Below are 57,671 nucleotides of genomic sequence, written 5' to 3'. Positions count from 1 at the left end.
GACTGGAACAGATCCGGCAGACCCGGATGATCCGCTGGGCTTCCCCGATCGACGCCGCCGGGCGGCCGACGGCCGAACTCACCGACGCCGCCGGGTTCAGCGCCGTCGCGTGGACCGCCCTGGTGAAGAGCCTGCGAGACCGGGCCGCCGACATCCGGACGCCGGCCGCCGTCGCGGAGCTGGTCCGCGCCGAACACGGCCGGGAGCTGACCGACGTGGAGCTCCGGGCAGTCGTCGCCCGGTACGTCTTCGAACAGCTCCCCACCCGGACCGACCCGGCCATCACCTCCCACGCGCGCGCCCGGGCCGAGCAGATCCGGGGTGCGACCCGCCACTACCTGAGCCACGGGACCGGCTTCCCCAGCCGGGCCACGCTGCACCTGTCCTCGGTCGAGGAGCGGCCGGACTTCCAACGCGCCTTCGACTACTTCAAATCCCGCAAGCCCACGCGGTCCCGGAAGGCGAAGTTCGAGTTCGAGGATCAAGCCCTGAACCTGATCGGGACGAACTGGACCGACCAGCCGGCCTACGCCGGGCGGCACGTGCTGACACAGACGCTGACCCGGGCCTGGGGCGACCCCCCGTCCGGATCGGCGACCGCGCCGGTGCGCCGGCAGGAGAACCGCCGGTCTCGGGCGTCCGAGGAGGCGGACGCCCCGGCCGTGTGGTCGTGGCGGCTGGCCCTCCCCGGTCCGGAGTTCGTCGAGGGCAGCTCGACCGGGGCCACCGCCGCACCGCGGCCGGACCGGGCCCCCGCGGTTCCCCAGCCCACGCGCGAACTGCTGACCGCCGTCGATCTGGTCCGCCTGTGGAACCACTACTCCCCGGGAGAGTCGGCGCAGGAACACCAGGCGGCGATCGACGCCGTCCACGACCGCCTCCTGTCCGACGGCGAGGCCGCCGCTACCGACCTGGCCAAGAGTCAGGGCCGAGACCGTGGAGTCCGGCAGCCCTGGGGCGGTACGCCCGGGGCGGGGCGGGACGACACCGGAGACACCGTTGCCACGGACCTCACGAACTTCACCGGCACGACCGCTGCCACGACCACCGTCACAGCCCGGACCCAGAACTCCAGTCCGGTCCCGTTCACCGTCGCCGAACTCCTGCGCGACACCATGGCCGACCGGCACGACGCCGACCGCGTCCAGACCGCGCTAAGCATCGACCTCAGTTCGCCGACAGCGGTCGCGGACCTCGCCGACTGGCTGGCGGCGCACGCCGAGCGCGTTCCGGACCGGCTTCCGGGACTCGGCGAACCACTGCTGGCCCTGAGCGATCTACCCTCTCCCACACCCCGCCAGCAGACGATCGCGGCCATGGCCCCGGGCGCCCGGATCCCCGCCGGCGACTGGCAGCTGACACCCGGCCAGCACCTGCGGATCCTGCTCGACCGGGCCGCCGACGAGCGGGCAGTCCAGGAGCTGGCCTCGATCGTCGAGGACCGTCTCGGGTACTCCGACCCGGCCGGCAAGGGGAAGCAGCGCGCCGACCGCGTGCACATCGCACCGGAACAGGCCCGGGGCCAGACCCCAGCACCGGCACCGGCACCGGCACCGGCACCCGAGCTCGGACCCGCCGCAGTGCGGGCCGCCGGCCGGCACACACCGATCCCCGCCCCGGCTCCGGCCCATGTCAGGGCCCTCAGAAGCGTCCGGGACGGGCTGAAGCGGCACCTGCCCAGGGCCCAGGCCGACGCGGCCATGGCGGCTCACGTCCACGACGCCTGGACCGTGTTCCGGGCCTTCCACGGTGCGGCGCACTCGGCGAGCAGGCAGCAGCTGCGCGAAGCGCACGAGATCGCCGAGCTGGCGCACCGGCTCCGGTCGCCGCGCTCGCCTTGGGGGGCGCTCACCGCCGGGCAGCTCAGAGAACTGCTCCGGGCCGTCGACGACCCGGAGGTGCTGGTCCTCACCAGCGACCATCTCAACCGGCTGCTGGCCGCCGTGACCCGGCTCCAGGCCGCCGGCCGGCCGGTGTCGCTGCCGACCCTGGCCGGCGAGTCCGCCTTCGCCGAGCTGCCCGCGCTACTGGAACTGATCGGCAGGTCGGAAGACGTCGCCACGCTGCTGGGGCACCCGCCGGTGCCCGGCACCGCCGAGACCAGGCGCGCCCAGGACACCGTGTTCCTGGCGTTCACGGCCGACCTGCCGGCCGCCGCTCATGAGGACCTGCGCACGGTCCTGGCCATCGCGCGCAGCGGCCGACCCGGCGCGGCCGAGGTGCGGCCGACCGCCCTGAACGACCTGTTGCCCCTGGTCCGAAGCACCCTGAACCGGGGCGCGGCCAGCGTCCGGGAGGCTCACCTGCACCGGCTGGTGGAGGCCGCGGCCCGGCTGCGGCAGCGGGGGATGACGCAGGACACCCGGCACCTGACCCCGGGCATCCTGGCCCGCGAGATCGCAGTGTACTTCCACCCCGCGACCAGCGACCTGGCGGTCCGGCCCGGCGAACTGCGCGAGCGGGTCCGGTCCGACCTCGGTCCCCGCGCGACCGAGCACGATCTGCTCCAGGCGGTCGCCCTCGCCCACGACGCCGGCTGGTGGCACGACCGGGGTACCTTCGACGCCCTGCCCGCGGCCGACATCAGGAAGCTGCGAGCCCTCGACGCGTGGGCCCGCCTGGACGCCGTCGGCGGCGTGGACCCCGGCCTCTTGCGCCTCTCGGGCGCCGAGATGCTGGCGCTGGCCCAGGCCGCGGTCGACCCGGGGATCAGCGCGGTGACTCCGGAGCACATACGGCTCCTGGCCGACGCCCTGGACGCGACCCGCGCGCGCATCCCCGTGCCCACCCGCGGCGACGTGCGAGAGCACATCGAGGCCGATCGGTGGCTGCGCGGGCTCGACGCCGGTCCGGCCCAGCGGGCCGGCCTGCGGACCCTCACCGCGGCCATGCAGGCCGAGCGGGACCCGCGCCGGGTTCGGCGGGCGGTGATCCTGTACAACGAGCTCCGCGGCGGGGCGGCGGACTCGATGCCGGACCTCGGGAGCCGGACTGTCCGGCTGCGCGTGTCCCACCTCGACCAGGTGCTCGAACACGTTTCCCGCACCCACCGGGAGCTGCGGAACGGCCCGGTGACCATGCAGGACCTCCGGGGGCACTTGAGCCACGTCCTCGGGGAGAGCTGGCCCGACGACGTCACCGCCGACCACCTCAGCCATCTCCTGCAGGCGCTGGCGGCCTACAACGGACCCGTCGACGCCGAGACCGTCTACCGCACCGCCGTACTCAGCCTCAACGGATCCCGGCTGGAGGTGCCCCCTTCCGCACCGGCGCGCGCCGCCGTGGCGTCGGCCGTCGGGCTGCCGGAACACAGCGGGACGGAATCCGCGTTCTGGCTCATCGACATCGCGCGGGTCCACGCCGCGATCCACGGGACGCCGGGTCTGGCCCGGTATGCCGCCGATCCGGCCGTCCTGGCCTCGCTGCGGGACGTCGCGACAGTTCTGGAACACCATCAGCGGACCGGCGCGGGCGCGCCGCGCCGGCTGGGGATGGTCACCCCGGCCGACCTGTGGCCGCTGGCCGACCGGCTGACCGGCCGGCCGGGCACCGGGATCGACGCGGTCACGGTCCGGCCTCTGGCCGCGGCGATCCGGTCCGGCGGCGACGTCGCCGCCGTCCGGAACCACTATGCCGACGCCGTCCTCGCCGCCGCCGTCGTCGAGCACTACGACCCCTACCACGTCGAGGAGTTCCCGCCCGGTGTCCTGCCGTGGCCGGACCTCAGAGACCGGATATCGGCCGACGCCGGCCGCGAGCCGGCCGGCGACCACGCGGCCGCCGTCGAGCTGGGGGTCCTGGCCCACGAGATGGACCGGCTGGTCGGGCCGGACGCGTTCGCCGGGACGCAGTGGCGGTCGCTCCGTTCGCTGGTCGCGCTGTTCGACCAGACCTTCCCCGGCGGCCGGCCGCGGGACGGCGGACCGCTGCACGCCGAGGATCTGCGGCCCCTGATCCGCCGGGTATTCGGCCCGGGGGCGGGTGCCGGCCGGCTCGGCGAGCTGGTCGACCGGGTCCACGGGCTCGGCGACCGGCCGCTCACCCTGCGCACGCTCACCGATCGCAGCGTTGTGACCCCGTTCGTGCAGACCGCCCCGAACGAGCGTCTTGCGCAGCTGGACCAGACGAACGCGCTGGGGCTGGTCGCGGAGTCCCTGCCCGCCCTGGAGGGGATCGGGATCTTCTCGCTGCCCGAAACGCAGTGGGTCACGGCGGCGGACAAGGGCAAATCCCCCGCGAGGCGGGATGAGGCTCCCGGGTTCGTCTCCTCCGACGTCCGCCGGCTCGACGCGCAGGCGCAGTTCCTCCTCGACCGGGTCGACCACGCCCGGGAAGAACTCATCCAGGCCAACGCGGCCGTGCATGCCGGAGACGAGCGCGAGCGCCGCGACGCGGGGCAGAGTTCGTCGGCTCCCCGCCTCGTCTCGCTGGCCGAGGAGCGACTGGCCCGCGCGATGAACCGTTTCGACCACGCGCAGCGGGAACTCCAGCGAGTCCGGAACCATGCGGAGCCGGAGATGCGGGTCAGACCCCGGTCGGCTGGGTTCCGCCTCCCAGGGGGAGCTCAACCACTGCCCGCAGCGGGATCCTCGCGCCTCGCCGACGCACCGGCGACGCGGGATGTCGCCGACCGGGATGTCACCAACGCCGAAGCCCTCCTGCACGACGTGCTCAGCCGGCCCGACGTCCGCCTGGTCCAAGCCGCGACGGGCCTGGACCTCGGCTCGCGCGGGGCGGTCGGCGACCTCAGCCGCTGGCTCGCGGACCGCCACCGGCTCGCCCCGGTCCGGCTGCCCGCGCTCGACGACTCCCGGCGGTCCGCGTTCGACCTGCCCCAGCCGCTGGAAGCGCATCAGAGACAGGTCGTGGACGAGCGGCCGAACGCCGCCCTGAGCGCGACCGAGTGGGGACTGTCCCCCGGACAGCATTTGCGGCTGCTGCTCGACCAGCCCGTCGAGACAGAAGTCTTCGACGCTCTGCGAGCGGTCCTGGACACCGTCATCGAAGACCTCATCGATGTCCCGGAAGCCGGCGACCGGGGGAAGGCCAGGGCAACCGGTCCCCGTTCCGCCGGCGAGCCCTCGATGCCACGCCGGGTCCTCGCCCCGGCCGAGCGCGGAGGCGACGACCGGTCCGCGCAATCCCCGGAACCCGGGCCGGGGCAGACCGGATCGGCCCTGCCGACGCACCCGCGCCGCTACCTGCCGCCCGGCTTCGGCGAGCGCGACGCCCGGGGTGTGCCGCAGTTCCCGATGGGCAACCGGGGCCTGTTCGTCAGCATCGACGGGATCGGCCTGTCCGACCACGGCGCGATCGCCGCTCTGCTGGCCGACACGGCCCACACGGCCGTGGACGGGCTGCCGCCGGCGTTCCGGGCCGGCCTGCGGGCGGCCGTGGCCGACCACCTCGACCGGCACGGCAGCCACGACTTCATGCAGCGCATGTTCGAAGAGGGCTTCGACATCGGGGTCGACACCGGGACCGGCCGGCGCACCGTCTACCTCAGGCTCGACCCCGGGAGCCTGGACCTGGTCCGCCAGGCGGGCGCGGACGCGGCCCGGGACGAACCGGTCGGCCGGAAGATGCACCACATGGTCGAGTCCCAGCACGAGTCGACCTCGGGGGGCAGCCGCTTCGTCTCCTCCAACCGCTCGCTGGGCCTGTCCGGCAACGCCACAACCGCCTTCGGCGCGCTGCCACCCGGTGCGAACCTGGTCTTCACGGCCCAGGCCGGCCTTTCGATCAGCGGCGGGAGCGCGCGGACGGACAGCTTCGGCGAGGCCGCGGTCTCGGCCACCAAGCGGCTGTTCGAGATCAGCGGGCACCTGGCCTATTTCGACCTGCGGGGTGCGGTGCTCACCGCGTCGGTCCGCGGCCGCGACGGCGGGACGACGCGGGCTTCGGTGAACGTGCGCGTCTCGTTCCCCCTGGAGATGTCGCCGTCGGTGCCGGCCGGGTCGCCGGACGGCGGCGCGATCCCGCCCACCCCGCTGCGTCTGGGCCGGCCGCGCGTCGGCGTCGACCCGGCCGCGCTGGCCGCCGAGCGGGGCGGACCGGGCCCGGTACACGCCGCGGCCGACCGGGTGGCGGACTCCCTGCATCATTTCTTCCACCAGGCCGAGTCCGTCTCCGGGCTGCGGACTGTGCGCGATCGGCTGCTGCACGCCGTGCTGGGCCGCGATCCCGACCCCGCACTGGCCGACGGCGTCGGCTTCTACCTCAGTGAGGCCTCCGTCCTGCGGATGTTCAGCGACATCACCGGATCCGGATCGACGTCGCCGAGGTTCCACAGCTCCGACGGCAGCCAGGCGATGCACCTGACGGTGTACGCCCGGCTGCGCGACGCGCTGCCGGTCACCGAGGGCGATGTCGGGGTGAAGGAGGAGAGCCAGCGCTTCGTCAACGTCTCGCAGGGGTCCTCCGAGGGCGGCTCGCTGTCGCTGACCCTGCCGTCGGTGTCGATCGGCCACACCTTCGACCCGCTGTCGGCGGCGATGGGCGGCAACAGCGGTCTGTCGCTGTCCCTCAGCGCCACCGGCACGGTCTCCACTTCCCGGGGCACCAACGCCAACGCCGGTTCCGGGCACATCAGCGGCCTGGTCTACAACGGCACGAGCGTGCTGTACCGGACCACTTTCGGCATGGAAGTGCAGGTGGACACCAGCGACAGCCACTCCACCGCGCGGCTGCCCGCCCAGCGCACCGTCGGCTCCGACATCACCGTCTTCCTGCGCGTGCCGTACCACCAGCACGAGCGATTCGAGGCGATGCTCGCCGACCAGGCGCTGGCCACCCCGACGCTCGTCATCGACGAGGAGGACGCCGACCGGCGGCCGGTCGACCCGGGCCTGGCCGGCGACGCCCTCGCCGAGGAACTCACCGAGCGCGCCGTGCCGCGCCACCCGCCGCTGTCCATGGCCGCCGGCCGCGGCACCGGCTTCAGCGCGATCAGCCATCTGGCCGGCGCCCAGCACGTGCTGCCGGCGATCCTGCGCCTGGTCCAGCAGGCCGACGCGCCGAAGGCCTGGGCGCTGCCGTGGACCCCGATGGACATCGCCCACCTGCGCACCGTGCTGGCCTCGCGCTACACCAAGGAAGGCCTGATCAACTGGGGCAGCGCGCTGTTCCAGGAGGGCGGCGTCCGGCTGGAGACCGTCCGCCCGGCCCGCGAGGGGTACGAGGTCATCACCGTCCGGGTCGTCGCCCGCTACCACCGTGTCCTGCCCGGGGTCCCGCCGGTCCCGCTGCGCCAGGGCCGCAACAGCTCCGCCAAGCTGGAGATCATGCCGTCGGCCTTCGCCGGCAACGGCGGATCCGACACCATCGGAAGCGGCGTTTCCTTGTCCGGGCAGCTCTCGGCCGGCGGCGGCATCTCCACCGCGGACCCCACCCGCACGGTCGGCGGCGCCCTGGGCTACGGCTACAACCGGAACGCCTCGGACACGCTCAACGTCGGCGCGTCCGGCTTCATGCTGGAGGCGATCCTGTACAACGGCCCGGTCCGCAGCTTCGACTACGGAGTCGCCTTCGACGTCGAGGTCACCACCGGCCACCAGGGGGGTCTGAACGTCCCGGACCGGCTCTCCCTGATCTCGCCGGTGGTCCGGAACCTGGTCGGCCGGCCGGCGCCGCCGGCCCGGGATCCGGCGCCGGATCCGGCCGACGCGACGCTGCGGCACACCATCGAGTTCGGCCAGGTCCGGTTTGTCATCGCCGAGCGGCTGGCGCCGGCGGAGGCGATCGAGTACGAGCGGCTCCAAGAGGCGGGCGTCCCACGGCGCGTCGACACCCAGCCGGCCGCGCCGATGGTCACGACGCGCTCCTCGCGCGGGCGCAATCGGCTGTCGGGGCCGCTCCGTTTCCTGTCATCGCCGACCCTGTCGCCCCCTTCGACCCCGTCGGCCTCGCGGCCCTCCTCGCCCGTGCCGGGGACGAGGCCGGCGGTGTCCTCGCCGCTGTCCCGGCCCGAGTCACCGGCCGGGGACCCCTCGCCGTCGCAGTCCGCCGTGACGTCGCGGTCCCACTCCCCGGTCCAACGGACGACGGGTACGGGCCGGCGCGGTTCGCTGCCCCCGGCATCCAGGACGGTGGCCCCGCCCCGGGTCCAGGACCACCTCGTCGGCGGGCACGCCGCGCTCACCGTGGACGACCAGGTCACCGACGTGCTCGGCGGCGAGGGACTGGCCGCGCAGATCAGGGACCTGCTCGAAGAGCTCAACGTCCCGGCGGCGACCTACCGCGACACGATCTCGATGCTCACCAGCGGCGAGACGCTGGGCTCCTCGCAGGTGCGCGGACCGTCGCAGATCCAGCAGACCCTGGTCGTCGCCGGATCGCTCTACAACCGCCGCGTCGACATCACGCTCACCGGCTTCCCGCACAACGTCCGCGTCGGCGCCGATCCCGTCCCGATGTTCCAGATGCACGTGGCCGAGGGCAACGGCTCGGTCAGCGCCACGGCCAGCCGGTCCAGGTCGCACTCGCTCCGGGCCTCGCTCAGCCTCGGCGTCCTGGACGCCGTGCGCCCGTCGGGGACCCAGACCTCCGGACCCTCCTGGTCCTACGCCCGGAACTTCGGCGAGCGGTCGTCCAGCCGGGGCCGGAGCCTGACCCCGACCGCCGGGCGGCTGACCCAGGGCAGCCGGGTGTACCACGAGCACACCGCCGACATGCTCTGGCGGATCTCGGTCGTGACCTCGCGGACGAACATGCTCGGCATCAGCGCCCCGCACCAGGCGCACGCTCTGGTCGACATCCCCGGCGGCATCAGCTTCCTGCGACTGGCCATCCCGGTCACCGACCCGCGGCGCGACGGCGGACTGCTGTACTTCGCTCCGGCGCCGCCCGGCGTCGTACCGGCCCTGCGCACCGCCGCCCCGCACGACGGCGACGGGATGCCGGCCGGCCGTGCCGGGGGCGGCGTCCGGCCGCACGAGGTCCCCACGGTGCCCGCCACGCCCGGCAGCGACGCCCACGTGCCGTGGGTCCCGCTGCTCCTCGGGCCCGGCGTGTCCGAGCGGGTGATGCCGGCCCCGCAGTCCGCCGACGCCGCCGGGGGCCTGCCGGCCCTGGACGTCACCGGCGAGGGCAATCCGCTGCTGGACGCGGTGCGCCATCTGGTGGAACAGCACGCCCCGGCGATGCTCGACAGCTACTGGACCGTGCAGGAAGGGCGCACCGACCCGGCGGACCCCACCGCAGCCGCGCCCGCGCCGGATCCGGTACGCCGCCTCGACGCCAAACTCAGCAACCTGCTCAACCCCGGCTCGCTGGAAGCCCTGGTCGACCTGATGCTGGGCCCCGGCCTGATCCTGTCGTCCACCCGGTCCGTCGCCTTCGGGAACGAACGGCTGGAGATCCTGCTGCGGGCCACCCGCGACCCGGACAACCGCGGCTACCTCTTCCTCGAACACGTCCCCAGCGCGAACGTCTCCCGGTACCTGTTCCGGCTCAACGCCTCGACCGAGGCGTCCTCGCGCGGGAAGTCGCACTCGTCCGGGACCGCCGCCGGCCCGCTGGTGCGGGACGGCGTGGCCGACCAGGGCCGGCTGACCGGCGGATCGGTCGGCATCGGGATCACGGGGTCGTCCGCCACCGGGCAGGGGTACTCGGTCATGACGACCGACGCGAGCCGCGACACCTACTTCACCGCCGGCGAGGCCGACCGGTACGCCGGCGAGCTCCGGATCAACGTGTCCGTGACCACGACCATCCTGCCCTCCAGGACCGTCGACACCGTCGGTCTGGGCGCGCCGCGCCTGATCGCCGGACTGGTGCAGGGCGTCGGGAACGCCGGCCGCGCGCGGCCCAACATCGACGTGTCGATGCTGGAGCGGGTGCTGGTCCCCAGCGACCTGCTTCGGGACGACGCGATCCCGCCGGTGCCGCCGGCACCCGGTCCGGAATGGGCGGCCGTCCGGGAGGTCCGGGCCGGCGCGTCCGCCGCCGCGCTCGGCGAGCGGCCGTTCGGCGTGACCGGTGCCGACCTGCTGCGGCACGACGTGTTCGCCTTCGGATTCGACCACGCCAAGACCCGGGTCCTGGCCGACGAGGTGATCTCGCGCTTCGCCGGGACCGTCCAGCCGCTGGACCACGTGCACATGTTCTCCGTGGCCGGGCTGGTCGAGGCCGGGACCCGCAGCCGCAGCGCGATGTACTACCTGCTCTCACAGCCGATGCTCACCCGGCAGCTGGAATTCATGCTGGACGGGTCCGGCCTGGAACTTCCGGAGCTGGTGCGCGAGAGCGGCCCGTTCACCGACACCTACGGCACCATGAGGATCCGGATCGAGCTGGCGAACCCGCGGGTCCGCGGCTTCAGCCACGGCTGGCTGGAGTCGGTGGACTACGGCTTCCGCGAGTTCAACCGCGGCGAGTCGACCTCCTCGGGCCTGTCGTTCAACGTCAACGGCGGCACCTCGCAGACCGCGGGGAGCCCGGCCGCGAACCAGCCCGCGAACTCACACCGGCACGTCGGCGTGAGCGACTCGCTCAGCGCCTCGTTCGGCCGGTCCCAGGGCGTCAGCGACTTCGGGGTGCTCAAGACGATGCCCCGGTCGGTCGCCCACAACCGGAACGTGCCCTGGCTGCGGGTGGGCGCCGACGCGATCGTGCACATCACCGTCGAGGCGCGCAACCGGCGGGACCTGCTCAGACTGCCCGGCAGCAGCCAGTTCGCCGTGTCCTACCACATGCGGAACGCGGTGGAGCTGGGGATGGCGCCCGAGGCGGCCCTCAGCAACGGCCTGATCCACCCGCGCGGGCTGACCACCGCCTCCGGGGTCTTCGCCTCCACGCTCGGCACCCACATCCCCGGCGTCCGCGACCACACCGTGGCGGATCTGCGCGAGGCCTACAACCGTCCCGAGTCCGCCGGGGTCTTCGTGGTGGACACGCGGGTCACGGACGACGGGCGGTTCCTCATCGGCGACCGGGTCCTGTCGCCCGCCGAGTTCGTGGAGCAGGTGCTGGGCAGCCGCGACCTGCGGGGCCGGACCCTGGTCCTGGCCGCGGACCGCGGGGACGCGGCGCGCGCCGGCGGCCCGACGGCGGCGGAGGCGCTGGCCATGCTCACCCAGCACCAGGTGCTGGCGACCAGCGGCCTGCTGCACCCCGCGCCCGGCAGCGCCCCCGCGCCCTGGAGTCTGCTGGTCCCGGACTCCGACGGCCTGCGGGTCTTCCGGACCGAGCACGAGAACCTACTCGAGGATCCGCTCACCCGGCTCAGCCGGCCCTCGTACGCGGCCGACGCCGCGTCCCTGTTCGAGCCGGGATCCTCCCTCGGGGACGCCGCCGAGGGGTCCGAGGCGCCCCGGCCGGCCGACGACATGCAGATCGCCATGGACCTCGTGGACGAATGGAACCACTACGGCCCCGGCACTGCGTCGGAGGTGTACAACGCGGCGGTCGACCGGGTCCTGTACGAGCTCGAAGACAACGGCCTGCAAGCGGCGACGCTGCTGGCTCAGCAGATGGGAACCGAACGCGGCGTCGGGCGGTACACCGGCTCGCTGGGCGGAACCGACCGAAGCACACCGGCGCGGCCGGGGCCCACCACCGCCGACCGCCTCGCGGCCGTGCTGGCCGGCCGGCACGACGCGGACGCCATCCAGGCCGCGACGCGGATCGACCTCACCTCGCCCACCGCGGCCGCGCAGCTCGGCGATTGGCTGGAGAACCACGTCTCCTGGGACGGCCGTGAACTCCCGGCGGTCCAGAACCTCCTGACCGGCCGGGACGACCTGCCCCGCCTGACGCACGAGCAGGAGATCACCGCGCGCCGGGCGCCGGGGGCCCGGCTGCCGCTGATCGAGTGGCAGCCCTCCCCCGACCAGCACCTGCCGCTGCTCCTCGGGCAGCCCGCCGACGACGGGAACGTCGACTACCTGGTGACAGTCGTCGAGGAGGTGCTCGGCCTCGACGATCCGGACGCCAAGGGGAAGCAGCCCGCCGGCTCGGCACCGCCGCGCCGCCGGATCCCCGATCCGGTGATCGTGCGCGAACAGCGGCCGGACCCCGCGCAGGAGAGCGAGCATCCGCCCGCAGACGCACTCGATGAGGAGCCGCCGCCGTACCCGTCGAAGGTGCCTTGGTACGCGCGCGCCACCGACGGCGTCCACGCGCTCGGCGACCTGGACGTGGTGGCGGCCACCCGGCCGGCGGACCCGGCGGCGATAGCGGCGGCGGCGCTCCGGGCCTTCGATCGCGGCCGTGTGACCCTCGCCGACGGTCACACGACGCTGCCCACCCACAGCGCCGGGAACCTGCTCTCGCCCGGGCTTCGCACGTCCCTGACCCGCGAGATCCGGACCGCGCTGGAGTCGGTCGAGGCAGACCGGTGGGGTGCCCTGCTGCGCTCCGGCCTGTCCGTCGCGGACCGGGAGGCGGTCGCGCGGATCCGGTTCCGGCTGTCCGGCGAGGCCGAAGCCCCGGTCAGCGCGCCTGCCGACCCGGTGCTGTCCACCTACCGCTCGAAGTACGGCGACACCTCCTTCCAAGAGGGCAGCGGCATCACCGTCGCCGGCGGCCGGAGTCTGGCCGCGGACATATTCCACAGCCTGACCGGCGCGGTCTCGGTGATCATCCCCTCGGTCCGGATCGCCGCCGGTACCTCCTACGACGACAGCCACGGGCTGGCCGACGAACTCCAGTCGGGCAACCGGGCCACGAACTCCTCCCGCGCCGACGTCCTGCACACGGTGCGGATCGAAATCAGCGTGCGGACTTCCGACGGCCGCACGAGCTCGGCTTCCCACATCGCCGCCGGCAAGGTCCTCACGGTCAGCCACCCGCAGGCCTACGCCCCCGACCCGGTACACGATCTCGTGCCCGACCCGCTGCACGATCCGCTGCCCGATCCGATACCCGACCCGGCCGCGCCCGGGCGGCTGCCGGTCACGAACCCGGCGGCGGTCGAAGGCTTCGACTACGCCCTCGGGGCCGTGGACACGACGCCGCTGGAGGAGGCCTTCCTGGAAGCCCTCTTGGCGTCCAAGGCGGTCTCCGCCCAGAACGCGCCCGGCGTGCTGCGCGCGGCCACCACCGAAGTGCTGGACGAGAAGTCGCTGCGCGACCGCAGCCAATACCTGTTCACGCGGGCGCTGCCGTCGAACTTCCTCAAGACCCGCGGCTTCGCCGGATTCGTCCGGCTCGGCGCGGTGCTGGTGGCGATCCAGGACCACGGCACGTCGACCGAGGGCGGCATCCGCAACGACATCGCCGAGACGGTGACCGTGAGGAACTCCACCGGCCACGGCCAGAGCACCCGGTTCAAGGCCGGGGTCGAGGTGGTCACGGCCGGCGGGGTCGCGATCGGCGCGAACCCGGCCGCCGTGGGGTTCTGGTCCTCGCACAGCACCGGCTCCCGGATCCAGGGCCAGGCCAAGACCGCCGTCATCCACAACGGCCCGCAGCGGCGGTTCAAGGTGGTCCTGCGGGTCGGGGGCGACATCCAGGCCGCCCGCCGGCTCGCTCCCGACCTGGGCCGGCGGGCTCTGGTCAGCGATCCGGCACCGGCCTTCTCCGCCGACCTGCACGCCGAGCTCCAGGTTCCCGAGCACCAGGCGGCCGATTTCGTACGGGCGCTCACCGCGCTGCCCGCGGGCAGCGGTACCGGAATCGGCCTGGATCTGGAGCGCGAGCCCGCACCGGCGCCGGGACGGCTCGGGACGGCGACCGCCGATCCGTTCGGTGTCAGGTCCCTGCTCCCCCGGCGGCGCCCGGCCGCCCGGCCAGGGTTCGGCCCGCGACGGGCCTTCCCGCCGGGCGGGTTCGCCGACGGTCTGGACGCCTTCCTCCGCTGGCTCGCCGACCGGCCCGGTCCACTCGCCCTCCACGTCGGCCACGACCACAGGTTCAGTGTCCCGGACCAAGTCGCCCTGGCCGCCCTCCAGGCCCGCCGGGACGTCCGGGTCTTCCAGGCCGCGGACCCGGGGCGGGGCGGCGGACCGAGCCGGCTGTTCTTCGAGGCCGCCGACCCGGGCGTCACCGGGCCGCCCGCGCGGCAGGAGTCCATCGAACTCCGGGGCGCCCCGGTGACGGTCCGGACCGAACCCGCGCAGCCCGGCGACCCGCACGCCGCGGACCTGACCGCCGGCTACCACCTCGACCGCGACGGCGTCGGTTCCGGCTGGAGCGGTCAGGGCGGCAGCGTGTCGGCCAACCCCGCACGCGCCGGACGCCGCGCGGTCCGCGAGCCCGTGCGGCCGGTGCTGCGCACCGTGGCCGACCTCGACCGGCTCGCCGCCGACGACGGGGCCGCCCCCCGGCCGATCGCGGTCGTCGCCGACAACGCGGCGGCCACGCCCACCAGGGCCACCGTGCAGGCGCTCGACGCCCTCAGCCGGCACGACGGGCTCCGCGTCACCGCGACGGGCACCGGCCCGGCCCGGCTTCTGGGCCGGACCGACCTGCCCGCGGAGGGCTTCGTCATCAACCCGGCGGGTCTGATCGTGCACGGGTGGCAGCCCGGCGCGGTCCGGCCCTGGGGAACGGACGCGCTCCCGTCCCGGGAAGCCGCGGCCGACCTGCTGCGCGTCGCGGCCCGCGGCGGCCTGCAACTCGTGGTCGATCCGGACTCGCCGACCGCGGCACAGCTGCGGGCGGCGGTCGACCGAATCAGCGTCCTGACGGCGGGACAGCGGCTGGCCGCCCAGGACGGCCTGGCCCGCGCGATGGAGCAGGACGGCGCGGGCCTGGAAGCGCTGCCGGTCAGCGATCTCCTCGCGGCGCTGGTCACCGACCGGGACATCCGGATCGTCGCCGAGAACGGCGTCATCCAGCGCGATCTCAACGCCCGCGCGGTGTTCGCCCTGCGCGGTCCGGCCGGGGCCCGGACCGCGACCATGGTGCGGCCCGAGAGCGTCGACGCCTCGGCCCCGGTGCGTGAGGAGTACGCGCTGTGGCGGGACCTGAGCCTGACCAGATCAGTGGGCTGGCTCTCGACCGGCGCGGTGGTCGGCCGCCCGCGCCGCGCGCTGCGGCCGGGCGATCCGCTGACCGAGACCCCGGAACTGATCGCCGGGATCGGACTGGGCAGCGCCGCCACCAAGGAACTGCCCGGCGCCGAGCGCGTCCACGACACGATCGTGAACCTGGTCCACGATCTCGTCGACGCGAGCAGCCCGGTGTTCCGGCCGGGCCGCGGCGCCGACCCGGCGGCCGGTGCCGCAGGTGCCGCGCGTCCCCTGCCGCAGCCCACGCGGGCCACGACGGACACCCGGGTGGCGCGGGAGGCAGCGCGACGGGAACTGCTCCCGGCCTACGAGCGGTTCAAGCTCCTCAAGCGCCTCCAAGTGCAGTTCAGCGTGCCGAAGCTCCGGGGCGCGCGGGACCGCGGCTTCGACGCCGGCCTGCACGAGTCGTTCCGGCACGGCGGCCGCCGGTACGACGTCTCGGTCACGCAGGTCCTGCTCGATCGGGACGACGTCGTCCGGACCGAGCCCGACGTCGCCATCGACCACCAGGTGAAGGGGACCCGGTCGGGCACGCAGGACGTGATCCGCGGCTGGTCGCTCGGCGGCGAGGCCGGCGCGGCGGTGCGCGTCGAGCCCGCCCACACGAACCTCGCGATCGAGATCGGCGACCTCGGAGCCGGCTTCGGCCGGAGCCGGACCGACCATCTGTCCGTCTCCGACGCCGTGAAGGGCTATGCCCGGATGCGCGGGGGGAACGCCGAGGCGGCCCGGCCCGAATACCGCGTCCGCTACGAGATCCGGGTGACCGAGACCCGCAGGACCCTGACCGGGCCCGTCTCCCGCTCGGTCGGCCGGATCATCAGCGGCGACGGCGTCCGGCTGCCGGCGATCGTCCATCCCGCGTTCCGCCCCGCCGCGGCCGACGCGGCGAGCGCCGACTACCGCCAGGCGTTCTGGGATGTGGCAGCCACCGCCGGCCGGACGACGCTGCTCACCGAGGCCGAGTTCGAAGACCTGGCCGCGCATCCGGGGCGCCTGACGTTCGCGGTCAGCGGCGCGGACGGCCTGCACGCCACCTTCACCGGGCTGGCCGACACCGTCCGCATCGCGTCGAACCTGGTGACCACGCACGCCGCCGAGGAGTTCCCGGACGACGCGCACCTGTTCCAGGACCCGGAGTACGTCGCCGAGGTTCAAAAGATCATCACCGAGGGCGTGCTGCGCTCCGGTCTGGAGCGGCTGCTCAGCGAACGCGGCATCCCGATCCCGCTGCCCAAGCAGCACCGGCTGAACCCGCTGCGCGCGAACGTCGCCGCCGGCCTGACGATCCGCGGTTTCTTCCTGCCCGGCGACGCCAAGGCCGGGTACGACGCGCCGAAGGCGACCATCGAGAGCTACAGCGAGTCGGACGTGAAGATCACCGACGAGGGGTCCACGACCTGGACCGGCGGCCTGCACGCGGCGATCGGCCCGACGGTGCGGTTCCAGTCGGCCGCGCATCACGGTGAACCCGGCCACAGCGATGACGGCTCCGCCGGGGTGCCGGCCGACTCCCCCCGGTCCCGCACCCCGCGGGTCGGGATCGCGCTGGAGGCCGGCGTCAGCGCGAACCTGTGGAACCGCACCGAGGCACACACCGACGGCAGCATCGACGTGTCGCTGATGACCGAGACCGCGGGCCAGACCATGAGCCGCGCACACCTGGTCCTGGAGCTGGTGAGCACCCGGCAGCCGGTGGACACCGGCCTGATCACCTGGGCGGCCCGGGAGCTGACCGGTTCTGCCACCGAGTACACGCCGACCACGCAGAGCGCCCGGCTCCTGGTGGAGAACGCCGCGGAACTGTCGATGTCGCACACACTGCGCGACGACCTGGCGCGCGCCGGCACCCCGGGCCATCTGGAGCCCGGCCCGCCGGCGCTGCGGAGGTTCCATGTCGCTCGCCAGGACGCGGCGTTCGGCGCCGGCTACGTGACACAGTTCGACGACACCGCGGTGACGTTCCGGATCGACGCCGGCGGCACCCGGTCCATCCTGGCCAAGGGGCCGGGCATCGTCGGAGCGATCCGCGCCGGACTGCTCGCGGCGGATCTGATCGACGAGCGGTTCCTCAACGACGCGACCGACACCTGGCGCGCGCTGGCCGGCAAGTTCGAGGCCGCGGAGCTCAAGGCCCACCCGCACGACCTGTTGGACGTCGGCATCATCCACCGGGCCGAGCTGCCGAAGTGGGGCGGGCGCACGCGCCGGGTCGCCATCGTGGTGACGGCGGTGCCGGAGGGGTTCCAGCACCTGCGGACCCGGGACCGCGCGACCGTCACGCTCGGCGGGCAGTCGCTGCTCCAGAGCGCGGAGAGCACGACGCACTCGCTCAGCGCCGAGACCGCGCTGAAGGCGGCCGGGCTGTACGGCAGGGACGGCCGGACCTACAACGCCGGCGGCCTGCACATCGCCCGCGAGTACGAAGTCTCCGAAACGGTCGGCGAGGGCGCCGTCATCCGCGACATCCGCAGGGTGGCCGCGGCGGTCGGGACGCCCGCGGCCGGGGCCGATCCGGCCGACACCGCCCACCACACCGACGGCGAGGGCGAGGAGTTCGCCAACCGGTTGAGCGTCAGGATCGAGATCTTCGCCGACCAGGAGCTGCCGGAGCCGCTCCGGCGGTTCCCGGACATCGGCGTCTCCCCGGAGCCGAAGAAGCCGGTGGTGACCATCGACTCGACGGACGACCCGGCCACCGGGCAGCCGAGCAAGGTGGCGATGCGGACGGTCATTCCCCGGAACTTCACCGAGGCCGGGCCGCCGACGGTGCAGACAACGGTCGCGGTCACGACCGCGGCCGCAGCCGCCCGGCCCACACCGGGGATCGAACTCATCGGCCCGGACGCGGCCCGGCCCGGTGTCGTCGAGGACTACCTCGCCGAACGGCTCCAGCCGGTGGCCTTCCCCGGCCTGGCCCGGGTCGCCGACTGGGCGCCGGCGGCGACCCTGGCCCGGGACAGGGCCGCCGAGTACGTCCAGCACCTCAACGGGCCGCTGGCACCGCACCTCGCCGCCTACACCCCGACCACCGACCGCGGTCTGCTGCTGGCCACCTCGCTGACGAACCGGAACGTGCGCAACAACGTCCGGCTGCTCTTCCAGGCCCGGTTCCCGCTACCGTCCACCGGCCGCGAGCCGCTGCGCCTGGGCGTCCAGGTCTCGGTACTCCGGCCGAAGGGCACAGCCGCCAAGTACAGCGGACTGACGTTCACCGAGCGCGCCGACGAACCCTTCTACTCCTACGACAGCGCCAAGGCGTGGTCCTTCGGCGCGGGCCCCGGCGGCGGCACGACCAGCGGCTCGGGGATCCCCGAGGTGGCCGAGTCCTCGGTGCGGCGCTCGCAGTCCGCCGAGGGGTCCAGCGGCGACTACGTGGAGTACAACCGACAGTTCACCGCGCAGACCTACGCCTATGGCGGCGACTTCAACTATGTCGTCACCGGCCCCCGCGACTTCGCGGTGCGCATCGAAGCCGGCGAGCACTTCGAGGGCCTGCTCCCCGAAGGCTGGGCGGTCCAGGCCGCACAGGACTTCCCCACCCAGGTCGTCCACCCGCACGCGATCCCGCTCCCGGCGGATACGGCGGCGTGGAACCAGACTGCCGACCAGATCGCCGCCGCCCGGTCGACTCAGCCCCCGACCACGGCCGACCCGCTGCGGCTGGTCGCCGATGTCGCCGACCCCGGCGCCGCCGGACAGGCTCTCGCCGACTCCGCGCTGCGCACGGCGCGGGACCTCGCCCTGCGCCTTCAAGGACCGGTAGATATCGCCCTGGTGCGGTACCAGAACGAGCGGGCGGTGGCCCTGGAGCACTACCTGTTCGACCCGGCGAACCCGGTACACACGACGTCCGATGCGGCTTCGTTCGACGCGGCGCGGGCGGCGGCGGTGGCGCCGGTGGTAACAGATCAGGTCCAGGAACCGGCGCCCGAACCCGAGCCGACGCCCAAGACCGAGCCGGCGCCCGAGACCGTCACCGATCTGCTCGAACCGGCCGACCCGCAGGCACCGGACTTCCACGACCGGCAGGCAGCCGCCCTCGACGTGTGGTCCGACGCCTTCGCCCGCATCGAGCACGCCAGGGCGGCCGGGGACGGCAGCATGCTCGCCGAGGCCGAGACCGAGGTGCAGGCCGCGAGGCGACAGCTCGTCAGATTCGGCCTGCCCGACCCCCTGGAAGGTACCCCGGCGCGCGAACCCGACGAGCCGCAGCCGAGCAGGACCCCGACCCTGACCCCGATGCCGATACCGATGCCGGAGGCTGACACACCGCAGGACGAACTCCCCGCCGTACCGTGGCGTGCCGCGGCCGCCACGGACGCCCGGCAGGCACAGGCCGTTCGCCGGCAGTGGCTGGCCGACTCGACGTTCCCGCTCCGGCGCCGTTCCGACGCCGTCAAGGCGATCGACACGGCACTGGCCCGCTGGGCCGGCGCGCTGGAGCGTGATCCGGGCAATCTGGCTCAGGACGTGCAGGGCCGCCGGGCGGTGGAACAGGCGCTACATGCTTGGACATCCGGGAAGAGAACCGGCGACCGGCTGCCGCTGCGCGGACCGGCGGCGGCCCGGCTGCGCCAGGTCCTGGCCGGCCTGGCCGCGCGCGTCGAGAACGGACTCGGCTACACCGGGTCCGAAGCGCTTCTGGCCGACCTGCACCGCTCAGCGCGTCCGGTCGACCCGGGCTTCGAGCATCCGCTCGGGCCGGACCTGTTCGGCCTGCTCGATCCGGCCCCGGTCCCGGCATTCCTGCGCCGCCGCGGACAGGCCGACGGGCCGGTGTACGACTACTCCGGCATCAGCGTGGACGAGTCCGTCCACCTGCTCCGGCTGCTGGACATGGCCCGCGACGTCAGCGCCGCGCAGCTGGATCCGCGCGGCTGGCGAGTGGCCGAGGGCACGTACAGCCGTGGTACCGGGACGAACCAGGTGCCGATGCTGGTGCAGTCCAGCTGGTTCGGCGGGACCTTCCGGCCGACCGGGGCGTCGGCGGGCGCGTGGAACAACTTCCGCACGGCGGCGCGGGAATTCGGCGATCAGGCGACCTTCGTGATGGTCCTGGACCGCCCCCGCGAGGCCTTGCGCGCGGTACGCGGCCTGGACCAGGCGCCGGTCCACGAACCCGCCCGGTCGGACTGGTACCTCCTGCAGTGGGCCGCGGACAGCGGCGTACACCTCGTCGACTTCTTCGAGTTGTCGGCCACCCGGCCCGACTCGCCGCTGCGCCGGTTCGTCCAGACCGAGCTGGCCAAGCAGACCGGCGCCGGCTACGCCGCCGCGTCGGACAACGCCCGGGTATGGCTGGAACAGGCGGGCGGGCTGTACACCGACGGCGACAACCAGATCGACTCGCTCGACAGTCTGGTCGACATCGCGGCCGGCGGCACCGCGGCCACGTTCGCCATAGGCGCCTCCAGGACCGGGGAGATCACCAACGACATCTTCGCGGGTGTCCCCGACCATCACCTGGTCGATCTGTACGCAGACAGACTGCGGACGAACTACGACCTGAACCAGGCGGAGCTGTTCGCCCGCAACGCGCAGCGCACCGCCCACGACGCGAGCCTGCAACGCCGCTCCGTGATGTTCCGCAGCGGACCCGGCGTCACCTACGACTCCATCGAGGCCGCCGGGTTCACCCGCGAGAGCGCACCCCGCGTGCGCGGGATCCGCAGCGGCTCGGATCGCAGTTGGCAGGCGCCGCAAGAACGGCTGGCCCGCTCCTGGTCGAAGGCTGACACCCTGCTGTTCACCCAGCGAGTGGTGCACTCGATGGCCCGCAGCCTGTACAACCGCAACGGCGATCTGCACCTGACCGAGATCGCGAGGGCCGTGGCCATCCACCACGACCCGGAATCGGTCTGGCGGGCCGCCTTCGGGTTCCTGGCCGCCCACCCCGTGCTGCGCGCCCGCCTTCGGGCCGTGACCTACTCCGCGTCGGACGACGCGGCGCGCGGAACCGGCCTGCCCGGACTCGACCGGATCCTGCCTTCGGACGTCGCCGAGCTGCTGCACCCGGCCGCCGGGAACCCGGTGATCGGCGACGCCGACGGGGACTGGCTCGGGGAGCGTTCTCGGCGCGCTCGGTTGCAGGCGCCCGACAACGCCGCGCAACACAGGGATCTGACGACGCCCCGTTCCGACCGGGTCCTCACGCCGGCGGACCTGGAGCAGGCGAAGGCGGACGCGGCCGCCGCCGTGGCCCGCACGGAGATCGCGCAGGACGACGTTCCGGGTGCGTGCGTACTGTTCGTCAGGGAACTGCGACGGCAGGTGTTCGGCGGCCTCGGGCCCGAGGCCGCGGGCCAGGAGAGCAGCGCGCTCAGCACCCGACCGCTGGACCACGCGGCGCTCGGACTCAGGACCGTCGGGAACGAGCGGGTCACAGCAGCGGATTGGACGCCGGTCACCGCGTGGGAGGACGTGACAACGGCGGTCGGGAAGGTCCGGGGCCGGCTGGCCCTGGTCGTGACCCGAGGAGTCACCCGCGCCGGCACCGGCCACGCCACCGCGGTCTACAACCCCACCGATGGCCGTCCCCGCCTGCTCGACCTGACCGCCGGGTCCGACGCGCGGCTCCTGGACCACACCCGGTCCGCCGCACCGCTGGTCGAAGCCCGGGCCCTGGTCATCGAACCGACCGGAAAGGCCGACCCGGGGGCGCTCACGCGGGCCGTGGAGTCCTCATCGGTGGCGCTCGCAATGCTCGACCGGCACACCCACCCGCAGGTCTCGGCGATGGGCGGGGAGGCGGAGATGCGCGACTTCGAGGTGATCATCCCGGAGAGCACGACGTCGTTCGAGTACGACGTCACCCTTCTGGAGACGCCCGCCATCAAGGTCATGACGGATCACGCACACTTCGACGGCCGGCGCGCCCGGATCCTGGAGTTGATCACCAAGCCCAGCGTGGTCGTCCGCGGTGACGTGGGAAGACTCACCGAGGACCAGGTCCTGGCCGCCATCGAGGCCGTGGTGGCCAGACTTCACGAGGCGACCGCGGGCCACGGACCGGACTCCGCCGGCCAACCCATCGAGAGGATCTTCACGCCTGAGTGGCTCGCGGCAGCCGGCGGGAGGCCGACCAACGCCTTCGCGGGTGCGACCGTCAAATCGCACGTGGGTCCGGCCGGCGGCGCGGGCACTCGCATCTACACGCACTACACCGTCGGCGTTCCCTTGTCCGGCCTGTATCGGCTCATCCAGTTCGCGGAGACCAAGACAGACCCCAGACGCCCGATCACCGTGCAGGCCGGGCGGTATGCGCTGGCCGGCCGCGAGATCGGCACCGAGTTCGCGGCGATGTTCGCCAAGCAGCACCGCCCTGAGTTCAGCGGAGTCGACGTCCCCGGTTTCGCCTTGGACCTGTTCGGCTCGGACAAGACCGTCAACGAGGTACGCGGCTTCCTGGCCTTGGCATACACCCAGGCCGCCGCGATCGCCGCACCCATCGACAACACCGGCGTGCACACCAAGAACTACTCGCTGACCGCGTCCCGGACCTCGCTCAGCGGCCTGCGGGAAGGGCTCTCGAAGTCGGCCAAGAAGTTCCTCGCGGACAACGCGGAGCAGATCAAGCGACGCTTCGACGACCACCTCAGGGCCGCACAAGTCGACGACCGCGAGCGGCCCCTGCGCTTCCGGGTCGGCACGAACGACCGCGCGAGCCTCGCGGACTACATCGACAACGCCCTGAAACCCGTCGCGGAGATCCTGAGCCAGTCAGAAGTGCTCAACGTCCGCACAGACTTCGCCCAGATGGACACCAACCCGGGGCCGAAGAGCGGCATCATGCGCAAGGCCAAGGCGCGCCTGGATCCGGCCGCCGCGGTCGTGGAGATGCGCGCCGTGCGCCCGCTGATGCGGACCCCGGCGGACTTCCGGGCCGGCTACCGCGAACTGGGAGACCTGGCGCGAGCCGTCTACGCGGAGGCCGAAGCCCAAGCAGCCGCCAAGGACTCCGGCGCCGCCGCGAGAGAGCGGCGGCTGGCCGCCCGACTGCTCGCCGCCGCGGAATCGCAGGACCCGATAGGCCTGTTCACCGCCATCGCCCAGCTGGACGGCATCAGCAAGGCGGAGCCCGGGACCATCGCGACGCTCGGCGTCGCCGCGCCGATCCTGCGCGGGCTCCAGGCCGTCAGCGGCGGCGGCGGGCAGACGGCGCCCGCGCGGGTGCGAGAGCTGCGCGACCAGGCGATCGCCGCCCTTCGCCGGCTGCGGCAGCACCTCGCCGAGCTCGGGACCCGGCTGCCCGGCCAGTCCGCATTCCAGGTGCCGAGGCTGTCGGCCGAAGTGGACAAGCTCATCCACCGTCTTGAGGGCGCGGCGCCGTGATTATCAGTCCCCTGATCCGCACCGACGCCGCGGGCACTGGCCGCGGCCGGGACACCGGACCGGCACGCCGTCCGGCGTCCGGCCCCGGCCGTCCGATCGGGTATCCGGTGATGTTCACCCGGGCACAGGCCTGTGTTCAGCCTGAACACTCCTGCGTCAGGGCTCGTAGATTCGAAGAGCAGATGTCCCCCACCGAAAGGGCTCAGCGGGCCATGTCCAATCTCAACGCCTTCCCCGAGGACGTCGACCAGCTCCTCGAGCAGTACCGGCAGCGGCGGGCCGAGGCCGGCCAGATCCAGCGCAAGATGCGCGAGGTCGCCTCCTCGGCGACCGCGCCGCGGCAGGTGGTCAAGGTGACCGTCGGGGCGCAGGGCGAGCTGAAGGCCCTGGAGTTCCCGACCGGCGCCTACAAGCGGCTGCCGCCCGCCGAACTGGCCGAGCTCATCTTGACCACCGCGCAGGAGGCCCAGACCAAGGCGATGGCCGCGATCCAGGAACTGGTCCTGCCCAAGCTGCCCGGCGGCCTGAACTTCGCCGACCTGATCAAGGGCACCACAGACCTGGCCCAGGCGATGCCGGAAGAGCCGCCGATGCCGGAAGTGGTCCGCGACTACATCGACGGCGGCCGGTCCGCCTCGCACATGCTCGGAGGAAACCATGGCTGACGAACTGTCCGTCGACACCGACATGATCAACCAGGCCATGCCGCCGATCCAGTACGTCATGGACCAGATGCGGAGCCTGGCCAGCGGGCTGGTCGACCAGCTCAAGGAGTACAACGGCTGCTGGGGCGATGACAAGACCGGCAACACCTTCGCGACGAAGTACCTGCCGCTGACCCAGCAGATGGAAGACGGGATCACCAGCACCGGCGACGCGATCAAGAGCATGCACGACGGCGTCCGGACCACGGTGCTGGGCTTCACCCAGACCGAGGACGCCACCGGCGACATCGCCAGGAACCTGCGGCAGCCGCAGGACCCTGCGACCCCGGCGAAGTAGCGGATCAGGACTCGCCGCGTCCCGGTGATCGGCCCAGGCCCGAACCCGCTTGGCCGTGGCCCTGCGGCACCTGGAAGGTCTCGCCATCGTTGTCCGGACCGCGCTCCCGGCCGCTACGCGCTCGATCAAGGAATCGTTCACCCGGAACCGGAACCGCTCGCAGAACCCTCACACCGCACAGCGGAACTGGCTAATGTGGGGCCATGTTCGATCCCGCCCCCGCCCCGGACGACCGACGCGATCTCCCCCCGCGGCGTCCAGGAGGCGGGGAGTGACGCCGACCTCGCTGGACGGTCTGGTCGCAAGGGATGCCGAACTCGCTGTGTTCCAGGATTTCCTGGACCGGCTGGCCCACGGCCGCGGCGGCTGCGCACTGCTCGAGGGCGAGGCCGGGATCGGGAAGTCCACGCTGGTCGCGGTGCTTCGGGACCAGGCGCGGCGGGCCGGCTTCGAGGTGTCCCACAGCACCTGCGACGAACTTCGACAGCGATTCCCGCTCGCTGTGTTGCTCGACGCCCTCGGCGTGGACCCCCGTTCCCCGGACCCGCTGCGGGTGTGGGCGGCGACCGGCGAGTACGGCGGCAGTCCGTCCCCGCCGCGCGCCGACGACGACGCCGAGGCCACCGCGCGCGGGTGGAGCGTCTCGCTGGTCGGCGGCGATCCGGTGATGGCCGGCGTGGAGCGGCTGCTGGAGCTGGTGGACCGGCTCTGCGCGAACGGCCCCCTGGTGATGGCGGTCGACGACCTGCAGTGCGCCGACGAGGCCAGCCTGCTGGTGTGGCACCACCTGTGCCGGGCGACACTACAGCTGCCCCTGCTCCTGGTGGGGGCCTGCCGCCCGGTACCGCGACGGACCGATCTGGTCCGGCTCCGGCGGGAGATCAAGGCCCGATACGGATCGGTCCTGTCCCTGGACCGGCTGCCGCGCGAGGCGGTCGCCGAACTCACCCGCCGGGTGACCGGCGCGCCGCCGGGACCGGCCCTGGCCGAGCGGCTGGAGCTGGGCGCCGGCAACCCGTTCTACGTGCGCGAGCTCCTGGACGCCTTGGCCCGGGTCCGGATCGCGACGCCGTCGGGCCCGGTCACAGAGCTCGCCGACGTGGCCGGACCGGACGCCGAACAGGCGGCGGACAGCCGGGGGCTGCACGCCCGCCAGAGCTGGCGGACGCTCGCGTCCGCGATCGCCGACCGCATCGACTTCGTGTCCGCCGACACGCGCGAAGTGCTGCGGACCGCCGCCCTGCTCGGCGCTGACTTCTCCGTCGCGGAGCTGACCCAAGTGCTGGGCCGCTCGGCCCTGGACCTGGCCCCGACGATGGAGGAGGCCATCGCCGCCGGGGTGCTGGAATCGGAGGGGATCCGGCTCCGGTTCCGGCATGAGCTGCTGCGAGAGGCCCTGCAGGAGTCCATACCCGGCCCGCTGCGGGTCACCCTGCGCCGGGACGCCGCCAAAGCCCTGACGGCCGGCGGCGCGCCGGTCGAGAAGGTGGCCGAGTTGCTGCTCGCCGCGACGGACGCCGCCGACGGCTGGGAGCTGGACTGGCTGGCCGAGAACGCCGCCGGCCTGTCCCGCCGCGCCCCCGACGTCGCGGCCGAGCTCATCGGGCACGCGCTCGGCAACGCGGCGCACGACGACCCGCGGCGCGACGTCCTGGAGGACCACCTGGCCGCGCTGTCGTTCCTGATGGCCCGCTACGAGCAGGCCGAACAGTCCACCCGGCGGATCCTGGCGGCTCCGGCATCGCGCGAGCGCCACGGTCAGGCCGTGTGGTTCCTGGGCTACACGCTGATGCGCACCAACCGGCTCGGGGAAGCCCACGACCTCATCGCCCGGGCCGTGGCCGACCCGCGGGCCTCGCCGGTCTGGCAGCCCAGGCTCGGCGTCCTGGCGGCGATGGCCGGTCTGAGTGCGGACCACTATGACGAGGCAGCCGAGGCGGCGAAACGGATCCTGGCCGCCGGCGGCCCCGACCCCGATCCGATGACCGCGGGATACGCCCTGCACACGATGGCGATGTCCCGGTTCGCCCGCGGTGACATGACCGGCACCGTCGAGGCCATCGATCAGGCCCTGGCCGTGATCCACGCCGAGCCGGAGCTGACGGATCTGCGGCTGCTGCTGTCCGCGAACCAGGCCGCGGCGCTGATCAACCTCGACCGGTTCGCCGAGGCGGCCGAACGGATGCGGACCGCGCGGGCGCTCGCCGAACGGACCGGGACCCCGCGGATCAACTCCCTGATCGTCCTGGCCGGGGAGCTGGCATACCAGCAGGGCCGGTGGGACGACGCGCGCGCGGAACTGGCCACGTTCGCAGACCCCACCCGCAACGCGTTCGTGCAGTACCTGCCCACGGTGGTACACGGCGTCGAAGCGCTCATCGCCGGGCATCGCGACGACCGGCGCACCGCCAACCGGCACCTGCACGCCCTGCCCGACGCCACCGGCACCGTGGCGTACCAGACCAACAACGGCGGGTACCTGCTGATGGCCCGCGCGCTCGCCGCCGAGAGCGCCGGCCGCGCCGACGCCGCCGCCGCCGAACTCAGGGTTCTGCTCGACCCCGAGTACGCCGTCATGGACGACCGCGCTTCCATGTTCCCGCACCTGGTCCGGCTGGCCCTGGACACCGCCGACCTCCCGACCGCGCGCCAGGCCGCCGAGGCCGCCCGCATCGACGCCCGCGCCAACCCGCTGCCCCGCGCCGTCGCCGCCGGCGACTGGTGCCACGGTCTGATCGGCTCCGACCCCGACCTGGTCTTGGCCGCCGCCGACGCCTACCGCACGGCCGGGCGCCGGCTGGAGCACGGCAACGCGATGGAGGACGCCGCGGTGCTGCTGGCCGCCGCCGAGCGCGTCGACCACGCGCGGTCGGCCGCCGCGGAGGCACTGGCCGTCTACGAGGGGCTGGGGGCGGTCTGGGACGCCCGGCGCGCGTCGGCCCGCCTGCGCCCGCACGGCGTCCGTCCCGGCGTCCGCAAGACCCGGCGCCGCCCCCAGAACGGCTGGGCCGCGCTGACCGAGACCGAGACCCGGGTCGCCGACCTGGTCCGGTCCGGCTGGTCCAATCCCGAGATCGCCAAACGCCTGCTGCTCTCGCGGCGCACGGTCGAGACCCACGTGTCCCACATCCTGGCCAAGCTGCAGGCCGGTTCCCGTCGCGAGATCGCGGAGATCGCGGAGAGCGCCGAGAGCGCAGGAGTGACCGACGGAACCGGCCAACGGGTCGCGCAGCACTGAGGCGCCGGAACCACCTCACGTAGGCCGTGGCCAGGGCTTCTGGCGGTTCCCTAAGTAAGACTCACGGATGTCTGCGGCCCACGGCCAGTCATTCTGCCGGATGTCTCCGGCCTCCCGTCCGCCCGAGACTCAAGGTGACGAAACGGACGAGGCCAGGCGGGAGATTCGCCATGACGACCATGACGACTACGACGACCACGACAGCTACGACGACCACGACGGCGCGGGCCCATGGGACTGCCGAACACAGCGGCGCCCGGCAACCGCGCCCGCGGATACCCCGTCAGCGGGCGACGGCGCCCGACAGCCCCGTCGCACCGCCGACCGGTGCCCCGCACTCGGCAAGCCCGGCGTCGAACCGGATCCCGATCCCGTCCCAGCCCCCCGCCCCTTCCGAGGAATGGATGCGCAGGCTGCACCGTGCCCATTCGGGCCCGCTGTTCCGGCTGCTGTCGCGCTGGACGGGCGGGGACCGGCAACTGGCGGAGGACCTGGTCCAGGAGACGATGATGCGGGCCTGGCGGCACGCCGCGTCGCTGCGCGGCGAGCCGGAATCCCTGGGTCCGTGGCTGCAAACGGTGGCGCGCAGGATCGCGATGGACTCACTGCGCGCCCGCGCGGCGCGCCCCCCGGAATGCGACGACCAGCCCCTGGAACGGATGTCGGGGCCCGGCGGCGACGCTCTCGCATTGGTCCTGGACCGGCAAGTGGTGTTCCAAGGACTGGCCCGGCTGTCCCCGGAACACCGCACGGCCCTGATGTACGTCTACATCCTCGACCGGACCATCCCGCAGGCCGCCCGCGACCTGCGCGTACCCGAGGGCACGGTGAAGTCCCGCGTCCACCACGCGCTACGGGCGTTGCGGCTGGCGCTCGACGAAGCCGCGGCCGGCAGCTGAGCGCGGACCGCACTTCTCGCTGGCCGGCGCCGACCGTGACCGGCTTCATCTGCCGCGATGACGCCGCGCGGTACTAACGCCAGCCGCGCTCCCGCCCCCGCGCCAGCAACCGCGAGCAAGTCAGGACCAGGACCACCAGCGCCCCGGCCGCGCCGGCGAATCCCAGGGACAGGTGGCGGGCACTGGCCGGGGAATGCACGTTCAGCTGGGGCAGGGGGATCGCGCCCGGCACGGGTGCCGCCGCCGGGGTGAGGATCGCGGTGACCGCGCGGTAGGGGTCGATGACGCCCCAGCCGTACTGGGGGTCCGGCAGGGTTTTCGCCGGGTGGTCCGCGGTGGTCTCCAGGCGGGCTTTCACTTGCGGTGCGGTGAGGGTCGGGTAGTAGGAGCGGACGAGGGCGGCGGTGGCGGCGACGAAGGGGGCTGCGAAGCTCGTCCCGGAGTCGTAGACGTGGCCGGGGCCGCCGATGCCGAGGCTGAGGATCGTATCGCCCGGCGCCACCAGGTCGATGAAGCCGCCGGTCTCCGAGGTCTGGGCGACGGTGCCGGCGGCGGTGATCGAGCCGACGGCGATGACGCCGGGGTAGGCCGCCGGGTAGGTGACCTCGTCGGCCTGCTGGTTGTCGTTGCCGGCGGAGGCGACGATCAGGACGTCGTGGGCCTGGGCGTACTGGACCGCCGTGGCCAGGTCGGGGCTGGAGGCCTGGGCGACGGCCGAGATGTTGATGACCTTCGCTCCGGCTCCGGTGGCGGCGACGATCGCCTTGGCCATGTCCTCGGAGCTGGTCGTGCCGGTGTCGCTGTAGACCCGGATCGGGAGGATGACCGCGCCGGGGGCGACGCCGGCGAAACCGATGCCGGAGACCGGCTGGGCGGCGATGATGCCCGCGACCATCGTGCCGTGGCCGAGGCAGTCGGCGGTCGCCGGGCCGTCGGCGGTGTCCAGGGACAGGCCGGGCAGGACGTGGCCCTTCAGTTGCGGGACGCCGGCGTCGACACCGGAGTCGATGACGGCGACCGTGACGTTCGCCCCGGTCGTGAACTGCCAGGCGCGTTGCGGTGCGAGCAGGGTCTGGGCCCAGGGCAGGGTCGCGATGACGGTCTTCGCCGGGGATTGGCAGTTCTGTGCCGTGGCCGCGGCGGCTCCGGGCGCGCCGGGGCCGATCAGGGTGGCGGTCAGGGCGGTCAGGACTGTTCCGCCGGCCAGCAGGCCGGCGCCGGCCCGCCCACCTCGGCCACCCCTCACTCCCCTCACCTGAGCTCCCGCTCAGGCTCGGCGCAGAATCCGGTCTGCACCAGGATCGGCTTGTGCCTGCGTCCGACGATCTGGGCCCGCCCCGGCGGCAGCCGCCGCGGCACGGCCTCGCCCAGGAACGTCCCCTCGTCCCGCGAGGTGGACAACAGCACGCCGCTGGCGCCGAGGTCCCAGATCCGCCGGAGCACCGGGTCCGTCATCCCCCGCGCCCCGCCCGCGCTGGAGCGCGCGATGACCAGGTGCAGCCCGATCTCAACACCCTGCGGCAGCAGCTCCAGCAGCCCCGCCAGCGGGCTGCCCGTCGGCCCGACCATCAGCTCGTAGTCGTCCACGACCACGAACAGCCGCGGGCCGGTCCACCAGTCGCGCTGCCGCAGCCGTACCGGGTCGATGTCCGCGTCCGGCACCCGGCGCTCCAGCGACGGCTTGATCTCGGCGACGAGTTCGGCGAGCTTCGCGCCGGTGACCGCGTAGCTGAGCTGTTGCGCCGTCGGGATCGCGTCGAACAGGTCGCGGCGGCTGTCGGCCAGCAGGACGCGGGCTTCCTTGGGCCGGTAGCGGGCGGCGATGGCCTGGATCACCAGGCGCAGGGTGTTGGTCTTCCCGGTCTCGGTGTCGCCGAACACGAGCAGGTGCGGGTTCTGCTCGAAGTCGTGGTAGACCGGTTCGAGCAGGGCCTCGTCAAGACCGAGGGCGAAGCGCAGATCGCCGTCCGGGGCCGGAAGCGCCGCGGCCGGCAGCATCTCCGGGAGCATCCGGACCCGCGGCGCCGCCGGGCCGCTCCAGCCCGCCGCGATGCCCTCGACGAACGCCCGGGTTCCCTCGCCGACGTCCTCGGCGCTCGGGCGGCCGTCGGCCCGGGGCAGCGCTGTCAGGAAGTGCATGCGGTCCTCGGTCAGGCCCCGCCCGGCGACGGTGGGGACGTCGGCGGCGGCGCGGCCGTTGATCTCGGACTCCTGCGGGTCGCCGAGACGGAGTTCGAAGCGGGTGCCCAGCAGGTCGCGCAGCCAGGGCCGGACCTCGGTCCAGCGGGCCGCCCCCACGACCAGGTGGATGCCGAAGGACAGGCCGCGCGCGGCGATCTCCTGGACCGTCGGCTCCAGATGCTCGAAGTCCTGGTGCAGCGTGAACCAGCCGTCGATGACGAGGAACACGTCGCCGAACGGGTCCTGGGGGAAGTCGCCGTTCGCACGGCGCTTGCGGTAGGTCGCCATCGAGTCGATGCCCGCCTCGGCGAACACCCGCTCCCGGGCGGCGATCAGACCGGACATCTCCGCGAGGGTGCGGGCCACCCGGTCGGCGTCCAGACGGCCGCTGACACTGCCCATGTGCGGCAGGCCGGCCAAGGACGCCAGAGTGCCGCCGCCGAAGTCCAGGCAGTAGAACTGGACGTTCGCCGGGGACGAGCAGGCGGCCAGCGCGCAGATCAGGGTCCGGATAAGGGCCGACTTGCCGCTGCGCGGTCCGCCGACGACCGCGACGTGGCCCTTGGCCTCCGACAGGTCCGCCGTCAGCGGGTCGTGGCGCTGCTCGAACGGCCGGTCCACGATGCCCACCGGCACGGTCAGCTCGGCCACCGCGGTCGGGTCGTAATGCCCGAGGGCACCGGCGGCACAGCGTTCGGGCAACAGGCCGTCCAGGGTCGGCGCGACGCCCAGCGGCGGCAGCCAGATCCGGTGCGCCTCCGGTCCCGCGCCGGACATCCGGTGGGCCAGGACCGTCAGCAGCGTTTCCTGGTTCGGCTGCGCGGAGGGCGCTGGTTCCTCGCCTTGGCCGTCCTGCGGCTCCGGCGCCGCCGCCGGGCCGCGCGGCGCGACATAGACCGTGTCGTAGGGCACGATGTAGTGCTCGGTGATCTCCTGCGCCAGCTCCAACTCAGCCGGGACGTAGGGTGCGGAGACATAGGCCCCGCGGAACCGGGTCAGCGGGTCGGTGGCGAAGCGCAGGAATCCGTGCCCCGGACTGGCCGGAAGCTCATAGGCGTCGCCGACGCCCAGCACGCCCCGGGATTCGGCGACCGAGAACGTCCGCAACCCGATGCGGTAGGACAGGTGCCCCTCGACCTGGTGGATCCGGCCCTCGTCAAGACGTTGCGCGGCCAGCAGCAGGTGCACGCCCAGGCTGCGCCCGAGGCGGCCGATCACCACGAACAGCTCCAGGAACTCCCGGTTGGCCGCCAGCAGCTCGCTGAACTCGTCGACGATCAGGAACAGCGACGGCAGCGGTGCCAGGTCCGCCCCGGCGGCGCGGGCCCGCTCGTAGTCCAGGACCGAGCTGTAGTTGCCGGCCGAGCGCAGCAGTTCCTGACGCCGCACCAGTTCGCCGTGCAGCGCGTCGCGCATGCGGTTCACCAGGGGCAGCTCATCGGCCAGGTTGGTGATGACCGCCGAGACGTGCGGCAGCTCGTCCAGGCCCAGGAAGGTCGCGCCGCCCTTGAAGTCGACCAGCACGAAGTTCAACGTCTCCGAAGAGTGCGCCAGCGCCATCGACAGCACGATGGTCCGCAGCAGCTCGCTCTTGCCCGAACCGGTCGCGCCGATCAGCATGCCGTGCGGGCCCATGCCGCCTTGCGCCGACTCCTTGATGTCCAGCTCGACCGGGACCCCGGCCTCGGTCACGCCGATCGGCACCCGCAGCCGGGCACGCGGCGATCTGCGCTGCCAGTAGGCCAGGGGATCGTGGGCCGCCGCGTCCGGGATGCCCAGCAGGCCGGTGAGTTCGATGTCGACCTCGGCCGGGCCGCCGGAGACCGAGGCGGCCGAGGTCCGGTACGGGGCCAGCACCTTGGCGGTGGCCTCGGCCCGCGCCGGGCTGACCGTGTCCGGACGCCCGATGGCGGTCTGGACGTCGTGACCGGTCCGGTCGGCCACGACGGTGAACAGGACCGGAGCACCGACGTCAGTGGCCTGATACCCGTTCCCGGCCGCGGACTCGGCGGCCTGCTTCTGGCCGCTGTCCCGGACGGGCTTGGCCCCCGCGCCGTCGGCGGTACCGGCCGCGGTACCGGCCCGCAGCCGCAGCGTCGCCGGATCGGTCACCCGGCCCAGCGCTCCGCTGACGTCGATCAGCACGGTGTTGCGGTACCCGTACTGGATCGCCCGGTGATCGGCGGGCACGGTCACGTCGTCCAGGACGATCACGGTGAACGGCTCGCGCGCCGAGGGCTGCGCACCCGGTTCGAATCCGGGCCGGTCCCGGAAGTCCTCACCGCCGAGCAGCCGCTCCACCTCGGTCAGCGAATCGCTCATCATCCGCACCTGGCCGGCCGCGTCGCGTTCCTGCGGGTGCAGCGCGTGCGGCAGCCACCGCGTCCAGCGCCAGCGCTCGCGGGCCGGGCCGCCGGCGCACACCGCGATGCGGACGTCGTCCGGGCTGTGGAACACGGCGAGCTGGAGCAGCATGGAGCGGACCAGCCCGTCCACGTCGGCCGGCGACCCCGACAGGCTGACCCGCGCGAATCCGCGCAGGTGCAAGGCCATGGGCACGTCCGCGACCGTGTTGTAGGCCCGGACGAAGCGGCGCAGGGCTCCGACGCACAACGGCTCCAGGTCCTCCACCACCCGGGACTGCGGCGGCACGACCCGCGCCGACAGCGCCTGCAGACCGGTGGCGATCCGGATCTCGGCGAAGTCGTCGTCGCCGGTGGTCCGCTCCCAGCGCCGCGAACTCATCGCCACCGACCACAGGCCCTCGGGGTCCGGATGCCGCCAGATCAGGGCACTGCGCTGGGCCCCGATCTTCTTGCGCACCTGCCGCCGCATCTGCCCGAGGTGGCGCAGATAGTCGCGCCGCTCGGCCTTCAGCTTCTTCTTGCTCGCCCCGCCGCCGCGCCCGAGCTGCGCGACCACCATGCCGAGCGAGGACACCCCCATGAGGCCGCCGCTGAGGTAGTTGACCGGTTTGGCCCCCGGCTGCAGGAACATCATCGCCATCGCACCGGACCCGGCGGCCATCGGCAGCATCGTCAGCGCCGAGCCCATGCTCATCCCGGCCGGATCCGGAACCGTCGGCGGCTCCTGCAAGCTCATCTCGCCTTGAGGTATCGGGGGCGCTGCCCGTCTCGGAACACGGCGGTGGATGATCGTGCTCACCGCTTCTCCCCTTCCAACTGCAGTGATCGGCGGTGGCGCGCGCCATCTGGTCCAGACATACTCGCCGATGCTGCTGGCGCGCCGTGCCAGGTGTCAACTACAGGGAGAAACGACCGGATGAGCGAGACGATAGCCGACATGTGCCGGTTGACAATCGTCGCCGACAAGCGGCGCGCCGCTTTGGCGCTGCCCTCCGACGTCCGGCTGGTCGCCCTGCTTCCGACGGTGCTCAGCCTGCTGGGATCAGAACTCGCCGACGCCGGGCTCGGCCACGACGGCTGGATTCTGCAGCGGGCCGGCGGCGGGCCGCTGGACGACGAGCGGACCCTGACCGAGCTGGGGCTGCTCGACGGCGAGACGCTGTATCTGCGGCCGCGCCTGGACGCCCTGCCCGAGATCGACTTCGACGACCTGATCGACGGCATCGCCACCGGGATCCGCGCGCGTTCGGACCCGTGGCGCCCGGCGATCACCGGCCGGGTGCTCATCGGTTTCGCAGCCGGGGCGCTCGCCCTGGCCGTCCTGCCCCTGCTGCTGTCCGGCCCGGTCACCGACCGCCTGGCCAGCTCGGCCGCGCTGGCCGGGCTCCTGCTGATCGCGGCGATCGCCTCCTCGCGGGCACTGGGCGAGAGCACGCTGAGCGCGCTGTTCAGCGGCACCTCGGTGCTCTACGCGACGGTCGCCGGCGCCCTGGTGCCCAGCCAGCAGCACTACGCCGCGGACCTGGGCGGAAGCCGGTTGCTGTGCGCGGCGGCGGGCGGGACGGCGGTGGCGTTCGTGGCGCTGATCGCGGCCCGCGCGGCGGTTCCGGCGCTCGTCGCGCTCTCGGTACTGGGCACCGCCGCGACGATCGCCGGCCTGCTCGCGGTCGCCTGGACGATGCCGATCGCCCACGCCTGCGCGCTCGTCGTGCTGCTCGCCGTCGTCTTCGCGCTGTCCATCCCGCTGGCGGCCTTCCGGCTGGCCGGACTCCACCTGCCGATGATCCCGGTCGACCGCGAGGATCTGGACCGCGACGTCGAGCCGGTGCCCAGCCGCAGCGCGCTGGACTCGGCGGCGCTCGTGGACCTGTATCAGAGCACGCTGTTGGCCGCGGCGGGAGTGATCTGCGCCGCCGGCCTGACGCCGGTGGTGCTCGCCGGCGGCTGGGCTCCGGCAACCTTCGCCCTGACGATCGCGGCGCTGCTCCTGCTGCGGGCCCGCGTGTTCACCGGGATCCGCCAGCGGCTGACGATGCTGGCTTCCGGCGCTTACGTGATCGCGCTGTTCGGCGCCGTGCGGATGGCCGCGATCGCGCCGGCACACCGGGCGGTCCTCGGCTGCGCGCTCGCCTTCGGCGCCGCGTTCGTGTTCGCCGTCCTGGCCCGCGCGGTACCGGGTCGCAGAATGCTGCCGCACTGGGGCCGGGCCGCGGACCTCGGCGAGTACCTGGCGGCGATCGGCGCGCTCCCGCTCCTGCTCACCTTCATCGGCGTGCTGCACTGGGCCCGCTCGATCGCCGGCTGACCGCCGCGAAACGCCGAAGGAGACGCCAGCGATGCAGTCGCGCCGAGAACAATTGCAGGCCCACAGCTTCATCGTCGGACGCTTGATGTCCGGCGTCGCGACCGGCGACATCGAGGCCCCGCGCGGGCCCCTGCGCCGCCAGTCCGTCGGGCTGTCCGCCGGGGTCATGGTCGCCGTGCTGCTGATCGCCGGCACCGTCGTCATGGGCTTCCTGTCGCCCGGCGGGAGCACCGCGTGGCAGAAGGCGAACACCCTGGTCCAGGAGAAGGAGACCGCCACCCGCTACGTCTACGTCGGCGGCGTCCTGCACCCGGTACTCAACTACGCCTCGGCCAAGCTCCTGCTCGGCTCCTCGATGACGATCACCTCGGCGTCGACCTCGGAGCTCAAGGGCACGCCGCACGGCACGGCAGTCGGCATCCCCGACGCCCCGGACGCACTTCCCGCCGCGTCCGGCCTGACGTCAGTACCCTGGCTCGTCTGCGCCACCTCCGCGCCCGACGTCTCCGGAACCCCGCGGCCCAACGTCACCGTCGCAGTCGGCGGGGCCACCGGAGCGAGCACGCTGGACGCCACGAAGGGCGTCCTGGTCCAGACCCCCGACGGCGCCCAGTACCTCCTGTGGCAGCAATGGCGGCTCCGGATCGGATCAGCCGCCGTGGCGGTGGGACTGAACCTCACGAGCGTGGCGGCCGTCCCGGTCAGCGCCGCCTGGGTGGACACGATCCCGGCCGGACCGGACCTGGTGTCCCCACCGGTTCCCGGCCGGGGCGCCGCCGGACCCCGGATCGCCGGGCAGGCCTCGACGATCGGCCGGCTCTACACCGTCCACAACGTCAGCGGCCCGGACAGCACCTACCTCGCCCTGGCCGACGGCCTGGAGCCGATCACCGCCACCCAGGCCGCACTGATCCTCGCCGATCCGGCGGAGAAGGCCGCCTACCAGGGCCAGTCCCCGATGGAGATCCCACTGGGCATCAGCGACCTGGCGGCGGCCCCGCGACTGGCCGCAGCGGCCCCGGTGGCCGGGTCCCCGGAGACCCCGCCGACCATGACAGCCGCCGGACCGGGCAGCACCCCCTGTATGTCAGTGGCCTTCACCGGCACGACAGAGCCCAAGTACACACTGGCCCTGACCCAACAGAGCACCCTGGACCGCCTGCTCGGCGGGCCCCAGCCACCCTCAGCGACCGCGACGGTGGCCAACCGGGTCGTGGTCGCGCCGGACACCGGCATGCTCGTCCGCTCCCTGCCCGCGCCGCCATCAGCGAGCGTCGTCTCAGGCACCGACTACCTCATCACCGACACCGGGGCGAAATACCCGCTGGACGGCACCGACGTGCCGGGACTGCTGGGATATCAGAGCGCTGGCTTCGAGCTCGTCCCGCCGGAACTGCTGGACTTGTTCGCGACCGGCCCTGCCTTGTCCCGCGCCGCAGCGACGCAGACGGCCCCGGCTGGCGCCGGCGCGCCGCCTTCGGCGATCTCGACTGGGAGCTGAGCGCGCTGGCGCTGGCACTGGCACTGGCGCTGGCACTGGCGCTGGCACTGGCACTGGCACTGGCACTGGCGCTGGCGCTGGCGCGGCTCGGCGCGCCAACGGTTTGCTGACTGTCGCGCTAGCGGGGTTCGCGCAAGCAGGGTAGGCGCACTCCAGAGCGCTAGTGGCACATAAGGCAACCTTTGCTCGGTGGTTCGCGATGTGGTTCGCGATGTGGTTCGCGATGTGGTTCGTGACGTGGTTCGCGATGTGGTTCGTGACGTGGTTCGCGATGTGCCGGTCGCCGGGCGGGATCTGTTGGTGGCTGGTGCTGCGGGCCGAGTTGCGGTTGGGTTGTGGTTGTAAAGCTTTTTACGGCCTTCGGTCATAGTTGTGCCGGTTCGGGGTTCGGGGTGGTGGGTGTGTCTGTCGGCTGCCGGTTCGCGCATTCACAACCCCGCCCCACCTCAGGCCTCTTCAACTCCAGCAAGGCAGAGCAAGGGCAAGATCAACAGCAAAGTCAAGATCAAGAGCTGTGGTGAAGGGCCGGGCCTCCGGCGGGCCTCGGCAACCTCAGGGAAACTAGCGCGGTTCCCTCGGGTGGCCGATCTAGTCTCAGCGGCTGCGGTCTGTGAGGTGGTGCGGTCCGTTCCCCTCGGTCGCGTCGTCAGCCCGGGGGGTACAGCACCGGTGTCCGGGGGTAAAGTCCGCGCGCTGCGGTTTGCCGTGTGAGCTGCGGTTTTGGTAGCGCGAACTTGACCCCCGGCCACCGGCACTGTAGGCGAAGCCCTGCCGACGCGACCGAGGGGAACGAACCGAAAACCAGCCGGAAGAATAGCAATCACAGGGAACGTGGACACCGGTTGGTTGATGCCGCTGCCGGTGAGGGCGTGGCGGCGGGCCGGTAATCAGTCGGTCGAGAACATGCCCGAGTGCGGTGCATCTGTGCCACGACAACCAAGCGCCAGTTGCTCATATCCCGGCAGGCCCTGCTATCCGCAGCATAGGCGTTGGCGGCCAGGTCAATCCGCTGTCGGCCGGTGTCCATCTCGGCAGTCGGGCCGGTCCGCACCCGCCAGCCCAGAATACGCACCCGAGCGACTGCCGCGCCGCCAGCCCCCAGACCGGCAGCCGAACTCGCCGAGCCGCCGGTACCCGCCCCCCTGTTTTGTATTTCTCCGGCTGGTTTTCGGTTCGTTCCCCTCGGTCGCGTCGGCAGGGCTTCGCCTACAGTGCCGGTGGCCGGGGGTCAAGTTCGCGCTGTGCGAAACCGCAGCTCACACGTCCAACCGCCGCGCGCGGACTTGACCCCCGGACACCGGTGCTGTACCCCCCGGGCTGACGACGCGACCGTGGGGAACGGACCGCACCACCCCACAAACCGCAGCCGCTGAGCCCTGGCCCAGCCACCCTAGGGAACCGCGCTAGTTTCCCTGAGGTTGCCGAGGCCCGCCGGAGGCCCGGCTCTTCACCATGGCTCTTGACCTTGACCTTGCTTGTGGCTCTTGCTGTTGACCTTGATCTTGCCCTTGCTCTGACTTGCTGGAGTTGAAGAGGCCTGAGGTGGGGCGGGGTTGTGAACGCGGGAACCGGCAGCCGACAAACACAACTCGCCGCCCCGAACCCCGAACCGGCACAACTATGACCGAAGGCCGTAAAAAGCATTTAAAGCCAGCAAACTAACCATAACCCGGCCCGCAAACTCCAGCCGCGCCAAAAGATCCGAACCCCGTAGCGGCCGCCATTCAGGAGGCGCTCGGCGTCCTGGATGCGTTGTTCGGCCAGGGCTGCGGGGTCGGGGGCTGGGGCCACTGCCACTCCCCCGATGCCGACTCCGGGCCCGGCTCCGGCTCCGGCTCCGAACCCGGCTCCGGCTCCGGCTCCGAGCAGCGACAGGCTTTCGCCGTAGGCGCGGAACACCTCGCCGAAGCCGCCCCGGCCGATGCGTTCCACGAGGCGGTAGCGGTCGGCGAGGGCCATGCCGGGGGCCAGTTCCTTGGGGAATGGTACTGAGTGGGTCGTCGTGGGCCCGTGGTCGTGGGCCAACCGGTTCAGGCGGCGCGGGTCCGTTGCGTGACGACGATGCAAGCGAGCACGATGACCGCGGTCGCCGGGACCGCGGGCGTGAGGTGCTCGCCGAGGAGCAAGACGGCCCACACCAGCGTCACCAAGGGCTGGGCCAGCTGGAGCTGGCTGGCGCGCGCCACGCCGATCAGGCCCATTCCCCGATACCAGGCCACGAATCCGGCGAACTGGGAGACCAGCGCGATGTAGGCCAGGCCGGTGAGGGCCTTGGCCCAGAGGTGGATCGGCTCGTTCGGCATCGCGATGGTGCACACGGCCACGTTCACCGGCGCGGCGAGTACCACTCCCCAGGCGATGACCTGCCAGCCGGGCACCCGTGCGGACAGTCGGCCGCCTTCGGCATAGCCCGCGGCGCACAGCACCAGGCCGCCGAAGAGGTAGAGGTCTGCGATGGTCGGGCGGCCACGGTTCTGGCTGAGTGTGAAAGCGATGACGGTGACCGCCCCGGTGCCCGCCGCCGCCCAGAACGCTCTCGACGGATGCCGTTTGGTGCGCAGTGCGGCGAGCGTTGCCGTGGCCATTGGGAGCAGGCCGATGACGACCGCCGAGTGGGCTGTCGTCGAGGTCTGTAAGGCGAACGTGGTGAGTAGCGGGAAGCCGATGGCGCAGCCGACCGCCACTGTCGCGAGTGCGGGCCAGTCGCAGCGCGCCGGACGAGGAGCCCGGGTGAGTGCCAAGGCGACTACGGCGATCAGGGCGGCCACCGAACCCCGAATTCCGGTGGCGCTCCAAGGCCCGAAGCCCTTCAGAGCCCATTCGGTGGCCGGGAAGGTGAACGAGAAGCTGAGGACTCCGAGCGCGGCGAACAGCGTGCCGTCGGTGTTCGGGCGGGTTCTCGACAGTGGCGATATCCGGGCGGTGGCGATAGCGCTACTCTCATTATTCATGAACGAGGATAGCAACTGGCGCGAGGTCGCGGAGGTCCTGTCCCGAGAGATAGCGCCACTGCCCGTCGGCACACGGATCGCGACCCACCGGGAGCTCGTGAAGCGGTTCTCAGCCAGCGGAACCACGGTCTCCCAAGCCTTGGCCCTGCTCACTCAGCGCGGCCTGATCAGCTCGCGGCCGGGCGCCGGGACGTTCCGCACCCAGACCCGCGCGGTGGCGCCGGCGGCGGACACCTCGTGGCAGGCCGCGACCCTGGAGCTCAGCGGGCAGGACAGCTCCGGGAGTGGGACGCCGCGCGGGTTCCGGGCGCAGGCGATCGCGGGGATGCTGACCCCGGCCGGGCCGGATGCCGTCGATCTCAACGGCGGCTATCTGCACCCTGATTTGCAGCCGCTCACCGCCCTGACCGCCGCGCTCTCCCGGGCGGCGAGGCGGCCGCAGGCCTGGGATCGGCCGCCGGCCGGTGGGGTGCCGGAGTTGCGGGACTGGTTCGCCGCCGACATCGGCGGCGGGTTGGGGCGGCACGATGTGCTGATCTGCGGGGCGGGGCAGAGTGCTCTGGCCACCGCGCTGCGGGCGCTGGCGCAGCCCGGCGATCCGGTGCTGATCGAGGTGCCGACATATCCGGGGGTGATCGCCGCCGCGCTGGCCGCCGGGCTGCGGGCGGTGCCGGTGCCGCTGGACCGGGAAGGGATGCGGCCGGATCTGCTGGAGCAGGCCTTCGAGCGTACCCACGCGCGCCTGGCGGTGGTGCAGCCGCTGTTCCAGAACCCGACCGGGGCCTGCATGCCGGTGGCGCGGCAGCGGGAGATCAGGGCGATCGTGCGGCGGCACGAGGCGTTCGTGATCGAGGACGACTTCGCCCGGCACCTGGTCCACGCCGACGGGCCGGCCCCGGCGCCGCCGATGATCGCCGAGGATCCGGACGGCGTGGTGGTCCACATCAGATCCCTGACGAAGCCGACGTCCCCGAACCTGCGCGTCGGCGCGCTGGCCGCCCGGGGGCCGGTGCTGGCGCGGCTGCGGTCGGCGCACATCATCGACTCGATGTTCGTGCCCGCCCCGCTTCAGATGACGGCGTTGGAGGTGGTGACCGCGGCGAGTTGGAAGCGTTCGCTGCGCACCCTCGCCGCGGCCCTGCGCGACCGCCGCGAGGTGACGGTAGCGGCGGTGGAGGCGACGCTCGGCGCCGCGGCCCTCGCGCTCAGGCCGCGCGGCGGCTACCACTTGTGGGCCGAGTTGCCGAGCCACCTGGACGACGAGCAGTTCGCCGCGGCCGCGCTGGCCTGCGGCGTCATGGTCACCCCCGGCTCGCGGTACTACCCGAGCGGCGACAGCACGGTGCACGTCCGGTTCAGTTACATCGCCGCGCCGTCCGTCCCCGACATCGACGAAGCGGTGCGGCGCTTGGCCCCGCTGATCGCCATGCCGGACTAGAACATATATCAGCATTTTGCATCACCCGCTCCCCCGGCTTGCGTCACCTTCGCGGAAACGGATAGAAGCTGTGGGTGATACGGAAAAGCGAGGGCCGCGTCAGCCGACGCATCGCCGCAGCCAACGCCGCGAAGGCGGCTGCGAAGCCTGAAGAGGCTTCGAAGTCGTCGGCGAAGTCGTCGGCGAAGTCGTCGGCGAAGTCGTCGGCGAAGACGGTTGCAAAGACGGCTGCGAAATCCACTGAGGTCGCGAGGGTGAGCGCGAAACCGGCGGCCGTCGCGAAGGTGAGCACGAAGCCCGCGGCCGTCCCGAGACAGCGGGCCGAACCGGGCCCGCGCCGCTCGGTGCGGGAGTGGTTCGCGATGGTCCAGCACATCGCGCGCAAGTTGCCGGCTGATGAGTTGCTGGACCGGGCCGCGGCGCTGACGTACTACGGCTTCCTGGCGGTGTTCCCGACGCTGCTGCTGGCGATATCCGTGCTCGGGCTGATAGGCACCTCCGCCCTGAACTCGGTGCTGGACAACGTGCAGAAGCTCGCGCCGGGATCGGTACGCAGCGTGCTGCACACCGCCATCACGCAGGTGCGGGCCAGCCGGAGCACCGGCGGGACGCTGGCGATCGCGGGTGTGGGCGGCGCGCTGTGGTCGGCGTCCGGCTACGTGGGGGCGTTCATCCGGGCGTCGAACGTGGTCTACGGGGTCCGGGAGAAGCGGCCGATGTGGAAGACCACGCCGCTGCGGATCGGGCTCACGCTGCTGATGATGGTGACCTCGCTGATCAGCGCGGTGATCGTGGTCTTCACCGGGCCGCTGGCCGAGGCGACGGCCAAGCTCCTGGGCCTGGGCCAAACCGCGGTGACCGTGTGGTCGATCGCGAAGTGGCCGGTGCTGGCGCTGCTCATAGGCGCGATGATCGTGCTGCTGTTCTGGGCCGCGCCGGACGCGCACCGCGGCCGCTTCCGCTGGATCTCGCCGGGCAGCGCGCTGGCGGTGGTGCTGTGGCTGGTCCTGTCGGCCGGGTTCGCGACCTACGTCGCCAACTTCGCCTCCTACAACAAGACCTACGGCACCGTGGCCGGCGTGGTCGTGTTCCTGGTGTGGCTGTGGTTGTCGAACCTGGCGATCCTGATCGGGTTGGAGTTCGACAACGAGTTGGCTCGGGAACGCGCGCAGACGCAGGTACCGGCCACAGAGCCGGATGCCGAAGAAGGCGACTAGAGGTCAGCCGTGCAGACAGGTCAGCCGTGCAGACACGCGCAGACATAGGGGTCGGCAGCACAGACGCGCGCCGCGGCCATCACCGCAGCCATCACCGCAATCACAAACAGCGCACGCAGCGCCGGCCCACGCCGTCAGCGCGGTGTGGCCCGCGCGGCGAGAATCGCGATGTCGTCCTCGATGGCCGGTGGTGCGACCAGGTGCAACGCGTCGTCGAGCAGATCCTCCAACCCGCCGGTGGCGCCCAGCGGCAGGGCCGCGAGCCGGGCGAGGGAGACGTCGATGTCCTCGCCCCGGCGCTCGACCAGGCCGTCGGTGTACATCAGCAGGATCTGGTCCGGGCGCAGGTTGACGATCGTCTGTTCGTAGCCGCCGATGCCGGTGCCCAGGGGTGGGCCGGTGGGCACGGTGACCAGTTCGGTCGGGCGGCCCGGGGCGAAGAGCGCCGGCGGCAGGTGGCCGGCGCTGGCGAAGGTCCAGCGGTCCCGGTTGGGGTCGGCGACGCCGAGCAGGCACGTTGCGGGGCGGGCCGTGTCGTCCTGGGAGATGAGGGTGTCCAGGTGCCGCAGGATGCCGTGCGGGGGCAGGTCCATGCCGCCGGCGTCGCGGATGGCCGAGCGGTAGATGCTCATGTCGACCGCGGCCTCGACACCGTGGCCCATGACGTCGCCCATCACCAGCAGGGTCCGGCCGAACGGCAGCCGGACGATCTCGTACCAGTCGCCGCCGACCAGGGTGCGGTTGCCGGAGGGCAGGTAGCGGGCGGCGACTTCGAGGTTGGAGTGCGGGCGGCCCGGTTCGACCAGCAGCGCCCGTTGCAGTTCCAGGGTCACGCTCTGGGAGTCGGCGTACTGGCGGGCGTTCTCGACGCTGACGGCGGCCCGGTCGGCCAGGTCCTGGATCAGGACCTTGTCGTCGTCGGTGAACCCGTCGAAGGTGCCGCGGACGCGGGCCAGGGTCAGCACGCCGACGAGCCGGCCGCGCGCGTTCAGCGGGACGGCGACGAGCGAGTCGACGTCGGCGATCCGGTAGGCCGCCAGCGTCTCAGGGCCCTGCGCCAGGTCCGCCAGCTCGGCGTCGGACACCAGGTTCGCGACGACCGCTTCGCCCTCGGCCAGGCTCAGCGCGACCGCCGAGTCCGGCCCGGGACGGATCGAGGCGGCGGGCAGGGCGAGCGCCCCGAGGCGGCGGCGCAGCTCCGGCGGGCAGGCCAGCGCGGCCCGGCGCATCCGGGGCGGCTCGGGCCGGCCGCCCTGGCCGTGATCGACGCCGCGGTCGACGGCGCGGTCCACGGCGCGGTCCACGATCTCGTGCGTCATCACCTCGACGATCGCCAGGTCGGCCAGCGCCGGCACGGCCAGCTCGGCGAGTTCGATGCACGTGATGTCCACGTCCAGCGTGGTGCCGATGCGCTCGGCGGCGGCCTGTTGCAGTGCCAGGCGGCGGCCGGCCTGGTCGAGCCGGCGCTGCTGCCGCGTGGCGGCGCCCATCACGACGACGACCACCCCGGCGGCCCGGCCCTCGGTCTCCAACCGCCGGTAGCGCACCTGCCAGCCGGTCGCGGTGGCGGTTCCCGGCTCGGCGTCGTCCTGGCCGGCGGCATCACCGGGATCAGCGGCATCAGCGACAACGCCGCGATCAGCAGCATCGGCGCGATCAGCGACGGTGCGGGGTTCAGGAACGTCGCGCGGCTCAGGAACGTCGCGGGGATCAGCGGCCTCGCGGGGATTCCCCTCAGCCAGGATCCGGCTGATGGTCTGCAGGTCAGCGGCGAACGGCGTCGCGGCGACCGGGCGGCCCAGGATCCGTGCGGGCTCCAGGCCCGTCGTGGACAGGAAGGCGGGGTTGGCGTAGAGCCAGCGCAACTCCGTGTCGAGCAGGCCCACGCCCACCGGGGCCTCGGCCAGGACGTCGACCAGCAACCCGGTGTTCAGCGACGCGATCGTGCCCAGGAGGGCGTCGGAGTGCCCGCCTCCTGAATCGCCGCGCGGATGCCCGTTGTCGATATCCATCCTTCCGGATCATATCGTCACGAATTGGTTTGTTGAGCTAACAGAATGCGACTGGCTGTGTGGTCTTCGGCACAGGACCGAAGTCCGCGCCGAATATGTTCGGTGGGCTCATGGTAGGTGAACGCGCGTCCCGGGGCACCGGTTCAGCACCACCGGGCCCGGCAGAACCACCTGGGCGGGAACCCGTCGACTCAGTGGGCTGCCGGCAGCGGGCGGCCCTGTAACTTCTGTGGTGTGGACCGTTTCAATGACTTGGAAATCCCCGAATCCCTCGCCGACGCGCTCGACCCGGCGAAACTCGCCCTGATCGTCTACGACATGCAGGTCGGCGTACTCAGGCAGATCCCGGACGGCGACCGGGTCCTGACCAACGTCCAACGGGTCCTGGCCGCGGCCCGGCGGCGCCGGGTCCGGACGGTCTTCCTGCGGCACTACTTCCTGCCGACCCGGCTGACCGGCACCTTCCAGCTGCGGCAGGCGAAGATCTGGCAGCACAAGGACGCCGCCGCCGACACCCGGCCGCTGATCCCGTACGGCTCGCCCGGTTTCCAGCTGGTCGAGGGCCTGGAGCCGGGGCCGGACGAGGCGGTCTTCGACAAGGTCACGATGTCCGCGTTCGCCGGCACGCCGCTGGACTTCGTGCTGCGCGACTGCGGGGTGAGCAGCTATCTGATCGTCGGCGCCGCCACGGAGGTCGGCATCGAGCCGACGGTCCGGCACTCCACCGACCTCGGCTACGTCCCGATCGTCGTGCGCGACGCCTGCGGGGCCGGGCACAAGGAGGCCGCCGGACGCTCGCTGGCGGGCCTGGAATTCACCGGGGACGCGATCCTGACCGACACCGACGAGGTCTGCGCGATCCTGGACGGCGGCCGGTGATCGCGCGGGAGACCAGCCGGTAATCGCGTAGGAGACCAGCCGGCAGCCGCGTGGAAGGAATGGCGCCGGTTGATTGTTCAACCCGGCGTGAACGAGGACACGCGGATGACGGACCCGCGGATGACCGACCCGCACCGGACGGACGTCGTGGTGATCGGCGCGGGTCAGGCCGGCCTGTCGAGCGCCTACCACCTGCAACGCACCGGTTTCGAGCCCGGCGCCGGCTACGTCGTCCTCGACGGCGACCGGGCACCCGGCGGGGCGTGGCAGCACCGTTGGCCGTCGCTGCGGATGGCGACCGTCAACGGCATCTTCGACCTGCCCGGGATGGCCTTCGAACCGCCGGCCCCGCAGGAGCAGGCGTCCGTCGCCGTGCCGCGGTACTTCGCCGAGTTCGAGAAGGGGTTCGGGCTGGCCGTGCGGCGGCCGGTGACGGTCAGCGCGGTGCGCTACGGCCCGGAGGACCGGCTCCTGGTCGACAGCGACGCCGGGACGTGGGCGGCGCGCGCCGTGATCAACGCGACCGGCACCTGGAACCGGCCGTTCTGGCCGTACTACCCGGGCCGCGAGACCTTCCGCGGCCGGCAGTTGCACGCCGCGGCCTATCCCGGTCCCGAGCAGTTCGCCGGCAAGCCGGTGGTCGTGGTCGGCGGCGGGATCACCGCGATCCAGCTGCTCACCGAGCTCGCTCAGGCCGGGGCGGCGACGACGTGGGTGACGCGCCGGGCGCCGGTGTTCCGCGACGAGCCGTTCACCCGCGAGTACGGGCGCGAGGTGGTGGCGGCGGTGGACCGTCGGGTGCGGGCGGGGCTGGTGCCGCAGAGCGTGGTCAGCGCCACCGGACTGCCGGTCACCGGCGCGATCCTGGAAGCTCAGCGCGATGGGGTGCTGAACCGGCTTCCGATGTTCGACCGGATCACGCCGGACGGGATCGCGTGGGACGCCCCGGCACCCGGCGAGCCGCGGTCCGTCGAGGCGGACGTGATCCTGTGGTGCACCGGCTGGCGCGCCGCGCTGGACCATCTGGCACCGCTGCGGCTGCGCGCGCCCGGCGGCGGCATCACGATGGACGGCACGCGCGTCGTCCTGGAGCCGCGGCTGCACCTGGTCGGCTACGGCCCTTCGGCGAGCACCGTCGGCGCCAACCGCGCCGGGCGCGAGGCGGTGCGCGAGATCCGGCAGTTGCTGGCGGCGGACGCCGGCGTCGTGGTCGCGGCCTGATACCGCGACGGCGCTTGGGGGGCTAGCGCTCGGCAGGCCGAAGACGCGAGCATTCGGCATATGACCTATGCCGAAGACATGGCCTATGCAAAAGACCGGATAACCATCACCGCGGCCGAGGTCCTGGTCAGCTCGCCGGGCCGCAACTTCGTCACGGTGCGGATCACGACCAGCGCGGGCGTGACCGGTTTGGGCGACGCGACCGTGAACGGCCGCGAGCTGGCGGTGGTGTCGTACCTGCGCGACCACCTCGTGCCGCTGCTGATCGGTCGGGACGCGCACGCGATCGAGGACACGTGGCAGTACCTGTATCGGGGTGCTTATTGGCGGCGCGGCCCGATCACGATGGCCGCGATCGCCGCCGTGGACACGGCGTTGTGGGACATCAAGGCGAAGCTGGCGGGCATGCCGCTGTACCAGTTGCTCGGCGGCCGCAGCCGGCGCGGCTGCCTCGCCTACGGGCATGCCAGCGGCGCGGATCTGCCGGAGCTGTTCGATTCGGTGCGCGCGCACCTCGGCCAGGGGTATCGCGCGATCCGCATCCAGACCGGGATCCCCGGTCTCAGCTCGGTCTACGGCGTCGCGTCCAGCTCCAACGCGCACGTCGGCGACGCCGCCGGCGCCACGTCCCGCTACGACCACGAGCCCGCGCGGCGCTCGGCGGTGCCGGTGGAGGAGGAGTGGGACACCCGGGCTTATCTCCGCCACGCCCCGCGCGTCTTCGAAGCGGTCAGAAACGAGTTCGGGCCGGAGCTGCCACTGCTGCACGACGCGCACCACCGGCTCACCCCGATCCAGGCGGCGCGCCTGGGCAAGGAGCTGGAGCCCTACGACTTGTTCTGGCTGGAGGACGTGACCCCGGCGGAGAACACCGCGATGCTGCGCCGGGTCCGTGAGCACACGACCACGCCGCTGGCGATCGGCGAGGTGTTCAACACGATCTGGGACTACCGGGAGCTGTTCGAGGAGCAGCTGATCGACTATGTACGCTCCCCGGTCACGCACGCCGGCGGTATCACGGCCCTGCGTCGTATCTTCGACTACGCGGCCGTCTACCAGATCAAGTCCGGGGTCCACGGCCCCACCGACGTCTCCCCCGTCGGCCTGGCCGCCGCGCTACACCTCGGGATCGCGATCCCCAACTTCGGGATCCAGGAGTACATGAAGCACTCGGCGGCCACCGACGAGGTGTTCCGGCCGGCGTACCGCTTCGCCGACGGTCTCCTCGATCCGGGTGAGGAGCCCGGCCTCGGCGTCGACTACGACGACGAGGCCGGTGCGGCGCATCCGTATGAGCCCGCTTATCTTCCGGTCAACCGGCTCAAGCTCGACGGCTCCATGCACGATTGGTAGACGGCGGTTCCTGAATGTTCAAGCGGGCCCTACGTCGAGCGAGCCCTACGTCGAGCGAGCCCTACGCCGAGCGAGCCCTGCGCCGAGCGGGCCCGCATCGAGCGAGCCCCGCGCCGCGTTCAGGCCGTAGCCGGCAACCGGACGGTGAACGTGGCGCCGGCCCCGGGACGCCCCACCGCCCGGATGGTGCCGCCGTGGTCGGCCACGATCTCGCGGGCCAGCGCCAGACCGAGGCCGAAGTGGTGCGGACCGGGGCTGCCGCTTTGCGCGAACCGCTCGAAGATGCGCTCGCGGTCGGCCGGATCGAAGCCGGTGCCGTCGTCGGTGACTTCGAGTTCGACGATGCCCCGGCCGGCCTGCCGCACCGAGAGCTCGATCCGGCCGGTGGGCTCGGTGTGGCTGACGGCGTTGTCGATCAGCGTCGCGATCATCCGGCGGACCGGCGAGCGCGCGCCCCGGATCATCAGCAGCTCGCCGACCGTGTTCAGGGCCACCACCCGGGCGCCGAGCCGAGGCCGCTCGGCCTCGATCACCTCGGCGGCCAGCGTGGCCAGGTCGAACTCCTCACAGCGCGCCGGATCGGTCCGCATCCCGGCCGACATCAGCAGGTCCTCGACCACGTCGTTGAGTTCGGCGGCGGATTGGACCATCGCGGTGAGTTCGCTGGTGAGCCGGTCCGAACCGCCGTCGGACGGCGGGTGTTCCCGGTGCCAGCGCAGCAGCATCTGAGCGCGGGTGTGCAGCCGGGTCAGCGGGGTGCGCAGTTCGTGGCTGGCGTCGGCGACGAAGCGGCGCTGCCGGTCCAGCGCGTCGCCGAGCGGGGCGATCGAGCGGCGGCCCAGCAGCGCGCCGACGATCGTGGCCAGCGCCACGCCGAGCAGCCCGACCAGCACCAGCGCGCGCACCAGGTGGTCCAGGTCGGCCTGCTGGTACCAGGTGTCGAAGACGGCCTGCCGGACGGTGCCGCCGTGCCGGACGGTCATCACGTCGTAGTCGGTTCCGGTGACGGTGACGTGGGTCTGGATCGCCGGTGCCCCGTCCGCGGCCTGGGACACCGCGGACTTCCATGGGAACCCGGCCGGGATCTGCGGCGGGTGCAGCACGGTCGTCCCGTCGAGCTCGAACAGCCAGACGCAGGGCGTCGCCTCGGTCGGATGGCCGAAGCGCAGGGCCGCGGTGAGCTGGTCGCGGGCTTGGGTGCGCTGCTCGTCCAGGACCACGCGATAGGCGCAGAACCCGAGCAGGGCCAAGGCGGCCAGGAAGCCGGCGGCGATCCGGCAGGCCAGCGCCGCTGCCGCCCGAGTGAGCAGGCGCTGCTCGGGGGCGGGCGGTGCGGACCGTCGGAGGTTCACAGCAGGCCTATCCGGTAGCCGAGGCCGTAGACGGTCCGCACGATCTGCCGGCCGAGCTTGCGGCGCAGGTAGTACACGTAGGTGTCGACGACGGACTCCGCAGCCGTGTCCGGGAACACCTGGGCGCGCAGCTGGGAGCGGGAGTGGATGGCCCGGGGCCGCGCGGCCAGGGTGTGCAGGAGGTCGAATTCGCGGGGTGAGAGCGGGACGCGGGTGCCGTCCGGCAGGGCGACGTCGTGGGCCTGCCGGTCCAGGAAGCCCGCGCCGAGCCGCAGCAGATCCGAGGAGTCGGCGAACCGGCGGTCCAGCGCGCGGATCCGGGCCAGCAGCTCGTCGAGGTCGAAGGGCTTGGTCAGGTAGTCGTCGGCGCCGCCGTCCAGGCCGCGGACCCGCTCGGCGTGCGCGCCGAGGGCCGTGAGGATCAGCACCCGGGCGGTGACCGCCTGCCGCCGCAGGCTCGCCACCAGATCCAGGCCGTCCATCCCGGGCAACCGCCGGTCTATCACCATGACCCGGTAGTCGTGGGCCAGTCCGAGATGCAGGCCGCGCTGGGCGTCGTGGGCCGTGTCCACCTGGTAGCCCTCACCCTCGATCAGGGTGCTGAGCAGCGCGGCGAGCTCGGCGTCGTCCTCGACGATGAGCAGTCTGGACTTCGCGGCGTCGGGCGCTGCCATGGCACCGTATTATGTCATACATTGATGTCAGCTCCCTGTTTCATCCGGATGCGACCGCCAGTTCCGCCTCGGGCTCGCCGGCCCCGCCTTCGGCCGGGATCGGCAGGGTGCGGTCCAGCAGGGTGAGCGCCGGGGCCGCCATCAGCGTGGTGACCAGGGCCACCAGGACCAGCGCGGTGAACAGCTCACTGTTGATGATCCCGGCCTGCAGGCCGACGTTCAGCGCGATCAGCTGCATCAGGCCCCGGGCGTTCATCAAGGCGCCCAGGCGCAGCGCCGTGGCCCGGTCCTGACCGCCGGCCCGGGCCGCGAGCCAGCAGGCGCCGAACTTGCCGACCACCGCCACGACGACGGCCAGAACGGAGAACACCAGCAGCGACCGGTTCCCCAGCAGCCCGAAGCGGGTGTTGAGGCCGGAGTAGACGAAGAACATCGGCAGGAAGATGATGCGGTTGCTGGTGCTGACCGTGGTGACCGCGCGCTCGGCGGCCACACCGCGCGGCATCACCAGACCCACGCAGAAGGCGCCGAAGACCGAGTAGAGCCCGATCTCGTCGGTGAACCAGGCGGCGGCGAACAGCACCGCGACCACGATCAACACCTGGCCGTCGGTCGCCACCGTGCCCGGACGCAGAACCCGGGCCAACAGCGGCCGGGCGGCGTAGAACACCAGCAGGGCGAACAACACGATCCCGCCGACGGCGACGACGATCGGCTTGGGCCGACCGGAGGCCATGGCCAGCACCCCGGCCAGCAGGCACCAGGCGACCACGTCGTCGATCGCCCCGCTGGCCAGCGCGAGCGATCCGTAACGGGTGCCGGCAAGACCCCGCTCGGTGATGATGCGGGCCAGCATCGGGAACGCGGTGATGGCCAGCGCGACACCGACGAAGGACGCCGTCACCGCGGGCCGGACCCCGGGGACGAAGATGCCGACACGGCCGTGCGCACCGAACGCGAGCAGCGTGCCGAGCACCAGCGGCGCGAGGATACCCGCGCCCGAAACGACGGCAGCCGCCCGGGCGATGCGCCGGTCCAGATGCGACCGGAACTCATGCCCGGCCTGGAACATGAACGCGACCAACCCGATCTGGCCGGCGACATAGAGCACCGGTTTGAGGGCCGCGGGGAACAGCTCGTGCTCCAACCGCGGCGCGACCGCGCCGAGCAGCGACGGGCCCAGCAGCACGCCGGCGACCATCTCGCCGACCACCGGCGGCTGCCCGGCCCGGCCGATCGCCCAGGAGACCAGGCGGCAGAAGAGCAGGATCACGACGACGGCGATGAAGAAGCGGGGAGCCAGGGCGGTGGCGCTCACTGGTCGGCCTCCTGGGTGGCGAAGTAGTTCCGGCACAGCCGCAGGCGGCGCGCGTCCCAGACCATGTAGGTGCCGAGCACCAGCTGGACCAAGCTGCGCCACACGTCCTCCCAGCGGTCGCGCACCCGCAGCCACGCCAACCGGGCGGCCGGGCGACGTGGCTCCGGCTGGTCTGCGGCGACCGGGGTGAGCAGGCAGGGGCCGCGGTTCGGCAGCGAGCGGGTGTGGCCGACCGAGGTGGACAGCGAATAGCGGCGCAGCATTTCGGCCGCCGCGACGCGCATGGTGAGCGGGGCGATGCCGCGGGCCGGGCAGGGCCGGTTCGCGCTGATGCCGAACGGGATGTTGTTGACCTGCTCCAGATGCTCGCGCAGCCAGCGGTCCGGGTCGAACTCGGCCGCGTCCGGGACGCCGGCGTGGTGGTACTCGGCGTAGTTGAACAGCAGCACCGAGCCGGCCGGGATCGCCGTCTCGCCGAGCGCGATCTGCGCCGAGGTGATCCGGTGCGCGACGCCGAACAGCGGGTAGACGCGCAAGGTCTCGTCGATCACCCGGTCCAGCAACTCAGCCTGCTGCTTCTCCGGGTGTTCCCGGAGCTGCCGCTGGAGCTCGGGACGGGCCGCGATCGCCAGCAGCAGATGCGCCATGCCTTCGGACATCTGCACCACGGCCGTGTTGAAGTACGTGCCCTGGAGGTAGTAGGCCTGCTCCTGCTCGGTGAGCGCGGCGGGCAGCCCGTAGGGCACGGCACCGGCGGCGATCTTCGCCTGGAGGTAGCGCGTCAGCCGCTCCCGGCGGCCCATGTGCCGGAGCCGGGTGCATTTCAGGGCACTGACGACGTCGTTCGCGTTGGCGACGATCAGGTCCCGGGCCTGGGGTGGGCACGGCTCGGCGAACACGACCTCGTAGTAGACCGCGGCCCACAGCGGCATCATCGCGTCGCGCAGCCGCACGACCCGGGCCCGGCTGGCGCCGGCGCTGGCGCTGGAGCTGGAGCTAGAGCTAGAGCTGGAACCAGATCCGCGACCGGAACCAGAACCGGAACCGGAACCGGCCCCCGACCCGTCAAGCCGGTCGAACTCCCGCGCGGCGCAGCGCGCGACAAGCTCTTCCCAATCGTCCTTACGCAGCCGCGCGATCGTACGCCGCGTAGTACGCGCGACATCGTCATACCGGGGCCCGGGCTCCAGATGCTCCTGATGGACCTGCGGACCGGGCGCCAGCCAGTACCAGAACAAGTCCGACAAGGCGGCGCCCCGGCTGCGGCCGTTGGCGGCCGGGTCGGCGTAGACGCGCTTGAAGTCCTCGGTACCGACCAGACTCCCCGGCACCGGGATGCCCTCGGTGCCGTTGACGAGGGCGAATATCCGGACGCGAAGTGCGACGACGACTCCCGGCAGCCAATAGGGCAGGCTCGCCAACACCGCCACCACCAGCACCCCGGCCACGAACCAACTCCAGGCCGTATCGCTCACCGCCGACTCCCGGCGGCCGGCCGCACCAGATCGGGCGTCAGGTCGGCCAGGCCGCGCGCGCCGCACAACGCAACCGTGTGGTCCAGCTCGTCGCGCAACAGCTCCAGCACCCGCGTGGCGCCGTCCTCGCCACCGGCGGCCAGTCCCCACACGATCGGGCGGCCGACGCCGACCGCCACCGCGCCCAGGGCCAGCGCCTTGACCACGTCGGTGCCGCGCCGCACGCCGCCGTCCAACAGCAGCGGGACGCGGCCGCCGACCGCCTCGACGAACTCCGGGAGCAGGTCGATCGTCGCGGGCACGGTGTCGAGCTGTCGGCCGCCGTGGTTGGACAGCAGCAGGCCGCTGACACCGTGGTCGACCGCGATCCGCGCGTCCTCGGGATGCAGGACGCCCTTGAGCAGGACCGGCAGTTCCGTGTGCTCGCGCAGCCAGTCGATGTGGTCCCAGGACAGCTCGGGCGACATGGCGATCTGCCGGACGTTGCCCGGCTCGTCGCCGCGCAGGTTTCGCAGGTTCTCGCAGGCCATTCCGGGCGGCAGGTCGTGGAAGCGGTTGCGGTGGTTGCGTTCGTTGGCACCGAGGACCGGCGAGTCGACGGTGACCACCAGCGCCTTGCAGCCCGCCTTGGTCGCGCGGGCGATCAGCGCGGTGGTGTCGTCCAAGTCAGGCTGCAGATACAGCTGGAACCAGAGCGTGGGCTCGTGGTCCGCCGGGGCGGCGGCCCGCGCCGCAGCCGCTACCTCCCCGACCGCGACCGTGCTCGCCATGCTCGCGATCATGATGGTGTCCGCGCGGGCGGCGGCGCGGGCCGTGGCGAGCTCGCCCTCGGTGCAGACCAGGCGGTGGAACGCGGTGGGCGAGATCAGGATCGGCATCGAGGAGCGCGCGCCGAACAGGGTGACGGCCAGATCGCGCTGCGCGCTGCCGCGCAGGACGCGTGGCAGCAGGCTGAGTCGGCCGAAGCCGTCGAGGTTGGCGCGGACGGTGACCTCGTCGCGGGAGCCGCCGGCTATGTAGTCGTAGTAGACCGGGTCGAGTTTGCGCTGGGCCACGGCCTCGAACTCGTCGACGGTGAACAGGGAGTCGAGGTCGATCGCGAGGTCGGCGGGGTCGGGCCTGGCGGGGTCAGGCCGGGCGGCTTCGGAGCCGGCATCGGGGCCGGATTCGGGGCCGGACTCGAGTCGGGCGGCGACCCCGTTGGCTTCGCTGGCGGTGACGCTCACAGCGTCGCCGCCTTCTCGAAGAAGGCCACGAGCGGCGCGCGGTGCGAGGCTTCGCCGTCCCAGTGGTTCTCCAGGTTCTCGGCCAGGTGGTGCTCGGCCAGGACCTCGCCGTCCCGATAGACGCGCACGACAGGGTGCAGATATGCCGCGTCGTGGGCTGTCTCCGGGTCGTCCTGCGCGGTGCGCCGGACCGTCACGTCGAAGCGGTCGACCTTGTCGTGGTCGGGCCCGTACTCCAGGGTCACGACGATGAGCGGGTCGTCGGAATCGGTCGCGAGGCCGCCGTCGAGCGCGTAGCCGACCGGGACCTCTTCGAAGTACCGCGCCTGGTCGCCCGCCGCGAGCAGGATGACGTCGGCCATGACGCTGAACTGCTGCCACAGCGCCGAGCTGCGGTTGACGCGCTCGATCACGGCCGCGGCCAGCGCTTCCGGCGTCGCTTCCACATTCCGCTGTGGCCAGGCCACGTGGTCCGCTCCGCGCTGCGCGAGGATCCGGCTCAGGGCCCTGACGGTGTAGCGGAAGCCGTGGATGAAGCCCGTGGTCGCCTTCTTGAATTCGCGCTGCTGCATCAGCGTTCCGGCGAAGTACAGGCCGGGCACGTTGACCGATTCGAAGGCCGGGGTCAGCTCGGCGAAGCGGTCCTTGATGGTCAGCGCGGGCACGCAGTCCCCGAAGAACGGTTCGGTGTCCAGGCGGAATCCGGTGCAGCACAGGATCCGGTCGTAGTACAGCTCCTTGACCACCTCGTCGGCGCGCGCGAAGGAGAACCGCACGAGGAACCCGCCGCCGGGCTGCGGGGTGATGTCCAGCACCTCGCCGTCCAGGATCCCGTTCTGCGACTTGAGTTGGTAGGTGTCCAGGAAGTTGTTGTTGACGGCCCGCAGGTGCCCGACGTAGTGCGTCTTCCAGGCCAGCTTCACCCCGTCGGGGCCCGCGACGTGGATCACCGCGGCCTTCTCGATCAGGTTGTCCGCGGTCTCGAAGGCCGAGTTGCCCTTGCCGAGGATCAGGACCCGCTGGTCGGTGAAGTCCGCCGGGTCGGTGGGCATGCTCACGTACTGCTCGGCGTGCTCGATGCCGGGGGTCGGCGGGATGTAGGGCTTTGACACGCCGGTGGCGACGATGACGACCGCGGCGCGCCGGACGCTGCCGTCCTGGGCCGTGACGAGGAACGGACCGTCGGCCTCGGGCCGCTCGATACGCACGACGCGGGTGTCGTAGTGGACGCTCAAGTCGGAGGCGGCGGCGAAGTCGGCGAGGTACTGGCGCAGCACGTCCGCCGACGGGAAGTAGCGCTCGGTGTAGCGGGTGAAGAGCAACTTCGGGTCGTCGGACAGGATCGAGTTCCAGTCCATCCGGAGGTTGAGCTCGGGGTCGTCGGTGCCGGTGTGGGGCTTGTTGATGGAGATCAGGGTGCGGTGCCGCGGGAAGGTCGCGAAGAACGTCCCGGGGGCGTCCCCGGCCTCCAGTACCGTGTACCGGCTGCCCGACTCTTGCAGGTGCCTGGCGAGTTGGAGACCGGCGGGACCGGCTCCGATCACGAGGTGGTCGTAGACGTCGCCGTCGACCATGGTCGTTTCGGTCACGCTGCTGTCCTCCGGATGCTCCGTGTGGCTCGGGTCCCCGTGGGGGTGAGCATGCCGGGGGAAAATCAGAGGATTTTCAGAAGTGTTACGCCGCCTGAACTGAATCGGCGTGTGAAGGCATGATGCAGCCTTCACACGCCGAGCAGATTCGGCCCCGGAATCAGCCGTGGTTGATGGACAGTGCGTAGAAGCCGACCTTGGCGCCGACGCTGGAGTCGCTGCCGGAGCTCTGGTCGTAGTCACCGGCCTTGAAGTACATGCCGTAGCCGTCGAAGGTCGAGGACGCGGTCCAGGTCTGGGCGGCGCCGCCATTGAGGCTCAGGCTGATGGTGCTGCCGCTCAGGCCGATCACGTAGCTCCACTGCGTGCCCACCGGCACGTTGCCGACGTCGGTGAGGACTTCGTTGCCGCCGGCCGGGGTCTGCTCGATGGCCATCTTGAGGTCGCCGTTGGCGTAGTAGAACAGCTCCAGCAGCGGCTTGGTCGAACCGCCGGAGCCGAGATGGATCTGGCCGACGCAGACGTGGTCAGGGACCTGCGTCACCTTCAGCGTGGCACTGAGGCTGTTGGTGGTGCCGGCCGCGAACCAGTTCGCCGCCGAGCCGTCGGAGTTCATCTCCCGCAGTTCCGAGCGCGAGTAGTTGGAGTTCGGGGTGGTGACGCCGTTCTCCGGGTCCCAGAACGTCATCGCGCCGTCACCGGAATCGGTGTAGAAGTACGAGTCCTGATAGCCGTTCGCGCCTTCGAGCTGGGCCGGCAGGATCGTGGTCGGCGAGCCCGGCGAGCCGGTCGGCTCCTGCAACTCCCACACTGACAAGTCGAAGTTGCCGCCGGGAGCCACCGAGGTGTTCAGCCCGCCGCCACCGCTGCCGCCGCCGGTGGGCAAGGTCCACTGCTGGTTCGCGGCATCGGTGCAGGACCAGATCTGCACCTGGGTGCCGGAGTCGCCCGAACCGGTGTCGTCCAGGCACTTGCCGGAGTTCGGGTTCAGCAGCTCGCCGTCGGACTGCGGGGCCCACTGCTGCGCACCGGTGCCGTTGCAGTCGTAGAGGTCGACGGTCGTGCCGTTGGCGGTGCCGGCGGAGTTCACGTCCAGGCACTTGCCGAGCACCTGCACCGTGTCGGCGCCGCTGTCCACGCTCCATTGCTGTGCGCTGGTGCCGTTGCAGGTGTAGACCTGCACGGGATTGAGGTTGGTGGTGACCGCGCTACGGTCGTCCAGGCACAGGCCCTGGTAGCCGGTCACTGGGCCGGTGGTGGTCGCGGCCGATGCTGCCGGCGCCGGTGCCGGTGCCGGTGTCGCTGCCAGGGCCGGGGCTGCGGTTGCGGTTGCGGTTGCGGTTGCGGTTGCGGTTGCGGTTGCGGTTGCCCCGGTGAGGGTCAGCGCCGCGCCGAGTGCCCCGACTGCCACCGCCACAGCCGGGCGGCGGAGGCGAGTGGGGGCGGGGGCGGTCGGCTTGTTCTGTGGGTGGAGCCATCTGTGCATAGCGAAACTCCCTCTCCGGGCCTGATTCACATATCTGAATCACAGCTATGTAGATGAACGGCGCACACGATAAGAGATGGCGGGAGGCGCGTCAATGGTTGGGGTTAGAGCGTGTTAGGGCGGGTTAGAGCGCGCGCGGATTGGTGGCTGGTCTGGCGAGGCGGCGCGGTCGCCGCAGCGCACGGACCTTTGGGGGGCTGGAGTTTGCGGGGCGAGTTGCGGTTGGGTTATGGGTTGAAAGGCGATTTTTACGGCCTTCGGTCATAGTTGTGCCGGTTCGGGGTTCGGGGTGGTGGGAATGTTTGTCGGCTGCCGGTTCCCGTGTTCACAATCCCGCCGCACCTCAGGCCTCTTCAACTCCGGCAAGTCGGAGCAAGGGCAAGAGCCAGATCAAAGACCAGATCAACAGCAAGATCAAGAGCTGTGGTGAAGGGCCGGGCCTCCGGCGGGCCTCGGCAACCTCAGGGAAACTAGCGCGGTTCCCTCGGGTGCCTGGGTGAGTCTCAGCGGCGGCGGTCCCAGAGGTGGTGCGGTCCGTTCCCCACGGTCGCGTCGTCAGCCCGATGGGTACAGCACCGGTGTCCGGGGGTAAAGTCCGCGCGCGGCGGTTGTGCAGGTAGGCGGCGGTTTCGTACGGCGCGAACTTGACCCCCGGCCACCGGCACTGTAGGCGAAGCCCTGCCGACGCGACCGAGGGGAA

General features: G+C 72.3%; 25 protein-coding genes (1 of these 25 running past the window's edge). 12 read left to right on the top strand and 13 right to left on the bottom strand.

The genetic code is table 11. The annotated features are described in order from the left end of the window. From KGQ19_RS02505 to KGQ19_RS02485, 5 genes are all read left to right on the top strand, one after another. Positions 1-23,288: the 3' portion of a preprotein translocase subunit SecA gene (locus KGQ19_RS02505; RefSeq protein WP_307856325.1), read on the top strand. It extends 7,639 nt beyond the left edge of the window; 23,288 of the gene's 30,927 nt are visible here — the last part of the coding sequence; its start codon lies beyond the left edge, outside the window; it ends in the stop codon at positions 23,286-23,288. A 182-nt stretch (positions 23,289-23,470) separates the two neighbouring features. After that, a complete protein-coding gene (locus tag KGQ19_RS02500; RefSeq protein ID WP_212007389.1) occupies positions 23,471-23,953 on the top strand; it encodes a YbaB/EbfC family nucleoid-associated protein in 483 nt (160 codons plus the stop codon). Continuing rightward, on the top strand, positions 23,946-24,290 hold the full coding sequence (locus KGQ19_RS02495) for a hypothetical protein (RefSeq protein WP_212007388.1): 345 nt from the start codon (positions 23,946-23,948) through the stop codon (positions 24,288-24,290). Before KGQ19_RS02500 ends, KGQ19_RS02495 begins: the two co-directional genes overlap by 8 nt. 271 nt (positions 24,291-24,561) lie before the next feature. Then, positions 24,562-27,528: a helix-turn-helix transcriptional regulator gene (locus tag KGQ19_RS02490; RefSeq protein WP_212007387.1), complete on the top strand. Its 2,967-nt coding sequence runs from the start codon at positions 24,562-24,564 to the stop codon at positions 27,526-27,528. A 170-nt stretch (positions 27,529-27,698) separates the two neighbouring features. Continuing rightward, positions 27,699-28,427, top strand: a complete 729-nt coding sequence (locus KGQ19_RS02485) for a sigma-70 family RNA polymerase sigma factor (RefSeq protein WP_212007386.1) — start codon at positions 27,699-27,701, stop codon at positions 28,425-28,427. A gap of 73 nt (positions 28,428-28,500) precedes the next feature. On the opposite strand, the gene mycP is transcribed toward KGQ19_RS02485, so the two are convergent. Further along, complete coding sequence (gene mycP / locus KGQ19_RS02480; protein WP_212007385.1) at positions 28,501-29,673, bottom strand: type VII secretion-associated serine protease mycosin; 1,173 nt, start codon at positions 29,671-29,673, stop codon at positions 28,501-28,503. 5 nt (positions 29,674-29,678) lie between these two features. Continuing rightward, positions 29,679-33,710 carry a type VII secretion protein EccCa gene (gene eccCa / locus KGQ19_RS02475; RefSeq protein ID WP_212007384.1) on the bottom strand — a complete coding sequence of 1,344 codons (4,032 nt, stop codon included), beginning with the start codon at positions 33,708-33,710 and terminating at the stop codon, positions 29,679-29,681. Positions 33,711-33,890: 180 nt separating this feature from the next. Here eccCa and eccD point away from each other — a divergent pair, with 180 nt between their 5' ends. Further along, positions 33,891-35,279 carry a type VII secretion integral membrane protein EccD gene (eccD, locus tag KGQ19_RS02470; RefSeq protein ID WP_212007383.1) on the top strand — a complete coding sequence of 463 codons (1,389 nt, stop codon included), beginning with the start codon at positions 33,891-33,893 and terminating at the stop codon, positions 35,277-35,279. 31 nt (positions 35,280-35,310) lie between these two features. Beyond that, positions 35,311-36,780 (top strand): type VII secretion protein EccB, encoded by a 1,470-nt coding sequence (eccB, locus tag KGQ19_RS02465; protein WP_212007382.1) that lies wholly within the window; start codon positions 35,311-35,313, stop codon positions 36,778-36,780. A 1,644-nt stretch (positions 36,781-38,424) separates the two neighbouring features. On the opposite strand, the gene KGQ19_RS02460 is transcribed toward eccB, so the two are convergent. After that, positions 38,425-38,739, bottom strand: coding sequence for a hypothetical protein (locus tag KGQ19_RS02460; RefSeq protein ID WP_212007381.1), 315 nt, complete (start codon positions 38,737-38,739; stop codon positions 38,425-38,427). A 71-nt stretch (positions 38,740-38,810) separates the two neighbouring features. Continuing rightward, the gene (locus tag KGQ19_RS02455; protein ID WP_212007380.1) at positions 38,811-39,731 is read right to left on the bottom strand and encodes a DMT family transporter; all 921 of its coding nucleotides are present in this window, start codon (positions 39,729-39,731) and stop codon (positions 38,811-38,813) included. Here KGQ19_RS02455 and KGQ19_RS02450 point away from each other — a divergent pair. Further along, on the top strand, positions 39,730-41,169 hold the full coding sequence (locus tag KGQ19_RS02450; RefSeq protein ID WP_212007379.1) for an aminotransferase-like domain-containing protein: 1,440 nt from the start codon (positions 39,730-39,732) through the stop codon (positions 41,167-41,169). The two genes, KGQ19_RS02455 and KGQ19_RS02450, sit on opposite strands and share 2 nt — an antisense overlap. Before the next feature lie 43 nt (positions 41,170-41,212). Here KGQ19_RS02450 and KGQ19_RS02445 read toward each other — a convergent pair whose 3' ends face one another. Continuing rightward, positions 41,213-41,461 (bottom strand): hypothetical protein, encoded by a 249-nt coding sequence (locus KGQ19_RS02445; protein ID WP_212007396.1) that lies wholly within the window; start codon positions 41,459-41,461, stop codon positions 41,213-41,215. On the opposite strand from KGQ19_RS02445, the gene KGQ19_RS02440 reads away from it, so the two are divergent. After that, entirely contained in the window at positions 41,454-42,386 is a 933-nt protein-coding gene (locus tag KGQ19_RS02440) for a YihY/virulence factor BrkB family protein (RefSeq protein WP_307856324.1), read from the top strand. The genes KGQ19_RS02445 and KGQ19_RS02440 overlap by 8 nt on opposite strands. Before the next feature lie 134 nt (positions 42,387-42,520). On the opposite strand, the gene KGQ19_RS02435 is transcribed toward KGQ19_RS02440, so the two are convergent. Further along, complete coding sequence (locus KGQ19_RS02435; RefSeq protein WP_212007377.1) at positions 42,521-44,398, bottom strand: SpoIIE family protein phosphatase; 1,878 nt, start codon at positions 44,396-44,398, stop codon at positions 42,521-42,523. Between the two features lie 234 nt (positions 44,399-44,632). Between KGQ19_RS02435 and KGQ19_RS02430 the strand changes: the two genes are divergently transcribed. From KGQ19_RS02430 to manD, 3 genes are all read left to right on the top strand, one after another. Beyond that, entirely contained in the window at positions 44,633-45,277 is a 645-nt protein-coding gene (locus KGQ19_RS02430; protein ID WP_212007376.1) for a cysteine hydrolase family protein, read from the top strand. A gap of 120 nt (positions 45,278-45,397) precedes the next feature. Further along, positions 45,398-46,498 carry an NAD(P)-binding domain-containing protein gene (locus KGQ19_RS02425; protein ID WP_212007395.1) on the top strand — a complete coding sequence of 367 codons (1,101 nt, stop codon included), beginning with the start codon at positions 45,398-45,400 and terminating at the stop codon, positions 46,496-46,498. A 99-nt stretch (positions 46,499-46,597) separates the two neighbouring features. Then, positions 46,598-47,851, top strand: coding sequence for a D-mannonate dehydratase ManD (manD, locus tag KGQ19_RS02420; protein WP_212007394.1), 1,254 nt, complete (start codon positions 46,598-46,600; stop codon positions 47,849-47,851). Positions 47,852-47,970: 119 nt separating this feature from the next. On the opposite strand, the gene KGQ19_RS02415 is transcribed toward manD, so the two are convergent. The 7 genes from KGQ19_RS02415 to KGQ19_RS02385 all read right to left on the bottom strand — a co-directional run bounded on the left by KGQ19_RS02415 (position 47,971) and on the right by KGQ19_RS02385 (position 56,731). Then, positions 47,971-49,203 carry a sensor histidine kinase gene (locus tag KGQ19_RS02415; RefSeq protein WP_212007375.1) on the bottom strand — a complete coding sequence of 411 codons (1,233 nt, stop codon included), beginning with the start codon at positions 49,201-49,203 and terminating at the stop codon, positions 47,971-47,973. Further along, entirely contained in the window at positions 49,200-49,877 is a 678-nt protein-coding gene (locus KGQ19_RS02410) for a response regulator transcription factor (protein ID WP_212007374.1), read from the bottom strand. The genes KGQ19_RS02415 and KGQ19_RS02410 overlap by 4 nt, the downstream gene beginning before the upstream one ends. A gap of 40 nt (positions 49,878-49,917) precedes the next feature. After that, positions 49,918-51,195 carry a cation:proton antiporter gene (locus KGQ19_RS02405; protein ID WP_212007373.1) on the bottom strand — a complete coding sequence of 426 codons (1,278 nt, stop codon included), beginning with the start codon at positions 51,193-51,195 and terminating at the stop codon, positions 49,918-49,920. After that, positions 51,192-52,670 (bottom strand): cytochrome P450, encoded by a 1,479-nt coding sequence (locus tag KGQ19_RS02400; RefSeq protein ID WP_212007372.1) that lies wholly within the window; start codon positions 52,668-52,670, stop codon positions 51,192-51,194. Before KGQ19_RS02400 ends, KGQ19_RS02405 begins: the two co-directional genes overlap by 4 nt. Then, positions 52,667-53,752 carry an alpha-hydroxy acid oxidase gene (locus KGQ19_RS02395; RefSeq protein ID WP_230418093.1) on the bottom strand — a complete coding sequence of 362 codons (1,086 nt, stop codon included), beginning with the start codon at positions 53,750-53,752 and terminating at the stop codon, positions 52,667-52,669. Before KGQ19_RS02395 ends, KGQ19_RS02400 begins: the two co-directional genes overlap by 4 nt. A 140-nt stretch (positions 53,753-53,892) precedes the next feature. Then, on the bottom strand, positions 53,893-55,470 hold the full coding sequence (locus KGQ19_RS02390) for an NAD(P)-binding domain-containing protein (RefSeq protein ID WP_230418092.1): 1,578 nt from the start codon (positions 55,468-55,470) through the stop codon (positions 53,893-53,895). A gap of 175 nt (positions 55,471-55,645) precedes the next feature. Continuing rightward, a complete protein-coding gene (locus KGQ19_RS02385) occupies positions 55,646-56,731 on the bottom strand; it encodes a polysaccharide lyase family 7 protein (protein ID WP_307856320.1) in 1,086 nt (361 codons plus the stop codon). Positions 56,732-57,671 lie beyond the last annotated feature (940 nt).

Origin of the sequence: Catenulispora pinistramenti, assembly GCF_018274385.1 — a bacterium.
In the GTDB taxonomy this organism is placed as follows: Bacteria; Actinomycetota; Actinomycetes; order Streptomycetales; family Catenulisporaceae; genus Catenulispora; species Catenulispora pinistramenti.
Note: the sequence above shows the minus strand (reverse complement) of the source record. Positions and strands in the feature narration are given on the sequence as shown.

Excerpts from the sequence above, each read along its gene's own strand:
- KGQ19_RS02500 (WP_212007389.1), top strand. The coding sequence starts at position 23,471 with ATGTCCCCCACCGAAAGGGCTCAGCGGGCCATGTCCAATCTCAACGCC.
- KGQ19_RS02495 (WP_212007388.1), top strand. The coding sequence starts at position 23,946 with ATGGCTGACGAACTGTCCGTCGACACCGACATGATCAACCAGGCCATG.
- KGQ19_RS02485 (WP_212007386.1), top strand. The coding sequence starts at position 27,699 with ATGACGACCATGACGACTACGACGACCACGACAGCTACGACGACCACG.
- eccCa (WP_212007384.1), bottom strand. The coding sequence starts at position 33,710 with ATGAGCTTGCAGGAGCCGCCGACGGTTCCGGATCCGGCCGGGATGAGC.
- eccD (WP_212007383.1), top strand. The coding sequence starts at position 33,891 with ATGAGCGAGACGATAGCCGACATGTGCCGGTTGACAATCGTCGCCGAC.
- eccB (WP_212007382.1), top strand. The coding sequence starts at position 35,311 with ATGCAGTCGCGCCGAGAACAATTGCAGGCCCACAGCTTCATCGTCGGA.
- KGQ19_RS02460 (WP_212007381.1), bottom strand. The coding sequence starts at position 38,739 with ATGGCCCTCGCCGACCGCTACCGCCTCGTGGAACGCATCGGCCGGGGC.
- KGQ19_RS02450 (WP_212007379.1), top strand. The coding sequence starts at position 39,730 with ATGAACGAGGATAGCAACTGGCGCGAGGTCGCGGAGGTCCTGTCCCGA.
- KGQ19_RS02455 (WP_212007380.1), bottom strand. The coding sequence starts at position 39,731 with ATGAATAATGAGAGTAGCGCTATCGCCACCGCCCGGATATCGCCACTG.
- KGQ19_RS02435 (WP_212007377.1), bottom strand. The coding sequence starts at position 44,398 with ATGGATATCGACAACGGGCATCCGCGCGGCGATTCAGGAGGCGGGCAC.
- KGQ19_RS02425 (WP_212007395.1), top strand. The coding sequence starts at position 45,398 with ATGACCGACCCGCACCGGACGGACGTCGTGGTGATCGGCGCGGGTCAG.
- KGQ19_RS02410 (WP_212007374.1), bottom strand. The coding sequence starts at position 49,877 with ATGGCAGCGCCCGACGCCGCGAAGTCCAGACTGCTCATCGTCGAGGAC.
- KGQ19_RS02390 (WP_230418092.1), bottom strand. The coding sequence starts at position 55,470 with ATGGTCGACGGCGACGTCTACGACCACCTCGTGATCGGAGCCGGTCCC.